This window comes from Micromonospora sp. WMMD998 (genome assembly GCF_029581235.1).
GTDB lineage: Bacteria > Actinomycetota > Actinomycetes > Mycobacteriales > Micromonosporaceae > Micromonospora.
Genome location: NZ_CP120740.1, coordinates 2,980,835 through 3,038,505 on the forward strand (window position 1 = coordinate 2,980,835; position 57,671 = coordinate 3,038,505).

Here is a 57,671-nt window from a genome sequence, read left to right on the forward strand (position 1 = left end):
CGTCATGTTGGTGGACAACGGGGTGCACGGTGACTCCCGGGTGCAGAAGACGGCGCGCTCCGCCGCCGAGGCCGGGTGGGAGGTCATCCTGCTCGGGATTCTCGGCGCGGCGTCCCCCGAGGAGAGCTGGACCATCGGCGGCGCCCAGGTGCGGTTGCTCACGGTGCCGCGCCCGCTGGCCCAGCACCCGCTGCACCTGCGCCGGTCGCCGCGCCGCCCGCTGGCGTACCGGCCGGGCCGCTACGCCACCCAACGGCTGAACGCGCTCCGGGCCCGACGGCTGGAGCTGAGGCAGCGCCAGGCGCGCCTGGACGAGGCCCGCCGGGCCGGGGCGCGGGGGCGTTACCTCGTCGGCAGGGCGTTGCTGCTGCCCGCCCGCGCCGGCACCAAGATCCTCACCCGGTGGGCGCGGTTGCGCTCCGGCGAGCTGAAGCGGCTGCGCGCCAACCAGCAGAACCCGGACCTGCCGCTGACCAAGCTGTCGATCCGGTTCTGGCAGACGGTGATGGGGTCACGGTCCTGGCGGCGGCTCGACCCCGGCCTGTGGGACTACGAGTTCGCCTTCGGCCCGGTGATCGACGACCTCAAGCCCGACCTGATCCACGCCAACGACTTCCGGATGGCCGGCGTCGGCGTCCGCGCCGCCGAACGGGCCCGGGCGCGCGGCCGGTCCACCCGGGTCGTCTGGGACGCCCACGAGTACGTCGCCGGCGTCCTCGGCCGAGCCGACAACCCGCGCTGGCTGCCCGCGCAGATCGCCTACACGGCGGAGCACGCCCCACGGGCCGACGCGGTGGTGACCGTCTCCTCGACGCTCGCCGAGCTGCTGCGGGAGGTGCACGACCTCCCGGCGCTGCCGGACGTGGTCCTGAACGCCCCGGCCCGGGTCGCCGACGACGCCCGGCACGACACGCCCGTGCCGGACCTGCGCGCGCTGTGCGGCATCGGCCCGGACACCCCGCTGCTCGTCTACTGCGGCGGGGTGAACCCGTCCCGGGGCCTGGACACCATGGTCGACGCCCTGACGCAGCTCCCGGACGTGCACATCGCGCTCGTCACGCTGCACCCGAGCGGCAACAACGCCCCGTCCGAGGCGGTGCGGGAACGCGCCGTGCAGGCCGGGGTCGGTGACCGGGTGCACCTGCTGCCGTACGTGCCGCACTGGCAGGTGTCGGAGTTCCTCGCGCCGGCCGACGCCGGGGTCATCCCGATCCACCACAAGCCCAACCACGAGCTCGCCCTGATCACGAAGTTCCTGGAATACTCGCACGCCCGGCTGCCGATCGTGGTCAGCGACGTACGCACGATGGCCGAGACGGTCCGCTCCACCGGCCAGGGGGAGGTGTTCCGCGCCGAGGACGTCCCCGACTACGTGCGGGCCGTGCGGGAGGTGCTGGCCGACCCGAAACGTTACCGCCAGGCGTACGACCGCCCGGGGCTGCTGGAGGGCTGGACCTGGGAGGCTCAGGCGGCGGTGCTCGACGGCGTCTACCGTCGGCTGCGGCCGGACGTCGCGCCGCCGGTGCGCCAGCCGGCGGATCCGGTGTCGCACTGACCCACCCCACGTCGGCGGATATCCGCAGGCGTCGGCACGAAAGGCCCACCCCGGTCCGCCGGGGTGGGCCTTCCCGTTGACGTCAGCCCTGCCGGCCGGTGAGCCCGAACAGCTCGTCGTAGCCGCGACGCACCACGGCCCAGTCCCAGGTCGACAGCGCGTGGTCGGCCGCCGCCGCGCCCTCGGAGCGCCACGGCTCGTCGCTCGACGTGGCGGTCAGGATCCGCTTCGCCGCGTCGTCCGGGGTCTCCACCACCCAGTCCGCCGGGAAGAGCGTGCGGGGGCCGTGCGGCAGGTCGGCGAGGAAGGGCCAGTCCCGGACGACCGGCACCGCGCCGCTGGCCGCGCCCTCCACGAGCGCGCAGTGGAACGCCTCCCGGGTGGAGCTGCTGAGGATCACCCCGACCCCGGTCAGCACCTGGGGCACGTCGGTCACCTCGTCCAGGTAGGTGACCGCGGACCCCAGCTCCGCGAGGTCGTGCACCAGCTCCGCCTGGTGCCGCTTGTTCACCGTGCCGGTCACCGAGTCCGGGCCGTCGCCCACCAGCAGGAGCCGGTAACGCCGGTCCTCGGCGCGGAGCAGACGCAGCACGGCGACGGCCCAGCGGGCGTCCTTCGCGGCGGTGTCCGCGCCCACCACGGCGAGCGTGAAACGGGCCTCGGGCGGCTTCGGCAGCGCGTGCGCCCGCAGGTCCAACCCGGGGGCGAGCACGTGCTCCGCCGGCCCCCGACCGGCCCGTAGCTGCGGCAACGTCGCGTGCGCCAGGTCCCGGAGGTGGTCGGAGACGAAGACCAGGTCGTCCACCCGGGACAGGTCGACAAGCTGCGCCCAGATGCCCGTCACGTCGAAGTTGTGCAGCCGGACGACGACCCGGGTGTCGCCCGGATCGTTCAGGGTCACCAGGGCGGCGGCGGCGCACGAGTCGACGAGCGCGGTGTCCGCCCAGTCCAGGTGCGGCTGGAGCCACGCCTGCACGCGCTTGCTCAACGGCGTGGCCTGGCCATTGCCGAGCCGGTGCTCGATGAGCGCGCCCCGCTCCTGGGCGAACCGCTCGCTGACCGGGTCGTCGTCGAGCCGCACGTAGCGCAGCTCGGTGTCCGGCGCCAACTCGTACCGCTGGCGGATCTGGTCGAGGTAGTGGTCCCGGCTCGCGTCCCGGGCGAGCACGAGCAGCCGCAACGGCCGACCGCTCGGCGTGGACGCGGCCGGCGTCGCCCGGCCGTGCTGTCGCAGCAGGGCCTGACCGGCGGTGCTGTCCAGCAGCGGCTTCAGATAGCCGTCGGCGTCGGCGACCATCGGCGACCCGGCCTGTTCGAGCTGCGGCACCCGGTGGTGGAGCAGCCGGAGCGCCTGATGCACCGCCTGTCCCGCCTTGTGCACGCTCTTCTTGTCGAGTTGTTCGTCGGCCAGCGCGAGCTGCGCGGTCACCGCCTCCCGCAGGCCCACCGGGACGAGGCCCATGCCGAGTTCCTTCTTGGCCTCCCGGGTCAGCAGGTCCACCCGGGCCCGGCGGTCGTGCATCCGGCGCACCGCGGCGGCCGACACCTCGACCGCCTGGTCCGCCCGGTTCACCGTCAGCAGTCGCAGGTGGACCTGGTAGGCGAGCCCGCCGCGGACCCGGTCCGGAAGGGCGGGGGCGGAGACGACCGTACGCCAGAACCTGGCGCCGGTGGCGCTGCGCATGACCGCCGGCGCCATCGTCGCCCGCAGCGACCGCTTGGCCACGACGGCCGCGCTCTGCCGGGTGTCCCGCACGACGATGCCGGCCCGGGCGGACGTCGCGGCGGCCACCGCGCTCCGGCGTCGTGCCGTGCCGTCCAGCCGGGCCTGCGCCGCGCGGCCCGCCGGTCCCAACCCCTGGCAGGCGTCGGCCCGCAGGTTGCGCTGCGCCAGCTCCCACACCGTGTGCACGGACAGCGAGTCGAGGGAGACCAGGATGTCGGCGCTGCGCGCCCACCCCCGGACCGTCCGGTCCCGCCGGGTCACCAGCCAGAGCGCCCGGCTGGGCTCCACGCCGGCGACGAGGCGCTTCAGCCGGGCATCCTCCTCGACCTTGGGCAGGGCGTACACCTCGGCGGACGACGTGTCGAGCGACGTCAGCTCCAGCGGGAACCCGCACACCAGACGGACCCGGACGCCCTGCGCCCGGAACCGCCCGAGCGCCTCCGACAGCACGGCCTCCTGGCGTGGCGCCGCGCCTGCGATGATCAGCATCTCGATCATGACCGTGCACCTCCGGTTGCGACCGTCTCGGCCGGCGGTTTCGGCACGGCTGCCAGCTCCGTCGCCGCGCGGACCGCGGGCATGAGCTGCGCGCCCCGGGTGAACCGGTGGGCGTGCGCCCGGGCCGCCGCCCGGTCGGCCTCGGTGGCGCTGACCGCCAGCCGCCCGGCCGCGCGGAAACTCTCCGCCAGCCGGACCGGCTCCAACCCCACCGCGCCGGTCCACAGCGGATGCCCGGCCAGCACCCGGGCCGCGTCGTGGTCGACCTCGTGGGCGGACAGCACCGGCAGCCCGCTCGCCGCGTACTCGTAGACCTTGCCGGAGGTGACGTAGGCGCCGCCGACAAGCATCAGGACCAGCGCGTCCCAGCGGGCGTACGTGTCGGCCACGTCCGCCTTGGCGACCGGACCGCCGAAGACCACGCCGTCCGGCTCGGCGGCCCGCAGCATCTCCATGTGGGCGTTCGCCTCACGCAGCGCGCCCGCGCCGATGTGGCCCCGCACCTCGAACGTGCTGCGGGCGATCAGCGGATCGTCGCGCCGCGCCATCCGCCAGCCGGTGAGGACCTCGTCCAGCAGGACCGGCGAGAAGTTGATCGATCCGAGGTAGCCGAAGGTGAGGCCCGCCTCGGGTTCGGCCCGGTGCTCGACCGCCGGCACCCCGTCGGGGTCGAAGCCGTTGCGCACCACCCGCACCCGGTCCGCCCGGGACGGATAGCGCTCCTGGTAGAACCGGGCGATCGGGTCGTTGACACACCAGATCGCGCCGGCCTGCTCCAGCACCTTCTTCTCCCACCGCCCGGCCGGTGAACTCTCCGGGAACGCCGCCTCACCGGTGATGACGTCGAGCGACCAGCCGTCGCGGAAGTCCACCACGTAGGGCACCCGGTGCTCCTCCCACAGCCGCCAGGCGGGCGCCAGGTTCACGTACGGCGCGCAGCTCGCCACCAGCAGGTCGGCCGGGTGCTCGCGGTGGATCCGCAGCACCGCCTTCTCGAGCGCGAAGCGCCACCCGCCGAACACCGGCTCGGGGAAGACGGCCAGGTCCCGCTTGCGCTGCTGCTCGATCCACTCGCGGGGGCGCAGCGAGCGGGCCTCGGAGAAGTTGCGGATGTCCGTCTCCAGGTCCTCGCGGACCAGCGGAAGCTCGACCACCCGGATCCGCGGGTCGACGCCGGCGGACAGGCTGTGGTCCAGCCCGTACTCGCGTTCCCACGCCTCCTCGCAGATGGTGACGACGGTGACGTCCCAGTCGAGCGCGGCGAACTGGTTGGCGGTCTCCCGCAGCCGGTAGGCGGAACTCTTCGCCGCCGGCGGGAAGCCGATGGCGAGGTAGATGACGTGGGGCCGGGCGGTGCCCCGGGAACGGGGACGGACGACACGGTTCAGGCGGCCCAGCGCGGAGGGGAGGGAATGGCGCATCGTTGCCTTCAACTACTCTTTCGTCGAATCGGAGCCGGTCAGGACGCGCACCACCCGCCGGGCGGCGTGGCCGTCGCCGTACGGCGTGCCCTGCGGCGCGGTCGGGGCGCGGCGGGTGGCCGTCTCCGCCCAGGCGTCGGCGCCCAGCGCCGCCGGGTCGGCCACCAGCCGGTTCCAGTCGTCGTGCAGCGTCTCCACCCACTCGGTCTCGGCGCGCAGCGTCGTGCAGGGCCGGCCGAGCAGGTAGGCCTCCTTCTGCAAGCCACCGGAGTCGGTGACGACCCCGACGGAGCCGAGCACCGCGCGCACCATCTCGGCGTACGGCAGCGGCCGGCCCACCCGGATCGCGCCCTGCTCCAGCTTCAGGCCCTGTTCGGCGGCGCGCCCGACCAGCCGGGGATGGGCCAGCAGCGCCACCGGGACGGGCAGGGCGGCGAGCGCCGCGACGAGCGCGGCCAGCCGGCGCGGGTCGTCGGTGTTCTCCGCCCGGTGCAGCGTGCAGAGCAGGTACGGGGAGCGGGGGTCGACGCCCTCAGGCAGCCCGGTGGGAGGCTCGCCGTCGGCGTGCACCCGGTCGCGTACGCGCTGGCAGACGTCGACCATCACGTCGCCGACGAGCGTCGCCCGCGAGCCCAGCCCCTCGGCGCGCAGGTGGCCCATGGCCTCCTCGGTGGGGGCGAGCAGGAGATCCGCGGCGTGGTCGGTGAGGACGCGGTTGTGCTCCTCGGGCATCCGCCGGTTGAACGAGCGCAGGCCGGCTTCCAGGTGCGCCACCGGCAGGTGCATCTTCACCGCGGCGACGGCGCCCGCCAGGGTGGAGTTGGTGTCGCCGTAGACCAGCACCCAGTCGGGCCGTTGGGCGGCGAAGACCGGGTCCAGCGCGGCGAGGATCCGGCCGGTCTGCTCGCCGTGGCTGCCCGAGCCGATGCCGAGGTGCACGTCGGGCCGGGGGATGCCGAGGCCGGAGAAGAACACGTCGGAGAGGTCGGCGTCGTAGTGCTGCCCGGTGTGCACGATGACGTGGTGGTGCGTGGTCTCGGCGAAGGCGGCGGCGATCGGCGCCAGTTTCACCAGCTGCGGTCGGGCTCCGACGATGCTGACAACCTTCACGACGCGGTCACGACCTTCACTTCGGGGTGCTCCACCTGGATTCGGGGCATACGGATGTCGGTGCGGGGCGCTGCGGGGGAGTGGCGGCCGGGTCGTCGCCGGCCCCAGAAGTCTAGCCACCGGCGGCGGGCGGGCCACCCCGCCCGCCCGGGCCCCGGGTCCGTCGCCGCCGGACCGGCTGCTCGGACACCCGTCACGGTCGTGCCGTTCAGCCCGGGTTGTGCCACATGATGCCAGATGTTGAGCGCCTGTTCCGGAAGCGAACGTCGGTTTGGAGGTGTGTCGAGCGCTGTGGCAAACTCGGTCCGACCAACCGTCCGTCACCGCTCTGGCGACCGTTCCGGCAGCAGGGGGCCCGCGCCCGATGGCTTTCGATGTGCCTCGCGACCCGACGGCTCGGACGGAGGTTCCGGAATGAGTCTTCCGCGTGCCGCCAAGCGGTCGGCCCGCCGGGCGGCGAGCGCCGCGGTGCGGGTGACGACCTCGCCGGCCGCCATGCGCTCCCGCGCGGTCGCCGGCCTGTGGGGCGCCGCGGTCACCGCCCCCGGCCTGTCCGACCGTTCCCGGGGCCGGCTCGCCGACCTGCTGCACACCCGGCTGCTCGCGGCCGGGCAGCCGGAGCGGGCGGCCCGGGTGTCGGCCGCGGCGCTGCGCCGGGTCGGAAGTCCCAAACTGCGGGCGGAGATCCTGGCCCGGCAGGCGGTCGCCGAGCTGGACGCCGGCACGCCGCCGAGCCTTCCGGCCGCCGTCACCGCCCAGTTGGCGCTCGCCGACGCCCGCCTCGCCCGGGGCGACGTCGCCGGCGCCGTCGGCTTCGTCGAGGCCGCCCAGCGCCAGGTGTTCGACCGGCGGCTGCACTTCGACCGGCTGACCTCGCCGCTCGCCGAGGACGCCCGGGCCTTCCTGGCGCCCTGGCACGCCAGCGCCGCGGTACGGGCTCTGTCCGCGCCCCGGGGTCGACGCGGCGAGCCGGCCCCGGCGCCGACCGACCGGCCGCTGCGCCTGTTGATGGTCACCTACGGCAACCACGGTTTCCTCGACCTGATCCGGCGGCACTTCGACGAGCGGCCGGACGTCGAGCTGCGGTTCCTGGACCCGGGCGAGGACGGCACCCACGTGCCGCTGTTGAACAACAGGCGCGCGATGGCGCAGCAGATCCTCGCCGGCGACACGACGTACGGGGACAAGGTCAGCGAGTGGCTCGCCCCGCAGGTCGAGTGGGCCGACGTGGTCTTCGTCGACTGGTGCGCCGCGCTCGCCGTACTGTTCTCGCTGCTCGACCCGGGGTCGACCCGGGTGATCGTCCGGCTGCACAGCTTCGAGGCGTTCGCCGCGTGGCCGCACCTGGTCGACTTCTCCCGGGTGGACGACCTGGTCTTCGTCTCCGACCATCTGCGTGACCTCACCGTCGCGGCCGTGCCGGCGGTGACCGCGGCCGGCACCCGGCTGCACGTGATCAGCAACGCCATGGACCTGAGCGCCTTCGGCCGACCCAAGGACGACGAGGCCCGGTTCACGCTCGGCCTGGTCGGCATCAAGGCGGTCGCCAAGGACCCCCGGTGGGCGGTGGAGGTGCTCCGTCACCTGCGGGCCCACGACGAGCGGTACCGGCTGCTGCTGTTCGGCCGCGACCTAGACGCGGACGCCAGCCCGGACAGCCGACACTACTGGGACGGTTTCCTGGCCGACATCGCCGAGCTGGAACCGGCCGGCGCGGTGGTCCGGGTCGGCCAGGTGGACGACGTGCCGGCGGCGTTGTCCCGGGTCGGCGTGATCCTGAGCAGCTCGGTGCGGGAGAGTTTCCACTGCGGCCTGGTGGAGGGCGCGGCGAGCGGGGCGGTTCCGGTGGTGCGGGACTGGCCGTTCTTCGCCGGCCGTCCGGCCTCGGCCCGCAGCCTGTTCCCGGCGGACTGGGTGGTCGACACCCCGGCGGAGGCCGCCGAGCGGATCCTCGCCGTGACCGCGACCGAGGACTCCTGGCGCAAGGCGGGTGAGTCGGCCGCCGAGCACGCGGTCGCGACCTGGGACTGGCCACCGGTCGAGCACCAGTTCGACCAGCTCGTGGCGGGTAGGACCGTTCGTACGTCGGGTGGTGACTGAGCGGCGCCGCAGGCGTCGCCCGGTCGAGAGCTGTTGGGCACCCGCGCACCGGTGACGCCGGCGTCGCACGGGCCTTGAGACAGAGGAGAAAAGGCAATGGCCGCGACGGGGGAAGGTGCGCCTTCGGCGCCCGCCCGGATCGTGATACTCGTCGACAACGGCGTGAACGGCGACTCTCGGGTGCAGAAGACCGCGAAGTCCGCCGCCGACGCCGGCTGGGACGTGATCCTGCTCGGCCGCTCCCCGAACGGGCAGCCGCAGAGCTGGCAGTTGGGGGCGGCGAAGGTGCAGCTCCTGCGGATGGCGAGTCCGTTGCGGCAGCGCCGGCACGAGTTCCGCCGGCGCTGGCTGACCGGGCCGCTGGCGTACCCGCCGACGGGTGTCGCGGCGTACCGTCAGCAGGAGGTGCGGGCCTGGCAGGCCGACCTGCGGGTGCGTCGGGCGGCGCTGGCCGGCGGTGGTTCCGCGCTGGCCCGGCAGGGCCTGCGCGCGCAGGAGCTGGCCGCCAAGGTGACCCGGAAGTGGGTCTCGTTCCGGCACTGGCAGCTCACCCGGGGGCAGACCAGCCGCAAGACGCTGAGCACCCCGTCGGACCGCGTCTACACGTGGGCGCAGCTCCGGCTGCGTGGCGACCGGGCGTGGCGCAAGCTGGAGCCGCAGCTCTGGGACTACGAGCTGGCCTTCGGCCGGACGGTCGACGAGCTCAAGCCGGACATCATCTACGCCAACGACTTCCGGATGATCGGGGTCGGCGCCCGTGCCAAGATCCGCGCGGCGGCGAAGGGCCGCACGATCAAGCTGATCTGGGACGTCCACGAGTATCTGCCCGGGGTGAAGCCGCGCGCGGACAACGCCCGGTGGATGGTGGCCAACCGCGCCCACGAGCACGAGTACGCCCGCCACGCCGACGCGGTCATCACGGTGTCCGAGCGGCTCGCCGAGTTCCTCCGGCGGGACCACGACCTGCCCGAGCTGCCCTCGGTCGTGCTGAACACCCCACACGCGGCCGACGCGCTCGGGGCCGCCGGCACCGGTCCGGACCTCCGCAGCGCCTGCGGTCTCGGCCCGGACGTGCCGCTCGTGGTCTATAGCGGCGCCGCGGCGGCGCACCGCGGCATGGGCGTGATGGTGGAGGCCCTGCCCCGGCTGCCCGGGACGCACCTGGCGTTCGTGGTGAACGCGCCGGACGGCCCCTACCTGACCAGCCTGAAGAAGCGGGCCGACGAGCTGGGGGTGGCCGACCGGTTGCACGTGTTGCCGTACGTGTCGCCGGCCGAGGTGGTCGGGTTCCTCTCCACCGCCACCGTCGGGGTCATCCCGATCCACCACTGGCTCAACCACGAGATCCAGTTGATCACCAAGTTCTTCGAGTACTCGCACGCCCGCCTGCCGATCGTGGTCAGCGACGTCGAGACGATGGCGGAGACGGTGCGGCAGACCGGGCAGGGCGAGGTCTTCCGGGTCGACGACACCGACGAGTACGTCCGGGCGATCGAGGCGGTGGTGGCCGATCCGCAGCGCTACCGCGCGGCGTACGCGGCGATGGATCTCGCGGCGTGGACCTGGGAGGAGCAGGCCAAGGTGCAGAACGGCCTCTACCACCGGCTGGCCCCGGCGGGCCGGCGCCCGGCGCTGCCGGCGTCGGACGGGCAGCCCACCACGGACGAGCTGACCCGGGTGTGAGGGTGGCAGCGGGTAGCATGCCCACGGCTCGCGCGACCACGCCTCCTCCGCCCGACCAGCGACGCACAAGGGACATGAAATGACAGATGTGGTGATTCTCGGCCTGGGCTATGTCGGGCTCCCGCTGGCCCGGGAGGCCGTCCGCGCCGGTGCCTCGGTGCTCGGCTTCGACGTCAAGGGCAGCGTGGTCGACGCCCTCAACGCCGGCCGGTCCCACGTCGACGACCTCGCCGACGCCGACATCGCCGAGATGCTGGCCGCCGGCTTCCGGGCGACGGCCGACGAGACCGAGATCGCCACCGCGGACACGGCGGTGATCTGCGTGCCGACGCCGCTGTCCGAGGACGGCGGGCCGGACCTCGGCGCCGTCGAGTCGGCCACCCGGGCGGTGGCCCGCAACCTGCGCGCCGGCATGCTCGTGGTGCTGGAGTCGACCACCTACCCGGGGACGACCGACGAGATCGTCCGGCCGATCCTGGAGGAGTCCGGCCTGCGCGCGGGGACCGACTTCCACCTGGCGTTCTCCCCGGAGCGCATCGACCCGGGCAACGAGCGTTTCGGCCCGCGCAACACCCCCAAGGTGGTCGGCGGCCACACCCCGGCCTGCGGCGACCGGGCGGCGGCGTTCTACGGGCGTTTCGTCGACACGGTGGTGCGCACCAAGGGCACCCGCGAAGCCGAGACGGCCAAGCTGCTGGAGAACACCTACCGGCACGTCAACATCGCGCTCGTCAACGAGATGGCGCGGTTCTGTCACCAGCTCGGCATCGACCTGTGGGACGTGATCAACGCGGCGCGCAGCAAGCCGTTCGGGTTCCAGGCGTTCTATCCGGGCCCGGGCGTCGGCGGGCACTGCATCCCGATCGACCCCAACTACCTCAGCCACAACGTGCGGGCCCGGTTGGGCTACCCGTTCCGGTTCGTGGAGCTGGCCCAGGAGATCAACGCGACCATGCCGTCGTACGTGGTCCGCCGCGCGCAGGACATCCTCAACGACGCCGGCCTGGCCGCGAACGGCTCCTCGGTGCTGCTGCTGGGCGTGACCTACAAGCCGGACATCGCCGACCAGCGCGAGTCGCCGGCCGTGCCGCTGGCCCGCCTGCTGCACGGGCTCGGCGCCAAGCTCAGCTATCACGACCCGCACGTGGAGCACTGGCAGGCGCTCGGCGGCAGCGTGCCCCGCGCCGAGGACCTGGAGGCCGCCGTCGCCGCGGCGGACCTGGTCATCCTGGTGCAGAACCACCGCTCGTACGACGTCGACGCGCTCGTCGGGCGGGCCAAGCGGTTCTTCGACACCCGGGGCGTGACGACGGGCGACGCCGCGCACCGGCTCTGAGCCACCGGATGTGCGACACTCCGTGATGCCCCGGTTACGGTAACGGCATCCCGGTCGCTCGTAGCATCGGGCGTCATGACTGATTCCCGGTCCGACGCCCGAGGTCCGCACGGCCCCGCCCTCGCCGGCCCGGCCGACGACCGGGCCGCCGCCGTCGCGGACCGTCCGGTCCCGGCCGACAGTTCCGCGGATACGCCGGCCGACAGTTCCGCGGGCACGCCGGCCGGCGGGCCGCGGCGGCGGTCGTGGCGGTACGACCTGGCGGCGGCCCTGGTCTACCTGGCGGGCGCGCTGCTGGTCACCGGTCGGGGCTGGCTGGACGTGCCCGGCCGGCTGCTCGGCAGCCGGCCGACCGACCAGGGCTTCAACGAGTGGATGCTGGCGTACGCGGCGCACGCCGTCACGCACCTGGAGAACCCGTTCTTCACCACGCTCCAGAACGCCCCGGACGGGGTGAACCTGATGGGCAACGTGGGGGTGCAGCTTCCCGGCCTGGTGCTCGCCCCGGTGACGTTGCTCGCCGGCGCTCCGGCGGCGTACCTGCTGTTCGTCACGCTCAACCTGGCCGGCACCGCCTACGCCTGGTATCACGTGCTCTCCCGGCACGTGGTCCGGCGTCACCTCGCCGCCGGGGTCGGCGGGCTGTTCTGCGGTTTCGCCCCGGCGCTCGTGTCGCACAGCAACGGCCACCCGCACATCACCGCCCAGTGGCTGGTGCCGTTCCTCGTCTGGCGGGTGGTGTGCCTGGCCCGCGGCGGCCGGGTGCGCCGCGACGGGCTGCTGCTCGGCGTGCTCGTCGTGGCGCAGTTCTTCGTCGGCCTGGAGGTCCTCTTCCTGACCGCGCTGGCCTGCCTGGCCGGGCTGGCGGGCTGGCTGCTGGTCCGGCCCCGGCGGGTGGTGGCCGCCGCCCGGCCACTGGCCGGCGGGATCGCCGTCGCCGGGCTGCTGGTGCTGCTGGCCGGCGCGTATCCGCTGTGGATGCAGTTCGCCGGCCCGCAGCACCGGGTGGGTCACCCGGGCTCGCCGGACCAGTTCGTCCTGGCGCTGAAGTCGTACGTCACCTACGCCACCGAGTCGGTGGGCGGCGGTCCGGGCAGCGTGCGGGGCCTGGTCGCCAACACCACCGAGGAGGCGAGCTGCTTCGGCTGGCCGTTGGTGCTCCTGCTGGTCGCGGCCGTGTTCTGGCAGCGCCGGCAGCCGCTGGTCCGGGTGCTCGCCCTGGTCGCGGTGGTGGCCGCGATCCTCTCCATGGGCACCAGGTGGACCTGGGGTCCCCGGCACTCCTCGGTGCCCGCGCCCTTCGCCCTGGTCCAGAACCTGCCGGTGGTCGACTCGCTGGTGGTCGCCCGGTTCGGGTTGATCACCACGGCGGCCGTCGGGGTGCTGCTTGCCCTCACCGTCGACCGGCTGGCGGGGCTCGCCGGGCGGTCCGCCCCGGCGGACCGGCTGGTCGCCGCGCTCGGTGGCGCCGCGCTGCTGGCGGCGCTGGCGCCGGTGGCGCCGACGCCGCTGCCGGCGCAGCGCCGGCCCCCGGTGCCGGCGTTCGTCACCTCCGGCGCCTGGCGGGACCACGTCACCCCGGGACGGACCCTGGTGCCCGTCCCGGTGGACAACATGACGTCGGTGTGGTGGGGTTCCGCCGCGCACGCCGGGTTCGCCGTGCCGCAGGGCTATTTCCTGGGCCCGGTGTCGAAGACCGACCCGACCGGCCGGTGGGGGGTCCGGCCGCAACCGACCGCCGCGCTGCTCGCCGCCGTGGACGAGGGGACGCGGTCCCCGGATCCCGGTCCGGCGGACCGGGACCGGGCGCTCGCCGACGCGCGCTACTGGCGGGCCGACGCGCTGGCGCTGCCGGCGGCGCACCCCCGCGCGGCGCGGCTGCGTGCCGTGCTCGACGCGCTCTACGGGCCCGGCGCCCGGGTGGACGACGTGTGGCTCTGGGACGTCCGCCGGTACACCCGCTGAGCCCGCCGCCGGATCACGGCGAGAAACGCCAGACCAGCAGCAGGTAGCCGCCGAAGTAGGCGGACACCAGCGCGAGGGTGGTCAGTACGGTCGCCGCCCGGGCCCGACCGGCGCGCGCCAGCGCCACCGCGGCGGGCAGCAGCAGCGGGAACGCGGGCAGCAGGAACCGGGCCTTGGAGTGGTAGAAGCCGGCGGCGCCGAGCGTGGTCAGCAACAGCAGCCCGCTGTAGAGCGACAACTGCCACGGCTGCCGGTCGAGCAGGCTGAGCACGAACAACATGATCGCCAGCACCGCCACCAGCGTCACCACGTAGAACTCCAGCTCCGAGGGCTTGCTGAGCACCTCCCGGGCCCGCTGGGCGGTGTTCACGCCGAGGTCGAAGGAGGAACCCCAACCCTCGCCCTGGATCCGGAACCAGCCGTCCGGGCGGCCGGTGCGCCAGCCGACCCACGCCAGGTAGCCCAGCCAGCCGGCGGGCGCGAGCAGCATCGCCGCCCACGGCCGCCACCCGTCCCGACGCCTGACCACCGCGATCAGCGCGGCCAGGCCGACCACCCCGATGAGTGAGGAGCCGGTCGGCCGGGTGAGGCCGGCGAGCAGGCAGAGCACGCCGGCGGTCAGCCAGTGCCGGCGCAGCAGCGCGTACAGCGACCACGCCGCGAGCGCGGTGAACAACCCCTCGCTGTACGACATGAGCTGCACCGCGGCGTGCGGCAGCACGCCCCAGAGCATGGCCAGGACCACCCCGACGCGGCGGTCGTACACGTGGGCGCCGACGGCGAACAGCCCCCAGGCGGCGGCGAACCCCGCCACCCAGGACACCAGCAGGGCGGTGTGGAGCAGGTCGAACGGCGTGACCGTGTCCAGCCCGGCGGTCAGGCCCGGGTACAGCGGGAAGAACGCCATGTTGCTGTGCAACTGCGTGGCGCTGTCGTAACCGTCGCGCGCGATGCCCAGATACCAGACGCCGTCGGCGCGGGTCAGCTCGCCGACCGTGCCGCGACCGGTGCTCCGGGCCCAGAGCCAGATGCTGAGCAGGCCGAGCAGGCGTACCACGGTCCAGCCGGCGAGCGCGGGCAGGGCGTACCGGACGGCGGCGCGGAGCCGCGCGGCGGTCCCGCCCGGCGCGGGCGGGTCGGCCGGCTCCGGCGCGGCCGGCGAGCGCTCGCTTGTCGTCACCATGTCCATTTTCGTCCTGTTCGCAGGGAGGTCGAGCGGGTCGCCGGCAGCGCCTTCCCGGGGCCGCCGGGACACCGGTCGGGTCGGGCGCGTGCCCCCGCCCGCGCCGGCCAGGGATGGAGGTTAGCAACCGAGGTGTCGGTACCGGGGACACGGCGGCGGCGGGCCCGATACGCCCGTTGCGTTGTCGTAGACTCGCCGGGGTCCTCGGGCCGTGGGGCCGAGGGGACGGAGACGGGCGGTAATGGGAGCTGAGGGCGCAGACATGACGAAGCGCACCCGGGGACGGGTCGTCATGCTGGTGGACAACGCGGTGGACGGGGACTCGCGGGTCCAGAAGGCCGCCCGCTCCGCCGCCGACGCCGGCTGGGAGGTCGTCCTGCTCGGCCGGGCCCCCGGCGGCGTGCCCAGGACCTGGACGCTGGGCGCGGCCGAGGTCCGCCTGCTCAAGGTGCCGCTGCCGATGGCCAAGCGGCCACACGAGTTCCGCCGGTCGTGGCTGCGGGCGCCGCTGGCGTACCCGCCCACCGGCGTCGCCGCCCACCGCGCGCAGGAGGTCCGCGCCTGGCGCGCCGACCTGCGGGTCCGCCGCGCCGAGCTGACCACGGCCGGTCGGCCGGCGCTGCGCTGGCAGTTGCTGCGCGCCGAGGAGCGCCTCTCCGGCCTGACCCGCCGGTGGGTGTCGCTGCGCCAGCGGCAACTCGGCCGGGCCAGGGCGCGCAAGCTCGACGGGCCGTGGGACCGCGCCTTCACCCGGTTCTGGCAGCGGGTACAGGGCGGCGGGGCGTGGCGGCGGCTGGAGCCGGGCCTGTGGGACTACGAGCTGGGCTACGGTCCGGTCGTCGACAAGCTCCGGCCCGACCTCATCCACGCGAACGACTTCCGCATGCTCGGCGTCGGCGCCCGCGCCAAGATCCGCGCCGCCGCCGAGGGGCGGCGCGTCGCCCTGGTCTGGGACGCCCACGAATACCTGCCCGGTGTGCAGCCGTGGCGCGACAACGCCCGCTGGCTGCCCGGCAACATGGCCCACGAACGCGAGTTCGTGCCGTACGCGGACGCGACGATGACCGTCTCCGGCGGGCTGGCCGACCTGCTCCAGGCCGAGCACGGCCTGGCCGAACGACCGGCGGTGGTGCTCAACGCCCCGGCGGTGGACGAGTTGACCGGCGGCCGGGCCGAGGCGCCGGACATCCGTCTCCGGTGCGGCGGCCTCGGGCCGGACGTGCCGTTGCTGGTCTACAGCGGGGTCGCCGCGCCCAAGCGCGGCCTCGCGGTGATGATCGAGGCGCTGCCGGAGCTGACCGGGGCGCACGTCGCCCTGGTGGTCAACAAGCCCGGCTCCGACTATGTGCGCGGGCTGGTCGCCCGGGCCGGCGAGTTGGGCGCGGGCGACCGGGTGCACGTGCTGCCCTACGTGCCGCACGACCAGGTCGTGCCCTTCCTCTCCGGCGCCCACGTCGGCGTGATCCCGATCCAGCACTGGCCCAACCACGAGATCGCGCTGATCACCAAGTTCTTCGAGTACTCGCACGCCCGGCTCCCGCTCGTGGTCTCCGACGTCCGCACCATGGCGGAGACCGTCCGCTCGACCGGTCAGGGCGAGGTGTTCACCGCCGAGGACGTCAGCGACTACGTGCGCGCGGTGCGGGCGGTGCTGGCCGACCGGGAGCGTTACCGCGCCGCGTACGACCAGCCGGGGCTGCTGGCCAACTGGACCTGGGCGGCGCAGGCGGAGGTCCTCGACGGCGTCTACTCCCGGCTGCTGCCGGAGCATCCGCCGCGTGCCGCCGCCGGCGGGACCAGTCCGGCGCCGGTGCTCGCCGCCGGGGTCGGACGGTGACCCAGCCGGACGTCACAGTGGTGACCGCCGTCTACAACACCATGCCGGACCTGACCACCTGCCTCACCTCGCTCGTCGAGCAGACCATCGGGCTGGACCGGCTGGAGGTCGTGGCGGTGGACGACGGCTCGACCGACGGCAGCGCCGAGGAGCTGGACCGCTTCGCCGCCCGCTACCCCGGCACGGTGAAGGTGCTGCACCAGCCCAACTCGGGCGGGCCGGCCGCGCCGAGCAACCGCGGGCTGGAGCAGGCCACCGGCCGGTACGTCTTCTTCATCGGCTCCGACGACCACCTGGGTCCGGAGGCGCTGGAGCGGATGGTGGCCGCGGCCGACAGGTGGGGCTCCGACGTGCTGCTCGGGCGGCTCGTCGGGGTCAACAAGCGCTACGTGCACCAGGCGGTCTTCGCCAGCACCCAACCGGACGTGGACCTGTTCGCCTCGGCCCTGCCGTTCGCGTTGTCCAACACCAAGCTGTTCCGCCGGGAGCTGGTGGAGAAGTACGGCCTGCGTTTCCCGGAGGACATGCCGGTCGGCAGCGACCAGCCGTTCACGCTTGAGGCGTGCCTGCGGGCCGGGCGGATCTCGGTGCTCGCCGACTACGACTACTACTACGCGGTGAAGCGCGCCAATTCGAGCAACATCACCTACCGCAGCACCCACGTGGCGCGGCTCGACTGCGCGGAGCGGATCGTCGCGTTCGTCGCCGAGCACATCGAGCCGGGCGAAGGACGCGACGCGGTCCTGCTCCGCCACTTCACCTGGGAGATCGCCAAGCTGGTCCAGGCCGACTTCCTGAAACTGGACCGCACGACGCAGGAGCGGGTGCGCGCGGGGGTCGGGCGGCTCGTCACCGAGCACCTCACCGAGCGGATCCGGCGCGCGTTGCCGGTGACCACCCGGGTCCGGCTCGGCGTGGCCGCGTACGGCAGCCTGGCCGACCTGGTGGCGGTGATCCGCCAGGACGTGCGGCACGGGTTGCCGCAGCCGGTGCTCCGCGACGACGGCTGGTTCGCCCGCTACCCTGGGTTCGGTGACGGCCGGTGCGGGCTCTCCGACGACTGGTACGAGATCACCGTGTCGATGTCGAAGTGGCTGGCCCGGCTGGAGACGATGGCCGTGCGCTGGACCGTCGACGGTGCGGGGGAGCGGGTGGTCCGGATCACCGCGCGCGGCCCGCACCCGGACCTGGCCGTGATGGCCGACGGCGGGGTCGCCGTCTCGGCCGGGCGGACGCGCGGCACGGTCGAGTCGATCGAGGCCGATCCGCTGGGCGCGACGGTGACCATGTCGTTCCGCGCCCGGGACCTGCTCGCCGGGGTGAAACCCGGTGGGGAACGCCGGGTCGTCAGCGTGACCGTCACCCGCGGCGGCGACGCCGCCTCGACCCCGGTGCGCGGCCCGTACCCGGCGATGGTGCAGCGGTCGGTGCACCGGGAGGACGGCCGGCTGCACGTGATCACCAGCAGCACGAACCGCAAGGGCGACCTGGTGCTTGTCGTCTTTCCGGTGACGCTGCGCCGCATGATGACCGGCCTGCGACGCAGGCTCCCCATTGGAGGAAAGAAGCAGTCATGAACATCTGCGTCGTCGCGCTCGGCAAGATCGGCCTGCCGCTCGCCGTGCAGTTCGCCTCGAAGGGGCACCGGGTGCTCGGGGCCGACGTCTCCGAGCGGGTCGTCGAGCTGGTCAACGACGGTGCCGTGCCCTTCCCGGGCGAGGCCGACCTGGACGTCAAGCTGAAGGAGGCGGTGGCCGCCGGGCTGCTGTCGGCCACCACCGACACGGCTGCCGCGGTCGCCGAGTCGGAGGCGGTCGTGGTGGTGGTGCCGTTGTTCGTGGACGCCGAGGGCGTGCCGGACTTCGGCTGGATGGACGACGCCACCCGGGCCATCGCCCGTGGCCTCAGGCCGGGCACCCTGGTCAGCTACGAGACCACGCTGCCGGTCGGCACCACCCGCAACCGCTGGGCGCCGATGCTCGAAGAGGGCTCCGGTCTCACCGCTGGCACCGACTTCCACCTGGTGTTCAGCCCGGAGCGGGTGCTCACCGGCCGGGTCTTCGCCGACCTGCGCCGCTATCCGAAGCTGGTCGGCGGCATCGACGAGTCCTCCGCCGCGCACGGCGTCCGGTTCTACGAGGCGGTGCTCGACTTCGACGAGCGGGCCGACCTGAAGCAGCCCAACGGCGTGTGGGACCTGGGCTCGGCCGAGGCGTCCGAGCTGGCCAAGCTCGCCGAGACGACCTACCGGGACGTCAACATCGGCCTGGCGAACCAGTTCGCCCGCTTCGCCGACACGGTGGGCGTCGACGTCACGAAGGTCATCGAGGCGTGCAACACCCAGCCGTACAGCCACATCCATTCACCGGGCATCGCGGTCGGCGGCCACTGCATCCCGATCTATCCCCGGATGTACCTGTGGAACGACCCGGCGGCCACCGTGGTCCGCTCGGCGCGGGAGGCGAACGCGGCGATGCCGGACTACGCGGTCGACCTGCTGGCCGCCGCGTACGGCGACCTGACCGGTGTGGGCGTGCTGGTGTTGGGCGCGGCCTACCGGGGTGGGGTGAAGGAAACCGCCTTCTCCGGTGTCTTCCCGACCGTGGAGGCGCTGCGGCGGCGGGGCGCGACGCCCTACGTCTCCGACCCGATGTACACGAACGAGGAGTTGGCGGCGCACGGCCTGCCCGGCTACGACGGCGAGCCGGTCGGCGCCGCGGTGATCCAGGCCGACCACGCCGAATACCGCAACCTCACCCCGGCGGACCTGCCGGGCGTGACGGTGCTCGTCGACGGGCGGCGGGTCACCGACCCGGCCCGCTGGACCGGCGTGCGCCGGGTGGTCATCGGCGGCTGACCCACGGATGCGCGGCGAGCCCCGGTCGGGTACGGCCGGGGCCGCGCCGCGTGGTGTGCCCGATCCGGCATCGGGCGGAAGTGGTCGTCTGCCGTTCACCTGCCGGACACCCCGGCAATACGTGCGTCACTTGACCCGTTTAGGGTCGCAGCCGTCGGTATCGGGCCTCGCCGACATTGCCGGGCAGACAGGGAGCACGCAGTTGTTCAGCAGAGTACGCAGCCAGCAGGGCTTGGCCGCGGTGGGCGCGACGCTTCTCGGCTACGGCGTCATGATCCTCGCGGGCGTCCTCGGCCTGGCGTTCCCGTACGCGGTGGCCGCGGCGGTCGCCCTCGGCGGTGAGCTGGCGCTCGCCACCCGGTACGGCGGGACCGCCCAGTTGCTCGCCAAGGCCGGCGTCGGGTGGACGTTCCGGCGGCTGGTGCGGGACCTCTCGGTGGCCCTGCTGGTGATCGCCACGGTCCGTCCCGGGGTGGCCGGCACGATCGCGGTGCTGTTGCTGCCCGCCGCGCTCTGGACCCTGGCGGTGGGCGCCACCGCGGTCACCAAGTCGGTCGAGGGACGGGTCGACCCGCCGGCGTTCACCCGCAACATCGACCTCGGCGCGCTGCGTCGCGTCCCGGTCCCGCCGGCTTGGGCGCGGCACCTCGCCGGGCTGCGGCTGCCGCTGCTCAACGTGCTGCTGGTGCCGGCGGCCGTGGTGGCCGCCGTGGTCGACCGGGTCACCCCGGTGGTGGTCACCGGCCTGGTCACCCTGGCCGCCGGTCTGGTCACCGCCGCGGTGCTGGCGTTGACCGCGCTGCGGGGCCGGGGCACGAGCCCGGGCGCGCTGCCCGCCGTGCACGACTGGCTGGCCCGGGAGAAGCCCGAGGTGGCGCTCTATTTCGCGGGCCCGGCCAAGGACGTCTACCAGGCCAACATGTGGCTCGCGCCGCTGGAGGCGACCGGCCGGCGGTCGGTGGTGCTGCTGCGGGCCGCGGAAGCGTTCCACCAGTTGGCGGACACCCGCCTGCCGGTGATCTGCGTGCCGGCCGGGGTCGACTTCATGAACCTCGACCTGGGCTCGCTGCGGGTCGCGCTGTACGCGGCGAACGTCGGCGCGAACATCCACCTGCTGCGTGAGCCGGGCGTGAAGCACGTCTTCGTCGGCCACGGCGACAGCGACAAGGCGGCGAGCGTCAACCCCTACAGCAAGGTGTACGACGAGGTGTGGGTGGCCGGGCCGGCCGGCCGGGAGCGGTACGCCCGGGCCGGCGTGGGCGTGCTGGACCGCGACATCGTGGAGGTCGGCCGCCCGCAGCTCGCCGGCGTGCACACCTTCGGCTCCGGCGCCGCCGACCACCTGTTCACCGTGCTCTACGCCCCCACCTGGGAGGGCTGGCTCGACGACGACCCGTTCCACACGTCGCTGGTGCTGATGGGGGAGCGGATCGTGTCCGGGCTGCTGGCCGCCGGGAACCTGCGGGTGATCTACAAGCCGCACCCGTTGACCGGCACCCGCTCACCGAAGGCGAAGGCGGCGCACGAGCGGATCGTCGCCCGGATCCGCGCGGCCGGGGGCGAGACCGACCCCGACTCGCTCGACGGCGCCGCGCACCTGGTGGTGACCGGCCGCACGCCGTCGCTGTTCGACTGTTTCAACGTCACCGACCTGCTGGTCAGCGACGTCTCAAGTGTGGTCTCCGACTTCGTGCAGAGCGAGCGGCCGTACGTGGTGGCCAATCCGGCGGGCCTGCCCGAGGACGAGTTCCGGCGGCAGTTCCCGACGGCGCGGGCGGCGTACCTGCTCGCCGCGGACGGCGGCGAGCTGGCCAAGATCCTCGACGTGACCCGGGGCGGGGACGACCCGATGGCCGAGGCGCGGCGGGAGTTGAAGGAATACCTGCTCGGCCCGGCCGGGTCGAACCCGATGGACCGGTTCCGGGACGAGATCGGCCGGCTCTGCGGCTGACCGGCGCACCGACGCGCGGGGGCGACGACCGGACCTCCTCGCCGCCCCCGTCGCGTGTTCAGCCCTGGTGCGGCGGGTTGTCGACGTCCCGGGAGACGACCTCGCCCGTGGCGTCGACCCAGCCCTTCGGCCGGGCCGGGTTGCCGGCCACCAGTTGGTACGGCTTGACGTCCCGGGTGACCACGGAGCCGGCGGCGATCATCGCGTACTCCCCGACCTCGATGCCGCACACGAGCGTGGCGTTGGCGCCGATCGAGGCGCCCCGGCGGACGAGCGTCGGCGTGATCGTCCAGTCCGGGTTCTGGGCGCGCGGCCGGAAGTCGTTGGTGAACACCGCGCACGGGCCGACGAAGACCTCGTCCTCGATGGTCACGCCCTGGTAGACCGAGACGTTGTTCTGGATCTTCACCCGGTCGCCGACGGTGACGGTCGCGTCGACGTACACGTTGCGGCCGATCACACAGCCGGCGCCGACCTGCGCGCTGGACCGGATGTGCGCCAGGTGCCACACCTTGGTGCCGTCGCCGACCCGGGCGCCGGACTCCACGTCGGCCGTCGGGTGGACGAAGACGGAGGCGGACGGGTCGTTGCTGTCAGTCATCTCAACTCGCATCGTGGCAGGGCGCGCGTCGCGCCGTCGGGCGGGCTCGACGCAGCATAACGAGCGGCTCAGGCGAGCAGTTCGGCCACCGCGTCGCCGGCCGGCCGGTCCGCCGGCAGCGGATGGGCCGTCACCACCGCGTCGACCGGCAGCGCGCCGTACAGGTGCGGGAAGAGCGCCCCGCCCCGGGACTTCTCCCAGCGCAGCGCGTCGCCGAGCCGCGCCTCGTCCACGGCGAGCAGGGTGAGGCCGGTGACCCCGGCGAAGACCCGACGCGCGGTCTCCACCACCTGGTCGGGCGCGGAGAGGTGGACGAAACCGTCCTGCCGGTCCATCGCGGTGCCGACAAAGCTCCCGGCCGCCCGCGCCGCCCGCCACTCGTCGTCGGCGAGAATCTTGTAGATCACCACCGCAGCCTAGAGTGCCCTCGCGTCGGGGCGGCGCGTCTGCCACCATTCCCTGGGCAACTCCTCGAGCGGACGGAGGCACGGGTGCGGATCCTCCTGGTCGAGGACGACCGACGGGTCGCCGCGGCGCTGTCGTCCGCGCTGACCCGCCGCGGCTACGAGGTGGAACACGCCGCCACCGTCGCCGCCGCGCTCTCCGCCGCCCCCTGCGACCTGGTGCTGCTCGACCTGACCCTGCCCGACGGCGACGGCACCGACCTGTGCCGCGAGCTGCGCCGCCGCAGCAGCCAGCTCGGCATCATCGCGGTGACCGCCCGTGGCGAGGAACGCGACCGGGTGCTGGGCCTGCGGCTGGGCGCCGACGACTACGTGGTCAAACCGTTCTCGATGGTGGAGTTGCAGGCCCGGATCGAGGCGGTGCTGCGCCGGGCGGCGCACACCGTCCCGGAACGCAACCTGATCGAGGCCGGCGCGGTCCACATCGACGTGGGCGGCCGGACGGTGCGCGTCGCCGGCCGGTCGGTGACCCTGACCCGCAAGGAGTTCGACATCCTGCTCTCGCTGGCCCGCCAGCCCGGGGTGGCCGTGCCGCGGGACCGGATCCTGCTCGACGTCTGGGGCACCACCTGGGCCGACCGGCACACCGTCGAGGTGCACGTCGGGTCGCTGCGCGGCAAGCTCGGCGACCCGACGCTGGTGGAGACCGTACGCGGGGTCGGCTACCGGCTCCGCGGCGCGTGAGGGGGCCCGGATGCGCCGCCGGCTGGTGATCAGCTACCTGCTGCTGATGGTGCTGGTGCTGATCGCGTTGGAAACCCCGCTGGCGGTCACGCTCGCCTCCCGGGAGACCGACCGGGTCCGCGCCGACCGGCTCGCCGACGCCACCCGGTTCGCCTCGCTCGCCGGCCCGGCCCTGCGCGGCGGCAGCCCCGGCCCGCTCGGTGGGGAGCTGACCGCCTACGACGACCTCTACCGCATCGGCGCGGCCGTGGTGGACCGGGACCGCCGTACCGTGGCCTCCTCGACCCGGTGGCAGCCGGGCGCGGGCACCGGCCCGGCGCTCGACACCGCGTTGTCCGGGCAGCAGTTCAGCGGCCCGGAGTCGGTCTGGCCGTGGGTGGACGGGCCGCTGGTGACGGCGGTCCCGATCAACGACGGTGGTGAGGTGCTCGGCGCGGTGGTCACCACCACCCCGGCGGACCGGGTGCGCCGCGCCGTCACCCTGTGGTGGGTGACGCTCGCCGGCATCGGCCTGCTCGCGGTGCTGGCCTGCGTCTCCACCGCGTTCGGGTTGGCCGGTTGGGTGCTGCGCCCGGTCACCGAGCTGGACACCGCGACCCACGAGATCGCCGAGGGGCGCCGCACCGCCCGGGTCCGGCCCCGGCTCGGCCCGCCCGAGCTGCGCCGGCTGGCGACCAGCTTCAACGACATGGTCGACGCGGTCTCCGACGTGATGGACCGGCAGCGGGCCTTCGTCGCGCACGCCAGCCACCAGTTGCGTAACCCGTTGACCGCGCTGCGGCTGCGGGTGGAGGAACTGGGGCCGAGCCTCACCGACCCGGACGGCCGGGCCGAGCACCGGCTGGCGTTGGAGGAGACCGACCGGCTGGCCACCGTGCTCGACGCGCTGCTGACCCTGGCGCGGGCCGAACGGGAGGAGAACCAGCGGGTCACCGTGGACGCCGCCGCGACGGCCGCGTCCCGGGTCGCGGCCTGGCTGCCGCTGGCCCGGCACCGGGCGGTCACGCTCCGGCTCGACGCGGGCGACGCGCCCGCGTACGCCCGGACCGTGCCGACCGCCGTCGGTCAGGCGCTCGACGCCCTGATCGACAACGCGGTGAAGTTCAGCGGCGCCGGGGGAGAGGTGACGGTGACGGTACGCCCCGCCGACGGCGGGACGGCGCTCACCGTGCGGGACACCGGCCCCGGCATGACGGCCAGCCAGCTCCACCAGGCCACCGAGCGGTTCTGGCGGGCGCCGGACGCGCAGAACGTGGACGGCGCGGGTCTGGGGCTGACCATCGCCGCGGTGCTCGTCGACGCGTCCGACGGCCGGCTCACCATGCGTCAGGGCGACCCCCGGGGGCTGGTCGCCGAGCTGTGGTTCCCGGCGCCGCCCGACGACCCGGGCGCCCCCGAGGCGCCGGCCGCGCCGGAGCCGCACGGCGAACCCGTCGGGCGCTGAACCCGGTCAGGGTTTCGTGTCGCGATACCACTGCGCCGCGCCCGGGTGCAGCGGCAGCGGGGTGGTGACGATCGCCGACCGGGGGCTCATCCGACCGGCCGCCGGGTGCGCCGCGGCCAGCTCCTCCCGGCGATCCATCAGCAGCCGGGTCACCTCGCGTACCAGCTCGGCGGGGAGGTTGGCGTTGACGATCAGGTAGTTCGGGTTCGCCACGGTGCTGACCGGGTCCGTCCGGTAGACCGAGCGGGGAATGTCCCGGGTCACGTAGACCTGTCCGTACGCGCGTCGCAGCGGCTCGGTCCACTCACCCAGGTCGACCATCCGCAGCGACGTCTCCTGGGCCAGGTCGGCGACGCCGCGCACCGGCAGGCCACCGGAGAAGAAGAACGCGTCGATCCGGCCCTCCCGCAGGGCGGCCACCGAGTCGTCGAGTCCCAGGTGCTCCTGGCGTACCCGGTCGCCACCGAGCTGCGCCACCGCGAGCAGCCGGGTGGCGGTGATCTCGGTGCCGGAGCCGTCGGCGCCCACCGAGACCGGCCGGCCGCGCAGGTCGGCGAGCGTGCGGATCGGGCCGCCGGCGGTGGTGACCAGGTGCAGCAGGTCGTCGTAGACCCGGGCGACGGCGAGCACCGCCGGGTGCTCCGGCTCGCGGGCCGGCAGCACGTCGGCCTGGGTGAAGCCCAGCTCCGCGTCACCGGCGCCGACGAGCCGGACGTTCTGCGCGGAGGCGGCGGTGACCATCACCTCGGCCCGCACCCCGGGCAGTTCCCGGTTGAGCAGGGCGGCGAGGGACTTGCCGAAGGCGTGGTAGACGGCGGTGGGGCTGCCGGTGGCGATCCGGATCGGCACCCGGCTGGCGGGTTCGTCCCGGCACCCGGCCACGCCGGCGGCGACGAGCAGCAGCAGCGCCAGCGGGGCCGCGGTCCGGCGCCGGCCGCGCACAGACCAGTGTCGGCTCACGGGCTGCACTCTGCGCCGTGCACCCGCCGCCGCGCAACCCCGCCGGTGTCGCGGTCAGCCCAGGGTGGCGCTCTCGGTGATGCGCACCCGGTGCTCGCCGTTGGAGACGCTCACCAGGAAGCAGCCCGACCCCGGCCGCAGCACCGCCGGCACCTCCAGCAGCGCCGCGCCGCGCACCAGCACCGCCGCCAGGTCCCGGTCGGCCAGCCGGATGCCGAGGCAGTGCCGGCGTACGTGCCGGCCGCCGGCGAGCAGCGCCGCCCGCCAGGCCGCCGCCGCCAGCCGGGGACGCCAGAGCCGGCGCGCCGTCGAGGCGCCGGGGACCAGCCCGCCGAGCAGCTCCCGCCGGCCCTGCCGCCAGCCCGCCGCCAGCAGATTCGCGTACGCCGACCGGTGCCCCGGGGACACCGACAGCCGGTGCAGCTCGTAGCGGCGGCGCAGGCCCCCCGTGGTCAGCTCGTGCTCCACCGGCACGTCGAGCCGGCGCAGCAGTTGCCGCATCCGGCGCGCCGCGTCCTCCCGGTTGAACTCGGCGGTCCCGCCCCGGTACGGGTCGATGCCGAGCCGGCGGACGTCGGCGGCCGGGGGCGGGGTGCAGCGCACCAGGCAGGCGACCTCGAAGGCGTCGGCCAGGGTCAGCCAGTCGAGCGGCGGGGGTGGCGACGACGGGCGGGGCCGGTCGAGCAGCGTGGTGGGCTCGGAGAGCATCGGCACAGCTCCTTCGTCGGCGTCGTGGTGCCTCTACCGTGGCCCCCGACAGCCGGCCGGGGAACCGCTGCGCCCGAGCCTTGAGCAAAACTTGCGCTCAGAGGTCGGCCACCACCACGTCCACCTGCCGGGGCCGGCCGGTCGCCCGGGGCGCCTCCTCGACCGTGTACTTCAGCTCCCGCAACGCCCCCACGAGCGCGTCCGCGCTGCGCGGCCGGGCGCCGGCGAGGAGCAGGTCCCGGACCAGCCGGCCCTTCGTCGCCTTGTTGAAGTGGCTCACCACCGACCGGGTCGGCGTCCCGTCCACGACCCGTTCGTGCAGCACCCGCACCGTCACGGTGCGCTCGGCGACCGCCCCGCGCGGCGTCCACGTGGCCGCGTACGCGCCGGAGCGCAGGTCCAGCACCGGGCCGCGGCCCGCCGCCGCCGTCACGGCCGGTCCCAGCGCCGCCCGCCAGTACGCCGACAGCGCCCCGACGCCCGGCAGCCGCGCCCCGACCGGGCAGCGGTACGGCGGGATCCGGTCGGTCAGCCGGACCGCGCCCCACAGGCCGGAGCTGATCAGCACCGACCGGCGGGCCGCCCGCTCCGCCGCCGCCGGCAGCGTGGCCAGGTCCAACGCCTCGTAGAGCACCCCGGTGTAGAGCCGCCCGGCCGGCGCGGTGGCCGCCGCCCGCAGCCGGGCGTTGCGCCGCAGCTCGCCGCGCTGCCCCTCGCTCAGGCCCAACGCGCCCAGGGCCGGCGCCGCGTCCGGGCCGGCGCAGAGGTCGACGAGCGCGGTCAGCACCGCCTCCCGGGCCGGGTTCAACTCGGTCAGGGACAGCCGCGACAGGTCCAGCCGCCGACCGGTGCCGGCCTCGGCCTTCCCCTCGGACGGAGGGAGCAGGATGAGCATCGGCACAGCGTACGGGCCGGCTCAGCGCCACGGCCGCACCGCGTGCTCCGGGTGGTACACGCGTGCGTCGCCGACCTCGGCCACCACCGCCGCGTCCGCCCGCCCGCCGAGCAGCCGCCGCAACGCGCGTTCCGCGGGTGAGCCGGCCGCCACCACGTACCCGGGTCGCGCCGCCAGGTTCACCCGCCGCCAGTACGCCGGGTAGCGGTTCTGCCCCGGCCGCAGGTCGCCGTCGAGCACCCCGCAGGCCACCGCCTCGCCCGTGTTGAAGATCAGCCGGCCGCAGGTCCAGTAGTCCCCGTACACGTCACGCAGGCCGGCGCGCAGCACCGCGTCGGCGAGCCGGCGGGCGGACCGCTCCTCGGCCCATACCCCCGGCATACCGGCCAGGAACGCCAGCGTGCCGGCGAGCGTCGCGACGGTCAGCCCGGCCAGCACCCCGGTCGCCGCGACGCCCCGCAGCCGGGCCGCGACGGACGCGGTGGCCCGCGGCGCGTGCGCGGCGGCCAGCCACAGCGGCCACAGCACCGCCGGCAGCGAGATCTGGAGCACCGACAGGTAGCGGGCGTTGGCGAGCGGATCCGTCGCGGCGAGCGGGCTGCGCACGTACGCCAGCAGCGTCAACGCCGCGCCCGCGGCCAGGGCGAGGATCGCCACCGCCCGCACCCGGGCGGCCGGGTCGACGGCCCGGCGGTACGCGGCCACGCCGAGCCCGGCGGCGGCCAGCAGCAGCACCGGGTAGAGCGCGCCGAACCACTGCGCCCCGCGCGCGCAACCGTCCATCGGGCACAGCCCGGACGCCAGCGGCACCCCCTCCAACAGCCCGCCGTGCAGCCGCTCCGCGAGCGACGGGGCGACCCCCTCCTTCGTGCTGATCTGCCGGAACACCGACAGCGAGTCCTGCCCGGCCGGCGCCACGATGTTGTCCTTCACCACCGGGGCGATCCCCACCGCGAAACCGGCGACCAGCAGCACGCCCGGCCAACCCACCAGGTCCCGGGGGACGGCCAGGACCAGCGCCACCACGGCCACCAGCAGGTAGGGCGCGATCAGCCAGTCCGACCACAACGCCAGGCCGGCGAGCAGCCCGAACGCCCCGGTGGCCAGCCAGCGGTGCCGGACCCGCCGCTCGCCGAGCGCGACCGCGATCAGCAGCAACGCCAGCACCGCCGGCTTCACCTCGGGCCGACCGCCGACCGCGGTGAGCTGGTCGCGGACCACCCGCTCCGAGCCGAGCGCCAGCAGGCCCACCACGACCACGGCCAGCCATCCGGAGAAGATCCGGCGGGTCAAGCGGTACGCCAGCCACAGGAAGATCGCGTAGAGCGCGACCAGCGGCAGCCGCAACAGCGGCCAGCTCGGCCCGGCCCAGCCCAGCAGCGGCGCGGCCAGATACGACTCCAGCACGCCCATGTAGCGCTGCCCGTAGAGGAAGACCGGCCGCTCGTGGCCGCCGGCGATGTGCAGCGCGGCCAGCCCGAACGTCGCCTCGTCGCTGTTCGAGGCCGGCACCGTGAGCAGGGTCAGCACCAGCCGGTAGCCGACCCCGGCCACACCGAGCAGCAACGCCACGAGCGCCGGCGCGTCCGGGCGGCGCGTCGCTGTCGGGTCGCGCTTTTTCGCTGTCGGGCTGCGCTGTGCTGTCGGGTTGCGCTTCGCTGTCGACACGACCCCGCCCCCGTCGTCGCCCCGACCGCAGTCTGACACGCCGGCAGGCGCGTTCCCGGACGGATCGGTGCAGATCACTCGCGTGGCCGGGCCCCGCCGGGTGTGGCAGTGTTGCTACGTGCCACCCACACCACCGGACCAACTCGCCGTGCCGCAACTGCACCGCGCCGCGCGCATCGAGGACGCGCTGCACGGGTTCGTGGAGCGCCGGTTGCGGCGCACCGGGTGGCAGCCCAACATCATCGCGTACGCCGGGTACGGCGCCCCCGGCTGGGCGCGGGTGCTCTGCCGGGTGCTGCTGGGCCGCCCGGACACCCGCCGCGGCCGGCTGGAGAAGGTCCGCGGCTGGCGCAGCTTCGCCACCCTGCCGGCCAAGCACGCCCGGGTGACCATCGAGGTCAACGGCGTGCGCAAGGAGGTCACCGCGGACCGCAGCGGCTTCGTCGACACCGTCGTCGAGGGCGACTTCACCCCCGGCTGGAGCTGCGTACGCCTGCGCGTGGCCGACGCCGAACCGGTGGAGGCGCTGGTCCGCATCCTCGACCCGAACGTCCGGTTCGGCATCCTGTCCGACATCGACGACACGGTCATGGTGACCGCGCTGCCCCGGCCGATGCTCGCCGCGTGGAACACGTTCGTCCTCGACGAGCACGCCCGCAACGCCGTACCCGGCATGGCGGTGCTCTACGAGCGTCTGGTCACCGCCCACCCCGGCGCGCCGGTCTTCTACCTCTCCACCGGCGCGTGGAACGTCGCGCCGACGCTCACCCGGTTTCTGTCCCGGCACCTCTACCCGGCCGGGCCGCTGCTGCTCACCGACTGGGGGCCGACCGCCGACCGCTGGTTCCGCAGCGGACGGGAACACAAGCGGGCCACGCTGGCCCGGCTTTCCCGCGAGTTCCCCGAGGTGCGGTGGCTGCTGATCGGCGACGACGGGCAGCACGACCAGGAGATCTACCGGGAGTTCGCCGCCGCCCATCCGGACAACGTGGCGGGCGTGGCGATCCGGCGGCTGTCGCCGACCCAGGCGGTGCTGGCCGGCAGCCTGCCCGCCCCGGCCGGGCGCGCCTCATCGGGGCCGGTGGGCCAGAAGTGGCTGAGCGCCCCCGACGGCGCCGGCCTGTGGAAACTCCTCCGCGAAGCCGACCTGGTCTGACCACCTCCCCACCCCCTCTGGCGCGCAGATTCACGGAAAGAGTGGCTATTCCGCGCTGGATAGGCACTCTTTCCGTGAATCTGTGGGGAGGGGGTGGGTGGGGGTGGGGTCAGGGCTTGCGGAGCCAGAGCACGCCCAGCGGGGGGACGCGCAGGGAGACCGACGCGGGCAGGCCGTGCCACGGCACGTTCTCCGCGTGCACCTCGCCCAGGTTGCCCACTCCCGACCCGCCGTAATGGTGGGCGTCGGTGTTCAACGCCTCGGTCCACGTCCCGCCGGCCGGCAGGCCGATCCGGTAGTCCTCCAGCGGTGTCGCGGAGAAGTTCGCCACGCACACCAGCGTCTGCCCGTCCGGGGCGATCCGGATGAACGACGCCGCGTTGTTGGCGACGTCGTCGCCGGCGATCCAGCGGAAGCCGGCCGGGTCGGTGTCCTGCGCCCACAGCGCCGGCGTGGCCCGATAGGCGCGGTTCAGGTCGGCGACCAGGCGTTGCACGCCGGCCCGCGCCGGGTCGTGCAGCAGGTACCAGTCGAGGCCGCGTTCCTCGCTCCACTCCCGGTCGTCGGCCAGCTCGCAGCCCATGAAGAGCAGTTGCTTGCCCGGGTGCGCCCACATGTACGCCAGCAGCGCCCGCACGTTGGCCAGCCGCTGCCAGGTGTCGCCGGGCATCTTGCCGGTCAGTGAGCCCTTGCCGTGCACCACCTCGTCGTGGCTGATCGGCAGCACGTAGTTCTCGCTCCAGGCGTACGCCAGGGAGAACGTGAGCTGGTGGTGGTGGTGCTGGCGGTAGATCGGGTCCTTCGACGTGTAGAGCAGGGTGTCGTGCATCCAGCCCATGTTCCATTTGAAGCCGAAGCCGAGCCCGCCGTCCGAGGTCGGCCGCGTCACGCCCGGCCAGGCGGTGGACTCCTCGGCGATCATGAGGACGCCCGGGTGGTGCCGGTAGACGGTGGCGTTGACTTCCTGGAGGAACGCGATGGCTTCCAGGTTCTCCCGGCCGCCGTGCACGTTCGGGGCCCACTGGCCCTCCTGCCGAGAATAGTCGAGGTAGAGCATCGAGGCGACCGCGTCGACCCGCAGCCCGTCGACGTGGAACTCGTCCAGCCAGTAGAGCGCGTTGGCGACCAGGAAGTTGCGTACCTCGTTGCGGCCGAAGTCGAAGACGTACGTGCCCCAGTCGGGGTGTTCGCCGCGGCGCGGGTCGGGGTGTTCGTAGAGCGGGGTACCGTCGAAGCGGGCGAGGGCCCACTCGTCCTTCGGGAAGTGGGCGGGCACCCAGTCGAGGATCACCCCGATGCCGGCGGCGTGCAGCCGGTCGACGAGGTGGCGGAAGTCGTCCGGGTCGCCGAAGCGGGCGGTGGGCGCGTAGTAGCCGGTGACCTGGTAGCCCCACGAGCCGCCGAACGGGTGCTCCATCACCGGCAGGAACTCCACGTGGGTGAAGCCCGTCTCGAGCACGTACGCGGTGAGCTGCTCGGCCAGCTCGCGGTAGCTCAGGCCGGGCCGCCACGAGCCGAGGTGCACCTCGTACACGCTCATCGGCTCCTGGTGGGGTTGCCGCGCCGCCCGGCGTTCCATCCAGTCGGCGTCGCCCCACTCGTACCGGGAATGGTGGACGACCGACGCGGTGGCCGGCGGCACCTCGGCGCGGGCGGCGAGGGGGTCGGCCTTGTCCCGCCACCGCCCGTCGGGACCGAGGATGCGGTATTTGTAGCGGCTGCCGGCCGGCATGCCGGGTACGAAGATCTCCCACACGCCGCTGGATCCGAGCGAGCGCATCGGCCAGCCGTCGTCCGGCCCCCAGCCGGTCACGTCGCCGACCAGCCGCACGCCGCGCGCGTTGGGCGCCCACACGGTGAACGCCACGCCCTCGTCGAGGACCCGGGCGCCGAGCGCCGCCCAGAGCCGCTCGTGCCGCCCCTCGCCGATGAGGTGCAGGTCCAGCTCGCCGAGGGTGGGGGGATAGCGGTACGGGTCGTCGAGCGTCGCGCCGTCCACCTCGACCCGGTAGTCGAGCACCTCGCCGGGGACCACCGCCTCGAAGACGCCGACGTCGTGCACCCGTTTCATCGGGTGCCGGTCGCCGTCGACGAGCAGCGCCACCTCGCCCGCGCCCCGGCGTAGCGTCCGGATGGTGGTGCTCCCGTCGGCCGGGTGCGCGCCGAGCACGGCGTGCGGGTCGTGCGCCTCACCGGCGATCAGCTGGTCCATCGTGGGTCGCCCTTCTCGGCCGGTGCGGTGGGTGCGGTGCCGCCGGACAGGTCGGCGGGTACGTCTTCGACGGTCAGGTCGGTTGCGGCCGGGTGCGCCGGCTCGTCGGCGGGTGGCGGTGTGGGGCGGCGCACGGTGAGCACGTGCGCCGGTTGCAGGTAGGGATCCAGGCGTACCGCGTTGCGCTGCCCCCAGTCGTACTCCGCGCCGGTCAGCTCGTCGCGCACGGTGAACCGCTCGTGCCAGTCGAAGCCGAGCGCCGGCATGTCCAGGGTGGTGTTGCCCCACTGCACCGTGCGGGAGTCGAACGAGCAGACCACGATGACCGTGTTGCCGGTGTCCGGGTCGTGCTTCGACCAGCACAGCAGCGCCGGGTTGTCGATGTCGTGGAAACGCAGGTTGCGGAGCTGGTGCAGGGCCGGGTTGTCGCGGCGGACCCGGTTGAGCGTGGTGATGAACGGCGCCAGGGACCGCCCCCGCGCCACCGCGCCGTCCCAGTCCCGGGGGCGCAGCTCGTACTTCTCGTTGTCGAGGTATTCCTCCGCGCCGGGGCGGGCGGTGTGCTCGAACAGCTCGAAGCCCGCGTACATGCCCCAGGAGGGGGAGAGCAGCGCGGCCAGCACCGCCCGGATCTTGAACATCGGCGGGCCGCCGTGCTGCAACGACTCGTGCAGGATGTCGGGGGTGTTGGGCCAGAAGTTCGGCCGCATCCAGTCGGCCGAGGCGACCAGCTCCTCGCAGTATTCCCGCATCTCGGCCGCCGTCGTCCGCCAGGTGAAATAGGTGTACGACTGGGTGAAGCCGATCTTGCCCAGCCCGTGCATGATCGCCGGGCGGGTGAACGCCTCGGCCAGGAACAACACGTCCGGGTCGACGCGCTTGACCTCGGCGATCAGCCAGTGCCAGAAGTCGAACGGCTTGGTGTGCGGGTTGTCGACCCGGAAGATCTTCACGCCCTCGCCGACCCAGTGCCGCACCACCCGCAGGATCTCGGCCCGGATGCCGTCCGGGTCGTTGTCGAAGTTCAGCGGGTAGATGTCCTGGTATTTCTTCGGCGGGTTCTCCGCGTACGCGATGCTGCCGTCGGCCCGGGTGGTGAACCACTCCGGGTGCTCGGTGACCCACGGATGGTCCGGCGCGCACTGCAACGCCAGGTCCATCGCCACCTCCAGGCCCTGCTCGGCGGCGGCGGTGACGAAGTCGCGGAAGTCCTCCGGCGTACCCAGATCGGGGTGGATGGCGTCGTGGCCGCCCTCGACCGCGCCGATCGCCCACGGCGAGCCGACGTCGTCCGGCCCGGCGGTGAGCGCGTTGTTGCGGCCCTTGCGGTTGACCCGGCCGATCGGGTGGATCGGCGGCAGGTAGAGCACGTCGAAACCCATCGCGGCCACGCCGGGCAGGCGGTCGAGGGCGGTGGTGAACGTGCCCGAGCGGGCCGGCGCGTCCACGGTGGCCGCGATCGCCCCCTCGGAGCGGGGGAAGAATTCGTACCAGGCGGAGAAGAGCGCCCGTGGCCGGTCCACCCACAGCGTGCGCTCGTCGCCGGTGGTGACCAGCTCGCGCACCGGGTGCTCCCAGAGCAGGTCGGCCAGGTCGAGCGCCGCGCTGACCCGGCGCGGCAGGTCGGCCTTCCCGTCGCGCAGCGCCTTCGCGGCTGCCCGTACGCGCTTGCGGTCGGCCTTCGGCACCAGGTCGAGCGCGGCGGTCAGCACGCGGACGCCCTCGGCCAGGTCGTTCGCCAGCTCGGCCGCGCCCTGACCGGCGGCCAACTTCTTCGTCACCGCGTTCTGCCAGGTCAGGTAGGGATCCTGGAACGCCTCGACGGTGAACCGCCACTCGCCGACCGCGTCCGGTCGGATGGTGGCGTGCCAGCGGTCCTGCCCCGGCTCGCCGGCGCGCATCCGGGTGAACGGGCGGGCCGCGCCGTCCGGGCCGAGCCAGACCACGTTGCAGCCGAGCGCGTCGTGGCCCTCGCGGTAGGCCCGGGCCGACACCGGTACGACCTCGCCGACCACCGCCTTGGCCGGGTAGCGACCGCAGGCGACGACGGGGGAGACGTCTTCGATCGGGAACCGTCCAGTCACCCGCCCAACCTACTGCGCGAGATCGTCTCGCGCTCGGGTGCGCCGCCGAAGCACCGGATCCGGGTCGGCAGCCGGCGGTCAGCTACCGATCCCCTGCGGATAGGTGAAGTAGTCGGTCGGGTCGTATCTCCGCTTCACCCGGACGAGGCGGGCGTAGTTGATGCCGTAGTAGGCCCGCCGCCAGTCCCTCAGCGTCGGGTCGGGGAAGTTCTGATAGGCGTGCCGGGGCGGGGTGGCACCGAAGATGTCGCGGTAGAACTCGTCGAGCCAGCGCAGGTTGGCGGTGGCGACGCGGCGCGAGTCGTAGTCCGCCCAGGAGGTCTCGGCGGCGAAGATGAACACGCCGTCGCGGTGCACGAACGCCGTGGCGTCCGGTGGCACCCGGTTGATCTCGCCGCCGAGGGCGAACATCGCGAACCCGGCCCCGTCCGGGTTGCCGCTGCCCGGCCAGTCGAGCAGCCGCTCGGCGGCGGCGGCGACCTGGTCGTCGGTGAGCAGGGTCGCCAGGTGCAGCACCGCCGACTTGGCGGCGAACTTCTCCACCGGCGTGGTGGCGCTCAGCAACGCGCTCGCCTCACCGGGGGTGACCTCGCGCACCGTCGCGCTGTTGCGGGTGCGCTCCTCGGCGGTGCCGATGTCGAGCAGCGGGGCCAGGATGGCGCGCAGTTCCTCGACCGGGCCGTAGAACTGGCCGATGGCGTTGACGTTGGCGTTGGCGCGCACCTGCTCCCGGGTGAACCCGTTCGTCCCGATGCCGACGCGCAGGTGGAACCGCCTGTCGTGCAGGGTGTCCACGGCGGCCCGCTGCGCGGCGGCGAGCACCGGCAGCACCGAGTCCAGGCTCCAGCGCAACCGGTAGACGCCGACGTTCCCCTCGAACCGCTCGTACTGGAACGTGAAGGAGGTGTTCACTCCGAAGTTGTTCCCCGCCCCGCCCCGGCAGGCCCAGAACAGGTCGGGGTGCGACTCCTCGCTGGCCTCCACGACGCGGCCGTCGGCGAGCACCACCGTCGTCGAGACCAGCCGGTCGCAGGTCAGGCCGAACATCTTGTCGCTGAACCCGATGCCGCCGCCGAGCACCAGCCCGGCCACACCGACGCTGGGGCAGCGGCCCGTCGGGACGAACATGCCCCGGTCCTCCAGCAGCGAGTGCAGGTCGCCGTTTGCGACACCGGCTCCCACGGTGAGGGTGCCCGCGCCATGGGTGACCCGGATCGGCCCGTAGGCCCGGGCCGGCGGGGCGGTCGGCAGCGGGGTGGTGACGATCCCCTTCATCCGGGCCATGTTGAGCAGCAGACCGGGGGTCACCGAGTAGCCGGCGTAGTTGTGGCCCAGCCCGGAGCGGGGCACCGCGGGCAGCCCCACCGCGCGGGCCCAGCGGATCGACTCCCGGACGTCCCGGGTGCTGGCGCAGGTCACGATGCCCGCCGGGTGGGTGCCGGCGTACCGGTGGTTGAACGGGAGCGCCAGCGGCGGATAGCTGGCGTCCGGTGGCCGGTAGAGAGTGGAGGCCGGCGACAGCGCGCGCGCCAGCCGCTCCCAGTCCCGCCGGCTGACCCGCTCCGCCGCCTCCGTGTCCGGGGTGGCGGCGGTGGCCGGTGACAGCACACCCACCAGACCGGTCCCCAACGCGCCAGCCGCGCCGGCCCGCAGCACATCCCGTCTGTTGATCATTCTGCTGCCCTCGCACCGCGCTCCGGGAGGCGATCACCTCTCCGCTCATCCTTCGGTGGGAGTGATGGCTTCTCGTGCGGGTTGAGCGGGTTTCACCTGTTGTGGCGACCCGCGCAGCGGGACCAGCACCCCCGGGGCGTCGTGTTGACGCCGGCCGAAGCCAGTTGCCGACTTCGCCCGAGATCTTGGAAGATTTCGGCCCCTCCGGGGGCCATTTGCTTCCAAGATCTGTGGTGGCGGCCAGGCCTAGCAGGATCAGCCGAGGTCGTAGTCGGGCGGGCTGGTGTTGAGGATCCAGGCGAGCGGCATGGTCGCCCGCACGTCGTAGCGCTCGCCGTCCGGGCGGTGCATAGCGACCGTCTGTGCCGGCACCGTGCCGGCCTCGACGCGGCCACGGCCCGGTCGACATCTGTTAAGAAGGGGCCCCGCCTCTACCGAAAGCGTTAAGCGGGGGCCCCTCCTTGCACCGAGCGGTAGAGGGCGAGCGTCTGGTCGGCGATGGCGGACCAGGAGAAGTGGTCCACCGCGCGTCGGCGGCCGGCCGCGCCGAACGCCGCGATCCGCGCCGGGTCGGCCAGCAGCTCGTTCATCCGGTCGGCCAGGTCGGCGACGAAGCGCTCCGGGTCCAGCGGGGTGCCCGACCCGTCGCCGGCCTGCTCGATCGGCACCAGCAGCCCGGTCTCGCCGTCCGCGACCACCTCGGGGATGCCGCCGGTGGCGGTGGCCACCACGGCCGTCTCGCAGGCCATCGCCTCCAGGTTGACGATGCCCATCGGCTCGTAGACGGACGGGCAGACGAAGATCGTGGCGTGGGTGAGCACCTGGATCACCTCGTGCTTGGGCAGCATCGCCGCCACCCAGACCACGCCGGAGCGCGTCGCCCGCAGCTCGGCGGCCAACTCCTCGACCTCGGCGCCGATCTCCGGGGTGTCCGGCGCGCCGGCCAGCAGCACGAGTTGGGTGTCGGCGGGCAGCTCCCGGGCCGCCCGCAGCAGGTAGGGCAGGCCCTTCTGCCGGGTGATCCGCCCGACGTAGACCACGCTGGGCCGGGCCGGGTCGATGCCGAGCCGGTCGAGCACGTCGGTGCCGGTGTCCGGGGCGTACTGCGCGGTGTCGATGCCGTTGTAGACCACCCGGACCCGGTCCGGGTCCACCCCCGGGTAGGCGGTGAGCACGTCCCGGCGCATGCCCTCGCTCACCGCGACGATCGCGTCGGCGGCCTCGAACGCGGTCCGCTCGCACCAGGAGGAGAGCGCGTACCCGCCGCCGAGCTGCTCGGCCTTCCACGGGCGGAGCGGCTCCAGGCTGTGCGCGGTCACCACGTGCGGCACCCCGTGCAGCAGCTTCGCGGTGTGCCCGGCCAGGTTCGCGTACCAGGTGTGGCTGTGCACCACGTCGGCGCCGGCGGTGCCGGCGGCCATCTCCAGGTCGACGCCCATGACGCGCAGCGCGGGGTTCGCACCGGCCAGGCCGGCCGGTTCGGCGTACGCGGTGACGCCCTCCTCGGAACGTGGCGCGCCGAAGCAGTGCACCCGCACCTCGGCGAGGCGGCGCAGCTCGCGGGCCAGGTATTCCACGTGCACCCCGGCGCCGCCGTAGACCTCCGGCGGGTATTCACGGGTGAGCAGGTCGACGCGCAACGGTGCCATGCCCGGCACCTTAGTGCAGACCGCCGGATCTCACCGGGTGCGCAACTGCGCCGTCCGAGTGGTGAAGTCGCGGCAGGGTGGATAGCGTCTGACCATGGCTGCCAAGGTGCTCGCGATCGTCCTGGCCGGCGGGGAGGGCAAGCGTCTCATGCCCCTGACCACCGACCGGGCGAAGCCGGCCGTCCCCTTCGGCGGGATGTACCGCATGGTCGACTTCGTCCTCTCCAACCTGGCAAACGCCGGCTTTCTCAAGATCGTCGTGCTGACCCAGTACAAGTCCCACTCCCTGGACCGTCACATCACCAAGACCTGGCGGATGTCGACGCTCCTCGGCAACTACGTCACGCCGGTGCCGGCGCAGCAGCGCCGCGGCCCGTGGTGGTTCGCCGGCTCCGCCGACGCGATCTACCAGAGCTTCAACCTGATCAACGACGAGCAGCCCGACCATGTGATCGTCTTCGGCGCCGACCACATCTACCGGATGGACCCGCGGCAGATGGTGGAGGACCACATCGCCTCCGGCGCCGGAGTGACCGTGGCCGGGATCCGGCAGCCGCTGACCATGGCCGACCAGTTCGGCGTGATCGAGGTCGGCGCCGACGGCAAGCAGATCCGGGCGTTCCGGGAGAAGCCCACCGACGCGGTGGGGCTGCCCGACGCGCCCGACCAGATCTACGCCTCGATGGGCAACTACGTCTTCTCCACCAAGGCGCTCTGCGAGGCGGTCGAGTGCGACGCGGAGGACCGCACCAGCAAGCACGACATGGGCGGCAGCATCATCCCGATGCTCGTCGAGCGGGGCGAGGCGAACGTCTACGACTTCAAGGACAACGAGGTGCCGGGCAGCACCGACCGGGACCGTGGCTACTGGCGTGACGTGGGGACGCTCGACTCGTTCTACGACGCCCACATGGATCTGATCAACGTGCACCCGGTGTTCAACCTCTACAACTTCGACTGGCCGATCTACACCGAGCAGCCGCCGTACCCGCCGGCCAAGTTCGTGCACGCCTGGGGCGAACGGGTCGGCCGGGCGGTCAGCTCGATGGTCTCGCCCGGCTCGGTGATCTCCGGCTCGCTGGTGGAGAACTCGATCGTCTCGCCCAAGGTCAAGGTGCACTCCTGGGCGCACGTCGACGGCGCCGTCCTGATGGAAGGTGTCGAGATCGGCCGGCACGCGGTCGTCCGGCGGGCGATCCTGGACAAGAACGTCTCCGTCCCGGAGGGCGCCGAGATCGGCGTCGACCTGGAGCGGGACCGCCAGCGCTACACCGTCTCCGACAACGGCGTCGTCGTCATCGGCAAGGGTCAGCGCATCGAGCCCTGACCGGCCCCACCCCATCCATCGAGGAGGACCCCGCAGTGGCCCACCCCCGTGCCGGACAACCCGCCGAGCCCGCCGACCTGGTCGACGTGCCCCGGTTGGTCACCGCCTACTACGCCGAGCACCCGGACCCGAGCGATCCGGCGCAGCAGGTCTCCTTCGGCACCTCCGGGCACCGCGGGTCGAGCCTGCGCGGCGCGTTCAACTCCGACCACATCCTCGCCGTCACCCAGGCGCTCTGCGACTACCGGCGGGAGCAGGGCCTCGACGGCCCGCTGTTCCTGGCCCGGGACACCCATGCGCTCTCCGCGCCGGCCGAGGCCGACGCGCTGGAGGTGCTGGCCGCCAACGACGTCACCGTGCTGCGGGACAGCCGTGACGGCTACACCCCGACCCCCGCGGCGTCGCACGCCATCCTCACCCACAACCGGGGCCGCACCTCCGGGCTCGCCGACGGCATCGTGATCACCCCGTCGCACAACCCGCCGTCCGACGGCGGGTTCAAGTACAACCCCACCAACGGCGGCCCCGCCGACACCGACGTCACGAAGTGGATCCAGGACCGCGCGAACGCGATCCTCGCCGCCGGGCTCAAGGAGGTGAAACGCATCCCGTACGCGCGGGCCCGCGCCGCCGACACCACCGGGACGTACGACTTCCTCGCCCACTACGTCGACGACCTGCCGGCCGCGCTCGACATCGACGCGATCCGGGACGCCGGGGTGCGCATCGGCGCCGACCCGATGGGCGGGGCGAGCGTGGCGTACTGGGGGGAGATCGCCGAGCGGCACCGCCTCGACCTCACGGTGATCAACCCGGAGGTGGACCCGACCTGGCGGTTCATGACCCTCGACGGCGACGGCAAGATCCGGATGGACTGCTCCTCGCCGAACGCGATGGCCTCGCTGATCGCCGCCCGCGACAAGTACCAGGTCTCCACCGGCAACGACGCCGACGCCGACCGGCACGGCATCGTCACCCCCGACGGCGGGCTGATGAACCCCAACCACTACCTGGCGGTGGCGATCGGCCACCTGTTCCGTACCCGGGAGCGGTGGAGCCCGGCCGCGGCGGTGGGCAAGACGCTCGTCTCCTCCTCGATGATCGACCGGGTCGCGGCCGACCTGGGCCGGACGCTGCTGGAGGTGCCGGTCGGGTTCAAGTGGTTCGTGCCCGGCCTGCTCGACGGCGCGGTCGGCTTCGGGGGCGAGGAGAGCGCCGGCGCGTCCTTCCTGCGTCGCGACGGCAGCACCTGGACCACCGACAAGGACGGCATCCTGCTCTGCCTGCTCGCCGCGGAGATCATCGCGGTGACCGGGCGCACCCCCAGCGAGCACTGGGCCGAGCTGGCCGACCGGTTCGGCGCTCCCGCCTACGCGCGGATCGACGCCCCGGCCGGCCGGGAGGAGAAGGCGGTCCTGGCGAAGCTGTCGCCGGAGCAGGTCACCGCGACCGAGCTGGCCGGCGAGCCGATCACCGCGGTCCTGACCACCGCGCCGGGCAACGGCGCCGCGATCGGCGGGCTGAAGGTGACCACCGGGTCGGGCTGGTTCGCCGCCCGGCCGTCCGGCACCGAGGACGTCTACAAGATCTACGCCGAGTCGTTCCAGGGCCCGGAGCACCTCGCCCGGATCCAGGAGGAGGCCAAGTCCCTGGTCGACGGCGTGTTGTCGTAGCCTCCGGGACGCCCGTCGTGCCCCCGTCCGCCCGCCGGACGGGGGCACGACGGCGTTTCGCCACGTTTCCCCGTCGTGGGCGTGTCGCGGCACCGGCTGGCTCGTTGCGCATGAGGCGACGGAAAACAGTGAGGGGCGCATCTGATGAACCGGTCCGGGGTGGTCGCCAACCCTGGACCGGAGATCGACGTCATCGACGCCCGGGCAGCACGACCGGCACGCGGCGCCGGGTCGGGACACCGGCGGGACCTGGTCGGTGGGCTGCTGCGCTGTTATCCGGTCAGCTTCCTGGTGCTCGCCCCGTACGTGGTGTTCATCCTTCCGACGGCGGTGCTCAACGACAATCCGCACACCGGTTTCATCGTGCTCCTGGTGGGCCTGGCGTTGCTGGGCAGCATCTCGGTGGAGACGGTCGGCCTGCTGTTCGGCCGTCCCGATCCGCGGTGGCGGCACGGCATGCGGCAGGCGACCGCCCGATATCCCCGGATCTACCAGGTGGCCCGGCTGGTGACCCTGACCAGCATCACGGCCGACCTGCTGGGCGCGCGCCTCGGCCGGGGGAGCATCACCGCGCAGATCTCCGGGCAACTGTCCGACGCGCCGCTGGTGGCGCTGACCAAGCTGTTCTCGGGTTGGAGCGCGCTGGGCTTCGCACTGCTGATCGCGAGCCACCTGGGTGGCCGGCTGTCCAGGGCGAAGCTGTACGGCTGGCTCGCCGCGCTCGTCGCCACCCAGGTGCTCGTCACCATGCTGACCGCCCTCACCGCCCCTCTGATCGGCTTCGTCTTCTTCGCGGTCACCGCCGGCGCGGTCTGCGGCGTGTTCCGGCTGCGGGTCCTGCTGCTCGGCACGGTGGCACTGCTGCTGCTCTGGCCGGCGATGTTCGAGCACCGCAACGAGATCCGGCAGGACCAGGGCATCACGGTGAGCGGCGACGTGACGGCGGCGGACCGGCTCCGTCTGGACAGTCAGCTCACCGCGGTGGCGGGCTACGACGTGCCGGTCGAGATCGGGCAGCCCGGTGTCCCGGACTATGTCAGGTACGGGCTGGTGCCGCGGGTGCTCGACCCGGAGCGGCCGGCGTTGTCCACCGGGCAGCGGATCAACCAGTTCCTCGGTGGTGGGCCGACGTCGTCCTACACGTTCCTGTTGCTGGGCAACATCTGGTTCTTCGACGGGCCGGTGGGTGTGGTGGCCGTGCACGCCTTCTGGGCCGGCTTCGTGGCGTTGTTGATGCGGTGGCGGGGTCGGCCCGGCCCGGCCCGGTTGAGCCTGTTCTGCCTGGTCTTCTCCGATGTGCTGCTCTGGTCCGGGACCTATCCCGACTCCACGATCGCGTTCCTGCAACACGCGGTGTCGGCGCTGACGGTCTTTCTCCTGATGTGGCTGGCCCGTTTCATCCCCCTCAGCCCGGGCGGAGGCGCGAGCCGTCAGGTGGTCCACCCGGGATGACCGTCCCGTGGCTGCGGCTGGCTCGTTACGCACGGCGAGGGGAGTTCTGATGATCGGGTCCAGGGCGGTCGCCGGCCGGCTGCCGGCCGACGCCGGTGCCGGTGTCGCGGTGGTCGGCGCCGGGATGGCCCGCCGGGATCCCGGTGCCCGCTCCAGACGTCGGCGGGAGCTGGTCGGTGGGCTGCTGCGGTGTTATCCGGTCAGCTTCCTGGTGCTCGCCCCGTACGTGGTGTTCATCCTTCCGACGGCGGTGCTCAACGGCAACCCGCACACCGGTCTCATCGTGCTCCTGGTGGGCCTGGCGTTGCTGGGCAGCGCCAGTGTGGAGACGATCGGTCTGCTCTTCGGCCGTCCCGATCCGCAGTGGCGGCAGGGCATGCGGCAGGCGACCGCCAGATACCCCCGGATCTATCCGGTGGCGCGGCTGGTGACCCTGACCGGCATCGCGGCGAACGTCGTCGGGGCCCACCTCGGTCGGGGGACCGTCGTCAGCCAGGTGTCCGGCGAACTGTCCGACACCCCACTCGCGATGGCGTGCGCGCTCTTCTCGGGCTGGGGCATCCTGGGTTTCGCCCTGTTGGTGGGCAGCCAACTCGGCGGCCGGCTGTCGTCGCGGAAGCTGTACTGCTGGGTGGTCGTGCTCGTCGGCGCGGAGGCGTACGTCGCGGTCCTGACCGCCCGGTCCGCGCCCCTGATCGCCCTGGTGTTCTTCGTGGCCGCCGCCGGAGCCGTCAGCGGCGTCTTCCGGCTGCGTCACCTCCTGCTCTGGACGGTGGTGCTCCTCCTCGCCTGGCCCGCCATGTTCGCCCAGCGCAACACCATCCGGGACGCGCAGGGGGTGGCGGTGGACACCCAGGTCACCGCCGCCGACCGGCTCCGTCTGGACAGTCAGCTCACCGCGGTGGCGGGCTACGACGTGCCGGTCGAGATCGGGCAGCCTGGTGTCGCCGACTATGTCAGGTACGGGATTGTGCCGCGGGTGCTCGACCCGGAGCGGCCGGCGTTGTCCACCGGGCAGCGGATCAACCAGTTCCTCGGTGGTGGGCCGACGTCGTCGTACAGCTTCCTGTTGCTGGGCAACATCTGGTTCTTCGACGGGCCGGTGGGTGTGGTGGCCGTGCACGGCTTCTGGGCCGGCTTCGTGGCGTTGCTGATGCGGTGGCGGGGTCGGCCCGGCCCGGCCCGGTTGAGCCTGTTCTGCCTGGTCTTCTCGGATGTGCTGCTCTGGTCCGGTACCTATCCCGACTCCACGATCGGGTTCCTGCAACACGTGGTGTCGGCCGCGCCCGTCCTCCTGCTGCTGGGCTCGACCCGCAGCGCCCCCGCCCGGCGCGACGACCACCTGTCCCTGCCGGTGGGTGCCGCCCGATGACCGTCCGGGTCCGCTCCCGGGCCGGCCGCGGAGACGTCCCCGGTGTCCCCCGGCGCGGCCGTCGGGCCGTGCTCGCCCTGCTCGTCGGGGGGTTGTCCAGCGGCGGCAACCTGCTGGTGGCGATCACCGTCACCCGGCTGGAGTCCATCGGCGGGGTGGGCGAGTTCGCCCTCGCCTTCACGTTCTACGTGCTCGGCTCCGGGCTGGTCCGCAGCATGGTGACCGAGGCCGTGCTGGCGGCGGGGTCGGGCGTCCCGTCCGCCGCCCGGCGGGTCACCCTGCTCGGCACGGCCTGCGGCGCCGCGCTCGGCGCCGCGGGCGCGGCCGTCGGCTCGCCCTATCTGGTGCTCGTGGGTCTCGCCCTGCCCGGTCTGGTGCTCTACGACTACGCGAAGGCGATCGCCGTCGGCGTCGGCACCCCGTCCGGCGCGCTGTTCCAGGAGGTCGCCTGGGCGGCGGTCACCGGTTGTGCCGTGCTGGCCGGCTTGTTCCGGCTGGTCGACGCGCCGTCCGTGGTCGCCGGTTGGGCGTTCGGCGGCGCGCTGATCGGGGTGGTGGTCGGGGTCCGTCGCGGCTACGCCCTGTGGCCCGGCTGGCGCGTCGGCCGGGCGGAGAGCCGCGTCGCGGTGGGGTTCGGCACGCAGTTCCTGCTGACCACCGGATCGGCGCAGTTGTCGCTGAGCGCGGTGGCCGCCTTCGCGGGCACCTCGGTGGTCGGCGCGTTGAGCGCCGGACGGACCCTGCTCGGGCCGGTGAACCTGGTGCTGTCCACCGCCGCCACGCTGACCCTGCCGTACCTGGCCCGCACCCGCGCCGGGTCGCGCGCGGTGCGGACCAGGGCGGCCGTCCGGGTGACGCTGGTCGTGACCGCCGGCGTCCTGCCGATGACGGTCGCGGTCGCCCTCCTGCCCGACGCGGTGGGCCGGTTGCTGCTCGGTCCCAACTGGGGCCTGGCCCGCAGCCTGCTGGTGCTGCTGGCCCTGGAGAGCCTGTTCGCGGTGCCGGCCGCCGTCGGCTTCGCCGGGCTGCGGGTCGAGCGGGCGAGCCGGCGGGCGATCCTGCTCGGCGTCCTGCTCGGTGGACTGCGGGTGCCGGTGGTGGTCGTCGCGGCGGTGCTGTTCGGGGCGACCGGCGCGGCCGGCGCGCTCGCCTTCCTCGCCCTGGTCAGCGCGGTCGCCTGGGCCGGCAGCTACCTGCTGCTGCTGCGATACCGCGCGCCCCGGGCCCGCCGGTTCGACCCGGTTCCGACCGGCGGGTGAGCGCCGGGCGGGACCGGGTGGCGGACGGGCGCAGGTGGGTCAGGCGATGCTCGCCAGGGCGGCGCGGATGCGCTCCACCACCGTCTTGAGCCCCGCCTCGGTCAGCTCCGGATACGTGGGCAGGTTGATGCCGCGCCGGCTCAGGTCGGCGGTCACCGGGCAGTGCGCCGCCGGATCCCGGTGTGCGGGCAGGTCGGGGATCGGTACGAAGAAGGGCCGGGTCTCCACGCCGAGCCGATCGAGCGTCAGGGCGAGCGTGTCGCGGGAGGTGGCGTCCCCCTCCGGGCCGACCAGGAAGGCGGCCATCCACGGTGCCCGGCGGACCCCGGCGACCACCGGCTGCGCCGACAGCGCCGGCTCGTCGGCGAGTTGCGCCTCGTAGCCGGCGATCACCTCGTCGCGTCGGGCGATGATCTCGTCGGCGCGGTCGAGCTGGGCGCAGAGCAGCGCCGCGCCCAGGTTGGTCATCCGGTAGTTGTAGCCCAGCACCGGGAAGTAGTACCGGCGGTGCGGGTCCATGCCCTGGTTGCGCAGCAGGCGCATCCGGGCGGCGAGCGTCTCGTCGGAGGTGGTCACGCAGCCCCCCTCACCCGCCGTGATCACCTTGTTGCCGAAGAAGGAGAAGGTGGTCGCGTCGGCGAGCGCACCGGTGGGGCGTCCGTCGGCCGTGGCGCCGAAGGACTCCGCCGCGTCGGCCACCAGGAGCAGACCGTGCCGCTGGCACAGCGCGCGCAGGGCCGGATAGTCGGCGGGGTGGCCGTACAGGTCGACGGCGATGACCGCCCGGGTCCGCGGACCGATCGCGGCCCGGACCGCGGCGGGGTCGACGCACCAGCTCTCTGGCAGCACGTCCACGCAGACGGCGCGCGCCCCGCAGTAGGCGACGGCGTTCGCGGTCGCCACGTAGGTGAGCGCGGGCACGATGACCTCGTCACCCGGTCCGATCCCGGCGGCGGCGAGGACCAGGTGCAGGGCGACCGTGCCGTTGGCGGTGGCCAGCGCCGTGCCGGCGGCACACCGCCGGGCGAAGCGGTCCTCGAAATCGTCGAGGTAGGGACCCCGGGAGGAGACCCAGCCGCTGCGCAGAGCGTCGACCACATACCGTTCCTCCAACTCGGAGAGGCTCGGTCGGGCCACCGGATAGCGGTCGTCCGCCATGCTCATGACGCTTCCTCCCCGCTGAGTTCCGCGGCGAACGCGGATCTCGGCATCGGCCCGGGTCGTCCCTCCGCCACCCACCGCAGCACGTCGAGGTAGTCGCTGCCGGTCGCCGCCCAGGTACGGGCGGCCAACCGGCCGTTGGCGCGCCGGGCGGCGGCGGCGTAGCGCGGCCGGTCGGCCAGCACCCGCTGGACCGCCTCGGCCAGGGAGGCCGGCTCCGTGGCCCGGAAGACCGCCGCCTCCGCGCCGGTGAACTCCAGTTGCGCGAGCAACGGCTCGGCGTCGGCGCAGGCGACGGGGAGCCCCCAACTGAACGCCTCAAGCATCGCACCGCTCGCCGCCTCCCAGAGCGACGGGATCACCACCGCGTCGGTCCGGGCGTAGAGGGCGTCCAACTCGTCGCGGGTGACGAAGCCGGGGAAGGACACCCGGCCACACAGGTCGGGTTGCGCGGCGCGGGCGAGCAGGCGACTGGCCTCGGGCTCGACCAGCGGGCCGGGGCAGACCAGCCGGCACTGCGGGAGCAGCGCCATCGCCTCCAGCAGCGTCGCGTGGTTCTTGTGGCTCGCGGTGGAGGACGGGTAGACGAGCAGCCCCGGTTCGGGTCGGGTGGCGGCGCGTTCGGGCGCGGGTTGGAACGTCGGGGTCGGGATGAGCGCGGTCCGCTCCGCCGCCTCGGGAAACAGCCGCAAAGTCTCCCGGTACGGGTGGGGCCAGGTGACCACGACGGCGGACGCGCGGGCCACGTTCGCCCGGACGACGGCGGCGAAGCCGGGGGCGTGGAAGGCGGCCCGCAGGTGCCGCAGGTCGTGCACGACGACGACCGACGGGTCGGCGGCGATCGGGTTGCTGTGGAACGGGTACAACGTGACGTCCGCCCCCCGCTGCCGGGGGACCGAACGCTGCCGGACCGCGTTGACCGCCCGGCGGACGGCGAGGGAGTCGCGGACCCGCGTCGGTGTCCAACGGCGCAGCAGTTGACCCGGGGCGGTGTCGGAGCGTAACGGCTGGGCGACCTCGGCCCAGCCGAGGCGGGGGGTGGGCACCTGGTGACGCCACTGCGGCAGAGTGCCACGCAGGACGTTCACCCGCAGCTCGCAGGAGGTGTCGGCGGCCATGCCGGCCAGCAGGCCGTAGGTGAATGCCTCGACCCCGGCGGCGTGGCCCGGACGGATCGGAGTGGCGTCGACGGTGATCCTCATCGGTCCACCCGCACCAGGCGTCCCATCCGCTCGTCCTCCAGGAGCTGCCGGTCGGCGTCCACCATCACCCGCACCAGGTCGCTGAAGAGGGTCTTGGGCGCCCAGCCCAACCGACGCCGGGCCTTGGTGGAGTCACCGATGAGGGCGTCGACCTCGGCCGGACGGAAGTAGGCAGGGTCGATCTCCACGTACTTCTGCCAGTCCAGCCCGACCCGGTCGAAGGCGGTCTCGACGAACTCGCGTACCGAGTGCCCCTCGCCGGTGGCCACCACGTAGTCGTCGGGGGTGTCCTGCTGGAGGGCCAGCCACATCGCCTCGACGTACTCCGGGGCGTAGCCCCAGTCCCGCACCGCGTCGAGGTTGCCCAGGTAGAGCTTGTCCTGGATGCCGGCCTCGATCCTGGCCACCGCGCGAGTGACCTTGCGGGTGACGAAGTTCTCGCCCCGCCGGGGGCTCTCGTGGTTGAACAGGATGCCGTTGACGCAGAACATGTCCCACGACTCGCGGTAGTTGACCGCCGTCCAGTAGGCGTAGACCTTCGCGCACGCGTACGGGCTGCGGGGGTGGAACGGCGTCTCCTCGCGCTGCGGGGGCGGGGTGGAGCCGAACATCTCCGAGGAGGACGCCTGATAGAAGCGGCAGTCGACGTCGGCGGCCCGGGCGGCCTCCAGCATCCGCAGGGCGCCGACCCCGGTCACGTCCGCGGTGTAGCCCGGGATGTCGAACGAGACCCGTACGTGGCTCTGCGCGCCGAGGTTGTAGATCTCGTCCGGCCGGATGTCGCGGATCAGCGAGGTCAACGAGGCCGGGTCGGAGAGGTCGCTGTAGTGGAGGAACAGGCGCGCCTCGTCGTGGCGGGGATGGACGTCGATCCGGTCGATCCGCTCCGTGTTGAACGAGGAGGACCTTCGCTTTATCCCGTGCACCGTGTAGCCCTTGTTGAGCAGGAACTCTGAAAGGTAGCTACCGTCCTGCCCGGTGGTGCCGGATATGAGTGCCACTCGTGACATGGAGTTCCTCCCGTGCCGTGTGCCGGATGATTTTCCGCGCGCCTTCCTTATACCGGGTTCCGGGTCGTCGACCCCGTGTTTCCGGGTAATGTTCGGCAAACTCGCGGAAATTGCGAGGAGCAGTCACCGAATTGGCTCCCGCTCGTTGTTACCACCAGTTTCGTGTCTTCAGCGAGGAGCGAGGATGGCCGGCTCCACCAGCCCCGCGCCCAATGCCGACGACCGGTTGGCGGATGGTGAGGGAAGCAATTTTCGGGTCCTTGTCACGGCCGGCTACTTCAGCCCCGGGTGGCGTGCCGGCGGGCCTGTCCGATCCATTTCCGAGGTGCTCGAAACGGCCAGCGTCCATGTTTCCACCACCCTGTTGACCCGCGACCGGGATCTCGGTGCGCGTGCCGCCTACCCGGGGCTGTCCGGCACCTGGGTGCAACGCGGCCGGACGAATGTCTTCTATCTCGGAACGCGGCGTCCGGCGCACTGGTGGAGGCTCTGGCGGTCGCTTCGGTCGGTGCGGTTCGACCTGCTCTACGTCAACAGCGTCTGGTCGGTCTTCTCGATCCTGCCCATCGCCGCGGCGCGGCTCGGTCTGCTGCGGGTGGACCGCATCCTGGTGGCCCCCCGGGGCGAGTTCGGCGCCGCCGCCCTCGGCCTGCACCGGGCCCGCAAGCGGGTGTTCCTGACCGGCTGGCGATGGATGCTGCGGGGACCCAGAGTGTGGTGGCACGCCACCGGCCCACAGGAAGCGGGTGACATCCGGCGGGTGCTGCCCGGGGCGCGGATCGCCGTCGAGGCGACCGGCGTCGGCCCCGAGCCGCGTCGTGCTCCGGCCGACCTGCCGGCCACCGACCACGCGCGCCTCGTCTTCATCGGTCGGATCTCACCGATGAAGAATCTCGACCTGGTGCTGGCCGCGCTCGCCCACGTCCGGGGGCGGGTACGGCTCGACATCTACGGCCCGGTGGAGGACCCGCGGTACTGGCAGCGGTGTCTGGAGCTGCGGGCGGCCCTGCCCGACCCCTCCGTGGTCACCTACCGGGGTGAGTTGCGCCCCCGGGAGGTGGGTGAGACCTTCTCCCGCTACGACGCCGCCGTCCTGCCGACCCGGGGTGAGAACCTCGGCCACGCGATCGCGGAGAGCCTCGCGGCGTGCTGCCCGGTGATCTGCTCGGACCGGACACCGTGGACGCCCGTGCTACGCGACGGTGGCGGGCAGGTCCTCACCGAGTTGACCCCGCAGGCGTTGGGTGCGCTCGTCACCCGCGTCGCCGCCGCTCCACCCGCACAGCGGCGGGCGGCCCGGGTGGCGGCGGGGGACGCCTATCGCCGGTGGCGGCTCGCCCGGCCCCGGGTCAGCGCCCTCGACCAGGCGTGGCAGGCGATCACCAACCCGGGGCACCGGTTGCCCCCACAGGGCCGGTCCGCGGGGGACGCCGGCCGAGCCGTCCATCCGGCGGTGTCCGAAGAACCCCGAGCAGCCACGAGGAGGCGTACGTGACCCGGGTGATGACCGTCGTCGGGACCAGGCCGGAGATCATCCGCCTGGCCCGGGTGATCGACATGCTGGACCGGACCGTGGAGCACACGCTGGTGCACACGGGACAGAACTGGGACCCCGCGCTGTCCGACATCTTCTTCACCGAGCTGGGCGTACGGGCGCCCGACCGTTTCCTGCGGGCCGACACCCGGTCGCTCGGCAACCTGCTCGGCGCGGTCCTGGTCGGCACCGAGAAGGCCATCGGCGAGCTGCGGCCGGACGCGCTGCTGGTGCTCGGCGACACCAACAGCGCCATCTCGGCCCTGATGGCGCGGCGGATGAAGGTTCCCGTCTACCACATGGAGGCGGGCAACCGCTGTTTCGACCTCAACGTCCCGGAGGAGACCAACCGCCGGCTGGTCGACCACGTCGCCGACTTCAACCTGGTCTACTCCGAGCACGCCCGGCGCAACCTGATCGCCGAGGGCCTGCACCCCCGCCGGATCCTGCACACCGGCTCGCCCATGCGGGAGGTTCTCGACCACTACCGGCCACAGATCGACCGGTCCACCGTCCTGGCGCAGCTCGCCCTCGAACCCGGCGGCTACTTCGTCGTCAGCGCGCACCGGGAGGAGAACGTCGACCACCCGGACCGGCTCCGCCGGCTTCTCGACTGTCTCTGCGCCGTGCGGGACGAGTGGCGACTGCCGCTGCTGGTCTCCACCCACCCGCGTACCCGCAAGCGGCTGGAGTCGCTTGCCGTCGACGGCACGCTCCTGGACGGGATCACCTTCCACGAGCCGTTCGGCTTCTTCGACTACGTGACCCTGCAACGGCACGCCCGGTGCACGTTGTCCGACAGCGGCACCGTCAGCGAGGAGGCGGCGATCCTCGGGTTCCCGGCGGTGACCCTCCGGGAGTCCATCGAGCGTCCGGAGGCGTTGGACTGCGGTGCGATCGTGATGACGGGGCTGGACCCGGTCGGGGTGGTGGAGAGCGTCCGGGTCGTGCTGGCCCAGACGGCGGCCGGCCCGGTCACCTGCCCACTCGACTACCAGGTCCCGGACACGTCACGCCGGGTGGTCGACTTCATCCTCTCGACCGTACGCCGGCATCACGACTGGGCCGGCATCCGCCGCTGACCGCTGCACCGGCCGGGCGGGCACGCCCGTCACCACCGTGCCCGCCGGCACGTCCCGGGTCACGCACGCGCCCGCGCCCACGACGGCGTCCCGACCGACCCGCAGTCCCGGCAGGACGGCGGCGGTGGTGCCGACCATCACGCCGTCGTCCAGCCGGCAGTAGCCGGAGACCGCGGCGAGCGGGTTGACCGAGACGTGGTCACCGAGCACGGTGTCGTGCCCGACGGTGCAGTTCTGGTTGAGGTGCACCTGGCGGCCCAGCACCACGTTCGTCGTCACCCGCGCGCCACCGGCGGCGAACAGCCCCTCCTGGAAGACACAGTCCGGGCCGATCTCCGCCGCCGGATGCACCACGGTGGCGGCGGGGAGGCCGTACCGGGCGAGGACAGCGTCCGTCTCGCGGCGCCGCCGCGGATGCCCGACGGCCAGCGCCACCCGGGTGCCGGCCGGCTGACCGGCCAGCCAGCGGGTCGGCCCGAGGAAGGGCACACCGAGCCGCCGCACCTGCGTCACGTTGGACTCGGTGGGGAAGTCGTCGACGAAGCCGAGGACGCGCCACGGGTCCCCGCCGACCGCGTGCGCGTTCAACAACCGGATTACCCCGAAAACTTCCCGGCCCATTCCGCCCGCACCTACGATCACTACGTCGGTGGTCATCCGTCGCTCCCTCGGCCGCGGAGAACGCCGGAAGCCCTCATCGCTGTCCATACGTTCCAGACATTCCTGTGGGGTGCCGGTCTCCGAACGGCACGGCGGAGGTGGGCCGGTAGTGCGCAAGCTGACAAGGACGTCCTCCCTGGACGACGCCGCGGTGCCGCGACCGGCCGTGCGCACCTACCGGGTGATCGCCACCGCGGGGGTGTTCGAGCCGGGCTTCCGGGGCGGTGGCCCGATCCGCTCCCTGCGGTTCATCCTGGACACCCTCCCGGGGGATCTCGACGTCACCCTGATCACCCGGGACCGGGACCTCGGCTCTCCTGCACCGTACCCCGGTCTGTCCGGGCGGCTGCTGCGGCGCGACGGGCGTTCCGCCGTTTTCTACCTGAATCCGGCCGCGCCGCGGCACTGGGCCCGACTGATCCGGCACGTCCGCGCCCGTCCGGTCGACCTGCTCTACGTCAACAGCGTCTGGTCGCTGTTCTCGGTGCTGTCCATCCTGGCGGTGGCGCTGCGCCTGGTGCGCGTCGGGGCCGTCCTGGTCGCCCCGCGTGGTGAGCTGTCGCCCGGCGCCCTCGCCATCAGGACCGCCAAGAAGCGACTCTTCCTCGCGCTGTGGGCGCCGGTGCTGCGCCGGCTCGGGGTGCGCTGGCAGGCGTGCAGCCGGCTGGAGGAGCAACAGATCCGGGCCAACGTGCCGTGGGCGCAGGTGATGGTGAACGGCAACGAGAGCCCGATCCCGGCGCAGCCGGCCCCGCCTGTCGTGGCGCACGACGGGCCGTTGCGGTTGGTCTTCGTCGGTCGGATCTCGCCGATGAAGAACCTGTCCACGGCCCTGGAGGCGGTGGCCGGCACCACCCGGCCGGTGGAGTTCGACATCTTCGGCCCACCGGAGGACGCGCGCTACTGGTCGCGCTGCCAGCGGATCATCGCGGCCATGCCGGGCCACGTCCGGGTCCGGTACCTGGGCGAACTCGCGGCGGCGGAGGTCATTCCGACATTCAGCCGGTACGACGCCTTCCTGTTTCCCACCCTCGGCGAGAACTTCGGCCACGTGATCCTGGAGAGCCTGGCGTCCGGCTGCCCGGTCGTCTGTTCGGACAGGACGCCGTTCAGTGAACTGATCCTCGACACCGGCGGGACGGTGGTCCGGCCGGCGACCGCGGCCGGTCTCAGCCGGGTGCTCGACCTGCTGGCCGACCGGACGCCCGAGGAGCGGGCCGAGGCGAAGGAGACCGCCGGTCGGCGGTACCGGCGCTGGCGGCAGGGCCACCGGGAACCCAACGTGCTGGAGCATGCCCGCCGCTTCTGCCGCTGATCCCCGCCCCCGGTGGCGACACCGTCACCGGGGCCGGAGCCGACTCGTTTCCCCAGTGACCGGACCCACCCGCACCGGCCCGGTCGTCCACCGTCGACCCCGTGATCGAGGACAGTCAGTGCCCAGTCGTGTTCGTACGATGACCCGCCGCGTACGGGATTATCTGGCCGCGTCGCGCGATCCCGAGGCGTTCGTCCGGTCCCTGGGGGTCAACCTGACCGGTCGGGTCAGGTTCTACGGGGTCAACCGGGCGATGTTCGGCTCGGAACCGTGGCTGATCACCATCGGCGACAACGTCTACGTCACCTCCGGGGTGCAGTTCGTCACGCACGACGGTGGCACGCTGATCCTGCGGAAGGACCATCCCGAGCTCGACTGGACCGCGCCGATCACGATCGGCGACGACGTCTACATCGGCATGCGCGCGATGATCCTGGCGGGCGTCACCATCGGCAACCGGTGCGTCATCGGGGCGGGCGCGATCGTCACCCGGGACATCCCGGACAACACCGTGGCGGCCGGGATCCCGGCGCGGCCGGTGCGCACCACCGACGAATATCTCGAACGGCTGAAGGCCAAGTCGCTCGGCATCGGGCACCTGCCCGTCCCGGCCAAGCACGAGGCGATGAAGCGGATCTACGGCGTGCCCACCGGTTGAGGGACGCCCCCGGCGACGGTTCCGTCAGGGCCTGTCCGCGCGCCACATCCCGTACCCGGGGGAGACCGGCACGCTGTACGGGATGCCCTCGAGGGGGACCCGGGCCGGCACGGTGAGGTTCGTCGGCCCGACCCGCACCAGCAGCCGGCCGACCAGTTGCGGCGCCGCCATCGTGGCCCGGGCGATCGGGTCGACCCGTTCGATCATCACGAAGTCGCGACCGTCGTCGGAGACGACGATCTGGGTGGCGGTCGAGGGCGGCGCCAGATAGCGGCGGTAGGCGGTGCCGGTCACCGACTCCCCGGCGGCCATGACGCGACCCCACACCAACTGCGGATAGTTCTTCTTCAGGCTGGAGCTGATGAACCAGCCCTTGGTCGTGGTGTAGCGGCTCCGGATCGCGGGCGCGCCGTCCGCGACGGGCAGCAGCCCGACGGCGATCCCCCACTGTTGGATGAGTCCGCCGCTGACCACCCACTGGGTCATGCTGGTCGCCGGCCACGACTTGTTGACGAGGGTCGCCGGGGTGAAGTCGGTGAGGGCGGTCAGGTTGTCGATTTTCGCCCAGGTGGACCAGTGCAGCCCGCCGGCCACGCCCACGTTCGGCATGAACTGCCGGCGGCTGCCGCCCGCCACCGGCGTCAGCGGCGCGCACTGGGTGACGCCCGCGTTCAGGGCGAACCGTGACAGGGCGGCGACCGTCTGCGTGACGATCAGACTGCCGCCGGGCGACCAGCGGTAGACGTTCGAGATCCGGCACAGGGACGGGATCCTCGGCATGATCGTGGCGATCGGGGTGCCGATGTTCGCCCGGGCGGTGTCGATCATCCCCCGGTAGGTGGGGATGACATAGGACTCGTGGATCACCAGTTCCAGGCCGGTCGACCGGCCGGCGGGCACCGGCCGGCCGTCGAGTTCGACGGACACCGTGTGGGAGTGGGTGGCCGGGCGGATCTGCACGTCCGGGGTGACGGTGGTGATCGGCACGGTGGTGCGGTTGGTCGCCCCGGAGACGTGGGTGAGTGGCGCGGCCGGCCGGACCCGGGCGCCCTGGGCGATGCCGTCGACGATCGTGTACGGGTTGCCGAACAGCAGGCTGTTGGCGTTGGTGATGGCGAGCAGGGTGAAGATCCGGGTGCCGTCGCTCCACTGTGAACCCACGTCGGCGGTCGTCTTGCGGTGGTTGGCCACGGTGATCTGGGTGCCGACGTTGTAGCCGTGGTTGCCGCCGACGTACGACCAACCGGTGTTGATCGGGCAGTTGTCGTCCGAGGTGTCGTGGATTTTGGTGCCGACGGCGGACAGGACCGGCCACACCTGGGCGTCGGTGGCGGTCGAGGGCACGAGACTCACCTGGGGGAGGCCGGAGTGCCACATGCCGACCATGCTCTCCGCGTAGGCCAGGTTGACGGGCATGACCACGTCCCGGGTGGCGTCGAAGCGTGACCTCACGGACATCAGAGCGTTGGACCGATAGACGATCAGCTCGGGCATTTCACACCTCCACCGCGAACGCACGAAGATGCTGTCACTGTGCGCGTTTCCGCAGCTCACGGTGGTTTTCGGTCGGTTCTCGGACAGTATCCTCGGCCGTTCGGTGGACGTCTGCCGGCCGTCCCCGCCGGCAAACCGCCGGCTGTCTCCTGAACAGGTGAAATTCCCACCGCCGCCGTAACGCGCCGCGTACTAGCTCGATGTACGGGTGACGTGCGTAATCGGGGGGTTTCATGCGCATTCTGATCACTGGTGGGGCCGGCTTCATCGGCGCCAACCTGGCCCGTGCCGCCTTGGTCGAGCCGGCCGTCAAGGAGGTGAGCGTCCTCGACGACCTCTCGGTGGGGCTGCGGAGCAACCTCGACGGGTTGGACGTCGACCTCGTCGAGGGGTCGATCCTGGACCGGGCCGCCCTGGACGCCGCGATGGCGGGCCGGGAGGCGGTGGTCCATCTGGCCGCGCTGCCGAGCGTGCCCCGGTCGCTGCGCGACCCGCTGGCCTCCCATCACGCGAACGCCACTGGCACGCTGATGGTGCTGGAGGCGGCCCGCCGGCACGACGTCGCACACGTGGTCGTCGCCTCCTCCTCGTCGGTGTACGGCATGAACCCGGCGCTGCCCAAGGCGGAACTGACCTGGACCCGCCCGATGAGCCCCTACGCGGCCAGCAAGCTCGCCACCGAGGCGTACGCCCTGGCGCACCAGGCGTCGTTCGGGCTGCCCACACTGGCCTTCCGGTTCTTCAACGTCTACGGTCCCGGGCAGCGGCACGACCACGCCTACGCGGCCGTCATCCCCCGGTTCACCTACGCCGCCCTGCGCGCAGAGCCGGTCGTGGTGCACGGCGACGGCACCCAGTCCCGCGACTTCACCTACGTCGGCACGGTGTGCGAGGTCATCCTCGACGCGCTCCGCCGCCGGGTGCACCACCCGCACCCGGTCAACCTCGCCTTCGGGGCGCGGGCCAGTCTGCTCCGGGTGCTCGACGAGTTGGAGGACCTGTTCGGGCGGCCGATCGCCCGGGAGCACGCGCCGCCGCGCGCCGGTGACGTCCCGCACTCGCTCGCGGACAACACCACCCTGCGGCACCTGTTCCCGGACGTCACGCCGGTCGCCCGGGCCCAGGGGCTGCGGGCGACCGGCGAGTGGATGGCCGAGCGGCTGGGCGTCGCCCCCGCCACAGTCCGGTGACCCGGGCCGCGGGCCCGGCCGGGCCGGCGGCGGTGGCCACGGGGACGGCGGTCGTCACCGCGCCGCCCACCGGCGCCACGGTCGCGTCCCCGGTCCCCGCGTCGGCCCCGCTGTCGGGGGCGAACCGGGACCGTACCGTCACGGTGGGCATCGCCACCGCCATGGTGGCGAAGGGGATCGGCCTGGCCGCGCCGCTCGTCATCACGCCTGCCTGTTTCCGGTATCTCGGCGACCAGCGGTACGGCCTGTGGATGGCGATCACCGCGCTCACCGGGATGGCCTGGTTCGCCGATCTGGGGCTGGGCAACGGGTTGCTCACCCGGCTCGGTCAGTTGGCCGACGACCCCCGGCAACAGGCCCGGGAGATCTCCGGCGCCTTCGCCACGCTCGGCGTGGTCGGGGCGCTGTTGCTGGCGGCGCTCGTGGTGGTCACCCCGGTGGTGCCGTGGGTGGACCTGTTCGCCGTCCACGATCCGGCCGTCGCCGGGCAGACCCCCACCCTGGTCCTGATCTGCTTCGGGGCCTTCGCGGTCAACATTCCCCTCTCGCTGATCCAGCGGATCCAGTACGCCCGCGGACAGATGGTGCAGAGCAACATCTGGCAGTCGGCCGGCGCCCTGGCCGCCATGGCCGTCGTGCTCGTCGCCATCGCCGCCGACTGGGGGCCGCTCGTGGTCGTCGCCGGCGCGGTGCTGGCGGTGCCGGCGACCAACCTGCTCAACACGCTCACCTACTTCTGGTCCGCCGAGCCCGCCGGCCGGCCCGCGCCGCGACTCGTGCACCGGGACACCGTCGTCGGGCTGCTCCGGCTGGGCTTGCAGTTCTTCGCGCTCACCACGATGTCGTCGATCGCGGTGAACGTGGACAACCCGCTCGTCGCGCACGTCCTGGGGCTGTCGGTGGCGGCGCACTACGCGGTCGTGGGGAAGCTGTTCGGGGTCCTCTGGATCTTCGTCGGTCTGGTGGGCATGACGGTGTGGCCGGTCAACGGCGCCGCCCTGGCCCGGGGCGAGGTGGCCTGGGTCCGCCGCAACACCCGGCGCATGGTGGCGCTCTACGGCGTGCTCGTGGGGGCGGCCGGGCTGCTGCTGGTCGGCTACGGCCACCGGCTGATCGAACTCTGGGTCGGCGCCGCCGACCGGTCGACGATCCGGCTCCCGGTCCTCGCCGGGTTGGCGGGCTGGTCCCTGCTGGTCGCGGTCACCTCCCCGCTGATCATGGTGCAGAACAGCATCGGCCTGCTCCGGCCGCAGTTCGTCGGCTGGGCGTCGTTCCTGGTGCTGGCGACCGGGCTCAAGGTCTGGTGGCTGCGCCAGTTCGGTCTGCCCGGCCTCACCGGGGCGGCCTGCGTCGCGTACCTGCTCACCATGGTGCCGGCGGCGCTCGTCGGCTACCGGCGTGCCCTCGCCCGGTGCGGGCCGTCGTGACCGGCCGGATCCGGGTGCTGCGGGTCGTCGGCGAGCTGAACTTCGGCGGCACCGAGATGCGCACCGCCGAACTCCTGCCCCGGCTCGCCGCCGCCGGCGTCGAACTGCATCTGGTGACCCTCAGCGACACGGTCGGGCCCGGTCCCCTGGCCGACCTGGTCGCCGGGCACGGCGGCACCGTCACCGCGATGCCCCTCGACGTGCGCTTCCCCGCCCGCCTCCTGCGCCTGCTCGGGCGCCTGCGCCCGGACGTGGTGCACGCCGACTGCGCCAATTTCTCCGGCGTGCCGCTCGCGCTCGGCGCGCTGCGCGGCGTGCCCGGACGGGTCGCGCACTTCCGGGGGGACGACAACAGCCACCGCAACCTCCGCCGACGGGTCTACCGGTCGATCGGCGAACGGCTGCTGCGGATCGTCGCCACCGACATCCTCGGC

At 73.2% G+C, this 57,671-nt stretch carries 43 protein-coding genes (1 of these 43 cut by a window edge); 24 read left to right on the plus strand and 19 right to left on the minus strand.

The genetic code is table 11. The features are described 5' to 3' along the window. Positions 1–4: 4 nt before the first annotated feature. The gene (locus tag O7619_RS13925) at positions 5–1,555 is read left to right on the plus strand and encodes a glycosyltransferase family 4 protein (RefSeq protein WP_282288188.1); all 1,551 of its coding nucleotides are present in this window, start codon (positions 5–7) and stop codon (positions 1,553–1,555) included. Positions 1,556–1,637: 82 nt separating this feature from the next. Here O7619_RS13925 and O7619_RS13930 read toward each other — a convergent pair whose 3' ends face one another. From O7619_RS13930 to wecB (O7619_RS13940), 3 genes are read right to left on the minus strand one after another with little or no spacing between them, the layout of a single operon-like run. Further along, on the minus strand, positions 1,638–3,779 hold the full coding sequence (locus O7619_RS13930) for a glycosyltransferase (protein WP_282288190.1): 2,142 nt from the start codon (positions 3,777–3,779) through the stop codon (positions 1,638–1,640). Then, entirely contained in the window at positions 3,776–5,200 is a 1,425-nt protein-coding gene (locus O7619_RS13935) for a glycosyltransferase (protein WP_282288192.1), read from the minus strand. The genes O7619_RS13930 and O7619_RS13935 overlap by 4 nt, the downstream gene beginning before the upstream one ends. A gap of 12 nt (positions 5,201–5,212) precedes the next feature. After that, positions 5,213–6,310: a UDP-N-acetylglucosamine 2-epimerase (non-hydrolyzing) gene (gene wecB / locus O7619_RS13940; RefSeq protein ID WP_282288193.1), complete on the minus strand. Its 1,098-nt coding sequence runs from the start codon at positions 6,308–6,310 to the stop codon at positions 5,213–5,215. A 414-nt stretch (positions 6,311–6,724) separates the two neighbouring features. Between wecB (O7619_RS13940) and O7619_RS13945 the strand changes: the two genes are divergently transcribed. The 4 genes from O7619_RS13945 to O7619_RS13960 all read left to right on the plus strand — a co-directional run bounded on the left by O7619_RS13945 (position 6,725) and on the right by O7619_RS13960 (position 13,394). Further along, a complete protein-coding gene (locus tag O7619_RS13945; protein ID WP_282288194.1) occupies positions 6,725–8,410 on the plus strand; it encodes a glycosyltransferase in 1,686 nt (561 codons plus the stop codon). Between the two features lie 96 nt (positions 8,411–8,506). Then, a complete protein-coding gene (locus tag O7619_RS13950; RefSeq protein ID WP_282288196.1) occupies positions 8,507–10,093 on the plus strand; it encodes a glycosyltransferase family 4 protein in 1,587 nt (528 codons plus the stop codon). Positions 10,094–10,172: 79 nt separating this feature from the next. Next, complete coding sequence (locus O7619_RS13955; RefSeq protein WP_282288197.1) at positions 10,173–11,429, plus strand: nucleotide sugar dehydrogenase; 1,257 nt, start codon at positions 10,173–10,175, stop codon at positions 11,427–11,429. Between the two features lie 75 nt (positions 11,430–11,504). After that, positions 11,505–13,394: a hypothetical protein gene (locus tag O7619_RS13960; RefSeq protein ID WP_282288199.1), complete on the plus strand. Its 1,890-nt coding sequence runs from the start codon at positions 11,505–11,507 to the stop codon at positions 13,392–13,394. Between the two features lie 13 nt (positions 13,395–13,407). On the opposite strand, the gene O7619_RS13965 is transcribed toward O7619_RS13960, so the two are convergent. Beyond that, complete coding sequence (locus O7619_RS13965) at positions 13,408–14,577, minus strand: hypothetical protein (RefSeq protein WP_282288201.1); 1,170 nt, start codon at positions 14,575–14,577, stop codon at positions 13,408–13,410. Positions 14,578–14,869: 292 nt separating this feature from the next. Between O7619_RS13965 and O7619_RS13970 the strand changes: the two genes are divergently transcribed. The 4 genes from O7619_RS13970 (at position 14,870) to O7619_RS13985 (ending at position 21,222) form a co-directional block, all read left to right on the plus strand. Continuing rightward, on the plus strand, positions 14,870–16,414 hold the full coding sequence (locus O7619_RS13970; RefSeq protein ID WP_282288826.1) for a glycosyltransferase family 4 protein: 1,545 nt from the start codon (positions 14,870–14,872) through the stop codon (positions 16,412–16,414). Then, on the plus strand, positions 16,411–17,991 hold the full coding sequence (locus O7619_RS13975; protein WP_282288202.1) for a glycosyltransferase: 1,581 nt from the start codon (positions 16,411–16,413) through the stop codon (positions 17,989–17,991). Before O7619_RS13970 ends, O7619_RS13975 begins: the two co-directional genes overlap by 4 nt. After that, complete coding sequence (locus O7619_RS13980; protein ID WP_282288203.1) at positions 17,988–19,271, plus strand: nucleotide sugar dehydrogenase; 1,284 nt, start codon at positions 17,988–17,990, stop codon at positions 19,269–19,271. Before O7619_RS13975 ends, O7619_RS13980 begins: the two co-directional genes overlap by 4 nt. A 202-nt stretch (positions 19,272–19,473) precedes the next feature. Beyond that, the gene (locus tag O7619_RS13985) at positions 19,474–21,222 is read left to right on the plus strand and encodes a CDP-glycerol glycerophosphotransferase family protein (RefSeq protein ID WP_282288204.1); all 1,749 of its coding nucleotides are present in this window, start codon (positions 19,474–19,476) and stop codon (positions 21,220–21,222) included. Between the two features lie 58 nt (positions 21,223–21,280). On the opposite strand, the gene O7619_RS13990 is transcribed toward O7619_RS13985, so the two are convergent. Together O7619_RS13990 and O7619_RS13995 are read right to left on the minus strand one after the other, a co-directional pair. Next, positions 21,281–21,823: an acyltransferase gene (locus tag O7619_RS13990; RefSeq protein WP_282288207.1), complete on the minus strand. Its 543-nt coding sequence runs from the start codon at positions 21,821–21,823 to the stop codon at positions 21,281–21,283. Positions 21,824–21,891: 68 nt separating this feature from the next. Beyond that, positions 21,892–22,230, minus strand: a complete 339-nt coding sequence (locus O7619_RS13995) for a DUF952 domain-containing protein (RefSeq protein ID WP_282288208.1) — start codon at positions 22,228–22,230, stop codon at positions 21,892–21,894. An 84-nt stretch (positions 22,231–22,314) separates the two neighbouring features. Between O7619_RS13995 and O7619_RS14000 the strand changes: the two genes are divergently transcribed. Both O7619_RS14000 and O7619_RS14005 read left to right on the plus strand, forming a co-directional pair. After that, the gene (locus O7619_RS14000) at positions 22,315–22,971 is read left to right on the plus strand and encodes a response regulator transcription factor (protein WP_282288209.1); all 657 of its coding nucleotides are present in this window, start codon (positions 22,315–22,317) and stop codon (positions 22,969–22,971) included. Positions 22,972–22,981: 10 nt separating this feature from the next. Continuing rightward, positions 22,982–24,415: an ATP-binding protein gene (locus O7619_RS14005; RefSeq protein WP_282288210.1), complete on the plus strand. Its 1,434-nt coding sequence runs from the start codon at positions 22,982–22,984 to the stop codon at positions 24,413–24,415. Positions 24,416–24,421: 6 nt separating this feature from the next. Here the strand turns inward: O7619_RS14005 and O7619_RS14010 are convergent, their stop codons facing one another. The 4 genes from O7619_RS14010 to O7619_RS14025 form a co-directional block, all read right to left on the minus strand. After that, a complete protein-coding gene (locus O7619_RS14010; protein WP_282288212.1) occupies positions 24,422–25,375 on the minus strand; it encodes a TAXI family TRAP transporter solute-binding subunit in 954 nt (317 codons plus the stop codon). 54 nt (positions 25,376–25,429) lie between these two features. Next, complete coding sequence (locus O7619_RS14015; protein WP_282288213.1) at positions 25,430–26,083, minus strand: hypothetical protein; 654 nt, start codon at positions 26,081–26,083, stop codon at positions 25,430–25,432. A gap of 97 nt (positions 26,084–26,180) precedes the next feature. Then, on the minus strand, positions 26,181–26,978 hold the full coding sequence (yaaA, locus tag O7619_RS14020; protein WP_282288215.1) for a peroxide stress protein YaaA: 798 nt from the start codon (positions 26,976–26,978) through the stop codon (positions 26,181–26,183). A 21-nt stretch (positions 26,979–26,999) separates the two neighbouring features. Next, on the minus strand, positions 27,000–28,550 hold the full coding sequence (locus O7619_RS14025) for a hypothetical protein (RefSeq protein ID WP_282288827.1): 1,551 nt from the start codon (positions 28,548–28,550) through the stop codon (positions 27,000–27,002). A 214-nt stretch (positions 28,551–28,764) separates the two neighbouring features. Here O7619_RS14025 and O7619_RS14030 point away from each other — a divergent pair, with 214 nt between their 5' ends. Next, entirely contained in the window at positions 28,765–29,802 is a 1,038-nt protein-coding gene (locus O7619_RS14030) for a phosphatase domain-containing protein (protein WP_282288828.1), read from the plus strand. 109 nt (positions 29,803–29,911) lie between these two features. On the opposite strand, the gene glgB is transcribed toward O7619_RS14030, so the two are convergent. From glgB to glgA, 4 genes are all read right to left on the minus strand, one after another. Further along, positions 29,912–32,014 (minus strand): 1,4-alpha-glucan branching protein GlgB, encoded by a 2,103-nt coding sequence (gene glgB, locus O7619_RS14035; RefSeq protein ID WP_282288216.1) that lies wholly within the window; start codon positions 32,012–32,014, stop codon positions 29,912–29,914. Next, a complete protein-coding gene (locus O7619_RS14040) occupies positions 32,002–34,098 on the minus strand; it encodes an alpha-1,4-glucan--maltose-1-phosphate maltosyltransferase (RefSeq protein ID WP_282288218.1) in 2,097 nt (698 codons plus the stop codon). The genes glgB and O7619_RS14040 overlap by 13 nt, the downstream gene beginning before the upstream one ends. Before the next feature lie 78 nt (positions 34,099–34,176). Continuing rightward, complete coding sequence (locus O7619_RS14045; RefSeq protein WP_282288220.1) at positions 34,177–35,772, minus strand: FAD-binding oxidoreductase; 1,596 nt, start codon at positions 35,770–35,772, stop codon at positions 34,177–34,179. A gap of 443 nt (positions 35,773–36,215) precedes the next feature. Next, a complete protein-coding gene (glgA, locus tag O7619_RS14050; protein ID WP_282288223.1) occupies positions 36,216–37,421 on the minus strand; it encodes a glycogen synthase in 1,206 nt (401 codons plus the stop codon). A 94-nt stretch (positions 37,422–37,515) separates the two neighbouring features. Between glgA and glgC the strand changes: the two genes are divergently transcribed. From glgC to O7619_RS14075, 5 genes are all read left to right on the plus strand, one after another. After that, positions 37,516–38,748: a glucose-1-phosphate adenylyltransferase gene (gene glgC, locus O7619_RS14055; protein ID WP_282288226.1), complete on the plus strand. Its 1,233-nt coding sequence runs from the start codon at positions 37,516–37,518 to the stop codon at positions 38,746–38,748. A 35-nt stretch (positions 38,749–38,783) separates the two neighbouring features. Beyond that, the gene (gene pgm / locus O7619_RS14060) at positions 38,784–40,421 is read left to right on the plus strand and encodes a phosphoglucomutase (alpha-D-glucose-1,6-bisphosphate-dependent) (protein ID WP_282288229.1); all 1,638 of its coding nucleotides are present in this window, start codon (positions 38,784–38,786) and stop codon (positions 40,419–40,421) included. Between the two features lie 144 nt (positions 40,422–40,565). Then, on the plus strand, positions 40,566–41,873 hold the full coding sequence (locus O7619_RS14065) for a hypothetical protein (protein ID WP_282288231.1): 1,308 nt from the start codon (positions 40,566–40,568) through the stop codon (positions 41,871–41,873). 49 nt (positions 41,874–41,922) lie between these two features. Continuing rightward, positions 41,923–43,245: a hypothetical protein gene (locus O7619_RS14070; protein ID WP_282288232.1), complete on the plus strand. Its 1,323-nt coding sequence runs from the start codon at positions 41,923–41,925 to the stop codon at positions 43,243–43,245. Then, positions 43,242–44,504 carry a hypothetical protein gene (locus O7619_RS14075; protein WP_282288234.1) on the plus strand — a complete coding sequence of 421 codons (1,263 nt, stop codon included), beginning with the start codon at positions 43,242–43,244 and terminating at the stop codon, positions 44,502–44,504. Before O7619_RS14070 ends, O7619_RS14075 begins: the two co-directional genes overlap by 4 nt. Positions 44,505–44,543: 39 nt before the next feature. Here the strand turns inward: O7619_RS14075 and O7619_RS14080 are convergent, their stop codons facing one another. The 3 genes from O7619_RS14080 to gmd are packed head-to-tail and all read right to left on the minus strand — an operon-like array spanning position 44,544 to position 47,877. Further along, complete coding sequence (locus O7619_RS14080; RefSeq protein ID WP_282288235.1) at positions 44,544–45,668, minus strand: DegT/DnrJ/EryC1/StrS aminotransferase family protein; 1,125 nt, start codon at positions 45,666–45,668, stop codon at positions 44,544–44,546. Beyond that, a complete protein-coding gene (locus tag O7619_RS14085; protein WP_282288236.1) occupies positions 45,665–46,867 on the minus strand; it encodes a glycosyltransferase in 1,203 nt (400 codons plus the stop codon). The genes O7619_RS14080 and O7619_RS14085 overlap by 4 nt, the downstream gene beginning before the upstream one ends. Beyond that, positions 46,864–47,877: a GDP-mannose 4,6-dehydratase gene (gene gmd, locus O7619_RS14090; RefSeq protein WP_282288237.1), complete on the minus strand. Its 1,014-nt coding sequence runs from the start codon at positions 47,875–47,877 to the stop codon at positions 46,864–46,866. The genes O7619_RS14085 and gmd overlap by 4 nt, the downstream gene beginning before the upstream one ends. 325 nt (positions 47,878–48,202) lie before the next feature. Here gmd and O7619_RS14095 point away from each other — a divergent pair, with 325 nt between their 5' ends. Beyond that, positions 48,203–49,372, plus strand: a complete 1,170-nt coding sequence (locus O7619_RS14095; RefSeq protein ID WP_282288239.1) for a glycosyltransferase — start codon at positions 48,203–48,205, stop codon at positions 49,370–49,372. Then, positions 49,369–50,493, plus strand: a complete 1,125-nt coding sequence (wecB, locus tag O7619_RS14100; RefSeq protein ID WP_282288241.1) for a UDP-N-acetylglucosamine 2-epimerase (non-hydrolyzing) — start codon at positions 49,369–49,371, stop codon at positions 50,491–50,493. Before O7619_RS14095 ends, wecB (O7619_RS14100) begins: the two co-directional genes overlap by 4 nt. On the opposite strand, the gene O7619_RS14105 is transcribed toward wecB (O7619_RS14100), so the two are convergent. Continuing rightward, the gene (locus O7619_RS14105) at positions 50,422–51,150 is read right to left on the minus strand and encodes a NeuD/PglB/VioB family sugar acetyltransferase (protein WP_282288243.1); all 729 of its coding nucleotides are present in this window, start codon (positions 51,148–51,150) and stop codon (positions 50,422–50,424) included. The two genes, wecB (O7619_RS14100) and O7619_RS14105, sit on opposite strands and share 72 nt — an antisense overlap. Positions 51,151–51,262: 112 nt before the next feature. Between O7619_RS14105 and O7619_RS14110 the strand changes: the two genes are divergently transcribed. Together O7619_RS14110 and O7619_RS14115 are read left to right on the plus strand one after the other, a co-directional pair. Next, a complete protein-coding gene (locus O7619_RS14110; RefSeq protein ID WP_282288245.1) occupies positions 51,263–52,468 on the plus strand; it encodes a glycosyltransferase family 4 protein in 1,206 nt (401 codons plus the stop codon). A gap of 139 nt (positions 52,469–52,607) precedes the next feature. Beyond that, positions 52,608–53,126, plus strand: coding sequence for an acyltransferase (locus tag O7619_RS14115; protein ID WP_282288246.1), 519 nt, complete (start codon positions 52,608–52,610; stop codon positions 53,124–53,126). 24 nt (positions 53,127–53,150) lie between these two features. On the opposite strand, the gene O7619_RS14120 is transcribed toward O7619_RS14115, so the two are convergent. Continuing rightward, positions 53,151–54,620: a hypothetical protein gene (locus tag O7619_RS14120; protein WP_282288247.1), complete on the minus strand. Its 1,470-nt coding sequence runs from the start codon at positions 54,618–54,620 to the stop codon at positions 53,151–53,153. A 233-nt stretch (positions 54,621–54,853) separates the two neighbouring features. On the opposite strand from O7619_RS14120, the gene O7619_RS14125 reads away from it, so the two are divergent. The 3 genes in view from O7619_RS14125 to O7619_RS14135 are tightly spaced (each overlapping or abutting the next) and all read left to right on the plus strand, a layout consistent with a single transcriptional unit that may run on beyond the window. Continuing rightward, entirely contained in the window at positions 54,854–55,810 is a 957-nt protein-coding gene (locus O7619_RS14125; RefSeq protein WP_282288248.1) for an NAD-dependent epimerase/dehydratase family protein, read from the plus strand. After that, positions 55,807–57,237, plus strand: coding sequence for an oligosaccharide flippase family protein (locus O7619_RS14130; protein WP_282288249.1), 1,431 nt, complete (start codon positions 55,807–55,809; stop codon positions 57,235–57,237). The genes O7619_RS14125 and O7619_RS14130 overlap by 4 nt, the downstream gene beginning before the upstream one ends. Next, positions 57,222–57,671 carry the beginning of a glycosyltransferase family 4 protein gene (locus tag O7619_RS14135; protein ID WP_282288250.1) on the plus strand. The gene runs 753 nt beyond the window's last position, so 450 of the gene's 1,203 nt are visible here — the first part of the coding sequence; the start codon lies at positions 57,222–57,224; its stop codon lies off the right edge, out of view. Before O7619_RS14130 ends, O7619_RS14135 begins: the two co-directional genes overlap by 16 nt.

Excerpts from the sequence above, each read along its gene's own strand:
- O7619_RS13980 (WP_282288203.1), top strand. The coding sequence starts at position 17,988 with ATGAACATCTGCGTCGTCGCGCTCGGCAAGATCGGCCTGCCGCTCGCC.
- O7619_RS14105 (WP_282288243.1), bottom strand. The coding sequence starts at position 51,150 with ATGACCACCGACGTAGTGATCGTAGGTGCGGGCGGAATGGGCCGGGAA.
- O7619_RS13950 (WP_282288196.1), top strand. The coding sequence starts at position 8,507 with ATGGCCGCGACGGGGGAAGGTGCGCCTTCGGCGCCCGCCCGGATCGTG.
- O7619_RS14070 (WP_282288232.1), top strand. The coding sequence starts at position 41,923 with ATGATCGGGTCCAGGGCGGTCGCCGGCCGGCTGCCGGCCGACGCCGGT.
- O7619_RS13925 (WP_282288188.1), top strand. The coding sequence starts at position 5 with ATGTTGGTGGACAACGGGGTGCACGGTGACTCCCGGGTGCAGAAGACG.
- O7619_RS13960 (WP_282288199.1), top strand. The coding sequence starts at position 11,505 with ATGACTGATTCCCGGTCCGACGCCCGAGGTCCGCACGGCCCCGCCCTC.
- O7619_RS14115 (WP_282288246.1), top strand. The coding sequence starts at position 52,608 with ATGACCCGCCGCGTACGGGATTATCTGGCCGCGTCGCGCGATCCCGAG.
- O7619_RS14015 (WP_282288213.1), bottom strand. The coding sequence starts at position 26,083 with ATGCTCTCCGAGCCCACCACGCTGCTCGACCGGCCCCGCCCGTCGTCG.
- O7619_RS13935 (WP_282288192.1), bottom strand. The coding sequence starts at position 5,200 with ATGCGCCATTCCCTCCCCTCCGCGCTGGGCCGCCTGAACCGTGTCGTC.
- O7619_RS13990 (WP_282288207.1), bottom strand. The coding sequence starts at position 21,823 with ATGACTGACAGCAACGACCCGTCCGCCTCCGTCTTCGTCCACCCGACG.
- O7619_RS14120 (WP_282288247.1), bottom strand. The coding sequence starts at position 54,620 with ATGCCCGAGCTGATCGTCTATCGGTCCAACGCTCTGATGTCCGTGAGG.
- O7619_RS14125 (WP_282288248.1), top strand. The coding sequence starts at position 54,854 with ATGCGCATTCTGATCACTGGTGGGGCCGGCTTCATCGGCGCCAACCTG.
- O7619_RS14065 (WP_282288231.1), top strand. The coding sequence starts at position 40,566 with ATGAACCGGTCCGGGGTGGTCGCCAACCCTGGACCGGAGATCGACGTC.
- O7619_RS14005 (WP_282288210.1), top strand. The coding sequence starts at position 22,982 with ATGCGCCGCCGGCTGGTGATCAGCTACCTGCTGCTGATGGTGCTGGTG.
- glgB (WP_282288216.1), bottom strand. The coding sequence starts at position 32,014 with ATGGACCAGCTGATCGCCGGTGAGGCGCACGACCCGCACGCCGTGCTC.
- O7619_RS13970 (WP_282288826.1), top strand. The coding sequence starts at position 14,870 with ATGCTGGTGGACAACGCGGTGGACGGGGACTCGCGGGTCCAGAAGGCC.
- gmd (WP_282288237.1), bottom strand. The coding sequence starts at position 47,877 with ATGTCACGAGTGGCACTCATATCCGGCACCACCGGGCAGGACGGTAGC.
- glgC (WP_282288226.1), top strand. The coding sequence starts at position 37,516 with ATGGCTGCCAAGGTGCTCGCGATCGTCCTGGCCGGCGGGGAGGGCAAG.
- O7619_RS13955 (WP_282288197.1), top strand. The coding sequence starts at position 10,173 with ATGACAGATGTGGTGATTCTCGGCCTGGGCTATGTCGGGCTCCCGCTG.
- O7619_RS14080 (WP_282288235.1), bottom strand. The coding sequence starts at position 45,668 with ATGAGCATGGCGGACGACCGCTATCCGGTGGCCCGACCGAGCCTCTCC.
- O7619_RS14045 (WP_282288220.1), bottom strand. The coding sequence starts at position 35,772 with ATGATCAACAGACGGGATGTGCTGCGGGCCGGCGCGGCTGGCGCGTTG.
- O7619_RS14075 (WP_282288234.1), top strand. The coding sequence starts at position 43,242 with ATGACCGTCCGGGTCCGCTCCCGGGCCGGCCGCGGAGACGTCCCCGGT.
- O7619_RS14085 (WP_282288236.1), bottom strand. The coding sequence starts at position 46,867 with ATGAGGATCACCGTCGACGCCACTCCGATCCGTCCGGGCCACGCCGCC.
- O7619_RS13945 (WP_282288194.1), top strand. The coding sequence starts at position 6,725 with ATGAGTCTTCCGCGTGCCGCCAAGCGGTCGGCCCGCCGGGCGGCGAGC.
- glgA (WP_282288223.1), bottom strand. The coding sequence starts at position 37,421 with ATGGCACCGTTGCGCGTCGACCTGCTCACCCGTGAATACCCGCCGGAG.
- O7619_RS13965 (WP_282288201.1), bottom strand. The coding sequence starts at position 14,577 with ATGGTGACGACAAGCGAGCGCTCGCCGGCCGCGCCGGAGCCGGCCGAC.
- O7619_RS13930 (WP_282288190.1), bottom strand. The coding sequence starts at position 3,779 with ATGATCGAGATGCTGATCATCGCAGGCGCGGCGCCACGCCAGGAGGCC.
- yaaA (WP_282288215.1), bottom strand. The coding sequence starts at position 26,978 with ATGCTCATCCTGCTCCCTCCGTCCGAGGGGAAGGCCGAGGCCGGCACC.